We start from the raw sequence: 50,333 nt of genomic DNA, 5'->3' as shown, positions 1-50,333 counted from the left end.
CCTGCAGGAACCTATACTTTGGTTTACCAGATCGAAGATAAGCTGAACCCAGGTCAGACGAAAACAGCTACGGTAACAATCACAGTTGGTACAAGTACAATTTTGGCCAAAGACGATGCCGGAACGGCAAATGGTTTTACAGGTGGCACTGCTGTTGAAAATATCCTGATTAACGATAAGTATAATGATGTTTCTCCTGCGACGATAACTATGGTTGTAATCAATCAGATTTCAACTTCAAATCCAAAGATTAACATCGATGCAGCAACAGGAAAGGTAAATGTTGCAGCAGGAACGCTTCCAGGAGTTTATACGTTGACTTATCAGATTACCGATAAATTGGATGCGGCAAAAACTTCAACGGCGGTAGTAACCGTAAGCATCCCGAACTGGATAACCGATTTTCAGATAAACAAAACAGCCAATGTAACTGGTGTTGAGACAAACGGTGATATCAGCTATACCATCACCATTAAAAACAACGGACCTGCTACGGTATTAAGCGGCGAATCAATCGGACTGATAGAAAATCTTCCGGCAGGATTGGAAAATATAAGCTATAGCGCAATTGGTGGAACCTATAGTTCAGCAGGAAAAACTTTTACCCTTACAACTGATCTATTGGTTGGTCAACAGGTAAGTTTAACGGTTAATGGTCATGTTGCAGCAACGTTTGCCGGGGCAGATTTAGTAAACAGTGTATCGCTAAGTCCTACCGCCAAATCAACAGATCCTGAGCATACCAACAACCAATCAACGGTTACCACAGCCATATTGAAGGGTAAAATAGCATTGGTTAAAACAGGTGCTTTAAGTCCCGATCGTAATAGCATTACTTACACTTTTAATATTACCAATATTGGCGATGTAGCCTTAAATAATATAGTGCTGATTGATCAGAAATTGGCCTTGAATAAAACATTCTCTACAACGTTAGCGGTAGGGGCAAGCTTTACCTTCGATCAGGTTTATAAACTTTCACAAAGTGATAAAGATGCAGGATCAGTAAGTAATACTGCTTCGGTAAGCGCCAAAACCCCTGCCGGAAATACCGTTAGCGATATTTCTGGAACTGGAAGTGGAAATGATAATCCTACAGAAACTCCAGTTTTAAATACTTCTTCACTTGCTTTTACAAAAGCAGCCAGTACTGTAGGGGCGAAAATTGGCGAATCGATCGATTATACTTTCACTATTACCAATACAGGAAGTGTTACGTTAAGCAATTTGATTGTGAGCGATGCCGCGGTTGATGCTGGGTCGATCCAACCGGCAAGTATTTCAGCTTTGGCACCAGGTGCAAGTGTTAATGTTACGGCAAAACACACTTTAACGCAAAACGATATCAACCTGGGATCGTTTACCAATCAGGCATCAATAAAATTAACTGATAATAAAGGCAATGTGATTAACCAATTGTCTGATGATCCGGCTACACCAACTCCTAATGATGCTACAGTAACCAAATTAATACCATCACCAGGCTTCACTATAACCAAATCTGCTACAAACAGTGCAACTAAGGCTGGCGATGTGATCAATTACAGCATTATATTCAAAAATACTGGGAATGTAACCCTAACTGATATTGCATTAGTTGATGCAAATGCAGATGCCGGCAGTTTAACACCATCGAATATAACTTCGGTATTGCCAGGTGCTACCGTGAACATTACTGCTAAGCATACGGTAAAACAAAGTGATGTAAATGCTGGTGGTTTCAGTAATCAGGTAAGCGCAAACGTAAAAGATCCCAAAGGAAATACGATCACAAAAGTATCCGACGATCCATCAACCCCTGCAGCAGATGATGCAACTTTTAGTCCAATTGTGGCCAATCCATCGCTTAGGTTTACCAAAATGTTTGCTAATGCTGCAGGTGTGGTTAAAGTAATCGAGTACAGCATTCAGGTTACCAATACAGGTAACATTACGCTTACGGATATTGTGGTAACTGATGAGGGAGCAGATCCAGGTAGTATTACGCCTGCTACGATCAGTAAATTAGAACCTGCCGAAACCGCATTGATTTTAGCCAGACATACCTTAACACAACCTGAAATTGATAACGGCAAATTTGTGAATCAGGCTGGTTTGGTTGCCAAATATTCGGGTGCAAATAAACTGAGCAAACTTTCAGACGATCCAAGAACCTTGGCGCCTGATGACCCTACGGTATTCTTGATTAAAGAAGTACCGGGGCTTACTTTGGTTAAAACAGGTATTTTAAGTGCCGATGGAAATTCGGTTACCTATACCTTTAAGGCAAAAAATACTGGTAATGTTACTTTAAGCAATTTCAGTTTGCTTGATCCAAAAATTTCATCAACACTTACTTTCACACCTGCAAGTATTGCGCCTGATCAAACGGCAGTGGCCACAGCAGTTTATGCCATTACGCAGGCAGAGAAAAATGCAAGTTCGGTAAGAAATACGGCTACACTTACGGCCACTACGCCAGCCGGAAATCCAGTTTCGGATGTTTCGGGAACCGATGAAGATAACGATTATCCTACCATTTTAGAATTGCCAAAAATTGTAAGTTCAAAAACCGTTGCCGATGCCAACAACAATGGAAAGGCCGAAGCAAATGAGGTTTTAACCTATAATATTATTGTTAAAAATAATGGAAATACGGCCAGAACAGGCGTGAAGATTACAGATGCAGTTCCGGCTAACACTACTTACCTAATTGCTAGTGCAGATAATGGAGGATCGTTAATCGGTAACATATTAAACTGGAACAATTTAACCATTCCTGCTAACGGGCAGATACAGGTGAGCTTTAAAGTAACGGTTAACACGATTATTCCTTCAGGAGTGTTAAGTGTGAATAACACTGCTACGGTAACTGATCCTGGCAATACCTTAACTCCATTGAACCCAGCTGTGGCAATCCCAACTGAGGGAATGTTGGAAGGCAGTAAATCGGTTACTGATAACAAGGGTAATAAAGATGGCAAAGCACAGGCCAACGAGATTTTGACTTATTCGCTTCAGGTTAAAAATACAGGCGGCTCTGCACTAAATGGAGTAACCATAACCGATGAACTTCCTGCAGGCTTAACCTATGTTCCGAATTCTGTTTCAGGCTATGGTACCGTTATGGGTAATACCTTGAAATGGACGATTAATATGCAGGCCAATTCGAGTACGGTATTAACTTTTGATGCGAAAGTTGCACCAGATGTAAATAGTTACAATACGATAAAAAATGTGGTCGTAATGACGAGCCCAATAGGAACAACCATTAAGCCAGAGGCGCTTATGGCCGTAGATAAATCAGCAGATTTAATGGTTACAAAAGAATTGCTAACCAAAGGCGATATCAAAACCGGTTCTGATGTTACCTATAAAATTACGGTAACCAATAAAGGATCGAACAGGGCAACTGGAGTTACCGTTACGGATAAGCTTTCGACCATTATCGATGCGCCTAAAGAAATTACGGTTACGATTGGTACAACAACTTATACTACCACCAGCAGAGATTTAGCGTGGTTGGTTGGAAGTTTAGATTTAAACCAGAGTGCAACGTTAACCTTTAAATCAAGAACCTTAGCAGCAGGTGTATTAAATAATTCAGCTACCGTAAAAGCAGATCAGCCAGATCCAATATTAAATAATAACATGGTAATGGCAGATGCCGCAATTATAACAGGCGATGATTTATTGATTCCGAACTTGTTTACACCAAATGGCGATGGTATAAATGATACGTTTGAAATTAATGGCCTGGCCGAATTTGCTGAAAACGAAATCACCATTGTTAACCGTTGGGGCAATGAAGTATTCCGTGCCAAAGGCTACCAGAATAACTGGACAGGTGAAGGTTTGAATGAGGGAACTTATTACTATCTGCTTCGCGCCAGAAAAGGTGGAAATAATGAATGGAAAGTATTTAAAGGTTATATCACCCTGATTAGGGCCTTTAAAAACTAATAAAGAGGAAGGTAATGAAGAAACTAATAATATTAATAGCAGGTTCGTTTTTGTTGCTTTCGCGACAGGTATCTGCGCAGCAGGATGCCCAGTATAGCCAATACATGTTCAACGGGATCTACATCAATCCCGCTTACGCTGGATATAAAGAGGTACTGAATGTACATAGCTTTTACCGGAGCCAGTGGACAGGTATTACCGGAGCACCAAGAAGCATGTCGCTGGCGGTAGATGCCATTGCAAACAGCGGCAACGTAGGTTTGGCCCTTCAGGTGGCGAGCGATAAACTTGGCGCTCAGACCAACCTGAGTATTTACGGTAACTATGCTTACCGCATCAGGATGAACGATGATGGCAGTTCGAGATTGGCACTGGGCCTTGGCCTTGGAATGGTGCAGTTGGGTATAGATGGTTCGCTGCTAAACCCGAACAACCCGGAACCTAACCAGCCAGTTGGTATGCAGAGCACCATTGTGCCCGATGCAAGGGCAGGGGTTTACTTTGCCAACGATAAGTTTTATGCAGGTTTCTCGGCCGATAATCTGATTGCCACTTACATCAATATCGACCGTTATGCCTTTATCCCACAGCCAAAACCGCATTATTACCTTACCGCTGGAGCATTGTTTCCGCTTTCGGAAGATTTTCAGGTTAAACCTTCTTTCTTGTTAAAAGACGACCGCGGAGGTCCAACGAGTTTGGATTTGAATGCCTTTTTGATGATCAAAGATTTTATCTGGGTTGGCGGTTCGTATCGTACAGGTGTAAAGCTGTATGATAAAAGCTATTTGCAGCGTGATCTTACAGCTAGGAACTCTGCCGTAGCAGCGATACAGATTTTTCCATCAGAGAAACTCAGGATCGGCTATGGTTACGATTTCTCAATCGGTCCGCTACAGGGCTATAGCAGCGGTACACATGAGATTTCCTTGTCCTATTCGTTCATTAAACCAAACATCAGATTGGCAACCCCAAGGGTGTTTTAAACAAAACTGTAAACTTGTGTATTATAATATTTACACATTTAAACGAAAAATTAACTACAATTGCGTACAAAAAAATAACTTTTTATTAACTTGCACAATATTCTTAAAATAATGAAAACAAAAAATGCCGTAAGTACTTTTACTGTGCTCATCGCTGATGATCATGAGATCATTCGCCGTGGATTAAAAGGTTTAATATCAGACTTTTGGCCTGGTGTTGAAATCATTCATGCATCTACCCTAGAGCAGGCGCTTGTTGAAACAGAAAAATCGCCGAGTTTAATCATCATTGATGTAAACTTGCCAGGTGGTAACAACCTTAAGGTAATCGATCAGATTAAATTGGTTCAGCCAAACGCAAAAATCTTGGTATTTTCATCTTTGAATGAGAATATTTATGCTGTTCCGTATTTAAAATCGGGTGCATCGGGTTACTTAACCAAAAATGCAGAAGAATCAGAAATTGTAACCGCTATTACTACGATTTTAGCAGGCAGTCGCTATTCGAGCAGAAATGTTAAAGAAAACATGTTCAACAGTATATTAGGTAACGATGCCGATAATCCTTTTACCAAACTTTCGGGTAGAGAATTAGAAGTAGCAGAATTACTAACAAAGGGGATTGGTGTATTAGAAATTTCTAATCAGCTAAATCTTCAGATGGGTACAGTAAGTACTTATAAGTTGAGACTTTTTCAAAAGCTGAAAATAAAAAGCATTATAGAACTTGCTGAAAAGATGAGTATCTACGAAAGATAAAAAGAGTATTTTACTCTTTTTATCTTTTTAAGTCTTTTTGTTTTTATCTACAGTACCAAGCCCACTCTCTCCTGACTCGTTAGGTATGGAGCCAGCCTGACCAAATTTATCTGAAGAACCCTTTCCGTTTTGATCGAAGGAGGCCTTTCCCTTTGAGCTTCCTTTACTTTTATGCTCTTTTTCAGCTGTGTTTTTATTGTCTTTAGTTTCCATGAGATAAATGTTTATTACTAACTCAACATTTTAAAACAGTCAAAGTTTTATTTAATTCTTTTCGCTATAACCAGCTATTATAGAATTGTATCATTCTCCTAATGGTGTAGGTACACATCATCCCACCTATGAATAAAAATTTACACGCTTCATCCTGCCATTTGCATAATTTTTCTGTTAAGAAAATTAATTTAACAAAACAACCTCCTTTCCTCTCGGCTATGGCTGCAATTTTTCAATCGGCCCGTTACAAGGCTACAGCAGCGGAACACATGAGATTTCGATCGCTTATTCTTTTATCAGACAAAACCTAAGATTGACAACCTCAAGGGTATTTTAAACTAACTATATTCAGTATTTTTGACCAACTATCCCAACAACATAATGAAGAAAATTTTAATAGGCACCTGCCTTTCTGCATATTGTTTATTTGTATTCAGTTTTTCGGCAAGTGCCCAGTATGCATTAAAAGATGCCGATAAGCAGTACGAACTGTTTAATTACAGCAAGGCAATAGATTTATACGAACAAGCCTATAAAAAGAAAGAAACTTTACATACTGCAGAGCGTTTAGCAAGTGCTTACGCGTTTGTTTATAACTACAAACAGGCCGAAAGCTGGTATGCTATTGCAGCTAAAATGCCAGGTAGTAGCCCTGAGAATATTTTGGGTTATGCCAAAGCGTTACAGCGCAATTCGAAATACAGCGAAGCAAAAGTCCAGTACCTGAATTATATTGATAAAAAGAAAAATATATCAGAAAAGCAGCAGGCTGTTTGGCTTGTCTCTTGCGATTCGGCTTTGAAATGGATCAGAAATCCGAAGAAAATCGAACTCATCAATCAAAAAACTTTAAATAGCACACAGTCTGATTGGGGTGCCGTTAACTATCAGGGAGGGGTTGTATTCACTTCCGACAGATCAAACAGTAGGTTAAACGCTCAGGAAAGCAAACCGTTTTTAAGATTCGACGGCTCAAAAGAACCCGATAAAAAAGTATACGGCTGGACCGGTAACGGATACCTGAAACTATACATCAAACCATCGCCAAACGATAGCCTTCAGTTATTCCCCATAAAAGCAGGTACCAGGTATCACGTCGGTTCGGCAAGCTTTACAGCCGATGGCAAAACCATGTATTTTACGCTAACCCGTATCACTGATGAACTGGAACGCTTAAAAAAACAGCCAACAACCGTTAATGTAGAAATTTTTAGCAGTACAAAAGGTGCCAATGGTGTTTGGGGCGAACCGGTTTCATTTGCTTATAATAATGTAAACGGTTACTCCGTAGGCGATCCTTTTATTACTACCGATGGAAATAGCCTTTATTTCGTTTCGAATATGCCAGGTGGCCTGGGCGGTACTGATATTTATGTTTGCCTAAAAACAGATGCTGGTGAATGGGGCAAACCCATTAACCTGAAAGAAGTAAATACCGAAGGCAACGAACGCAGTCCGGTTTTTGATGAAAAGGATAATTTTTACTTTTCTAGCGATGGTAGAGTTGGAATGGGGGGATTAGACGTTTATCAGGCTTTAAGAGAAAAGGGTAATATTGGCCAGATCGAAAATATGGGTTATCCTTTCAACTCTCCCCAGGATGATTTTGGCTTTAGTTTAAACGAAAAAGGTGGTATCGTTTACCTTTCTTCCAATCGCGAGGGTGGTTTAGGTAGCGATGATATTTATTCCATTGATCAGAAAATGATCCTGGCTTTCAAATTAGAAGGCAGGGTATTTGATAAAAATAGCAACCAGCCCATTGCAGGTGCATTGGTAACCTTAGCAAAAGTAAATGGCGCTGTTTTAAAAACTGAAACTGATGAGAATGGCGGTTATCGATTTAATTTAGCCAAAGAATCTGAATACAATGTTACAGCAGAGAAAACAAACTACAGATCTGATGTAGAAAATCTGGCAACTATTGGTTTAACAACTTCTAGTGTACTTACGCAAAACCTGTATTTAGAAGCTGTTGTAATTAACAAAGCCATTAAGCTGGAAAATATCTATTACGATTTCGATAAATGGAACATCCGCCCGGATGCTGCAGTAGAGCTGGATAAACTGGTTAAAATCATGGCTGATAACCCGACCATCTGGATCGAATTAGGTTCGCATACCGATAGCAGGGGTAAGGACGGTTATAACCTAAACCTATCGCAAAAAAGAGCCGAATCTGCTGTGAAATATATCATCTCGAGGGGCATTAATAAAAATCGCATCACCGCAAAAGGATATGGCGAAACACAACTGTTAAACAAATGCAGCAATGGTGTAGCATGTAGCGAAGAAGAACATCAGTTAAACAGAAGAACAGAATTCAAAATCGTAAAACAATAAGCACAATAAGATTTACAATATATTTTAATTTTTTACTGCCTCCGATAAAATCGGGGGCATTTTTATTGTTGATGCTATCGATTTGTCAGTCTGAGGGTTAATTAATTGTTTAAAGTCAATACCTCAATGGTAGTGTAGTCGAAGACCCTTCTTTATAAGAAATATAAGGGCATATATGCTTATTTTCTTCAATGCCTTATAGGGTTAAAAATGCCTATGTTACGGTACACGCAACTTGCCCCAAGGTTGGTGTCCTCACCAACCATCCATTGTTTAATCCCTTTGCTGTGTTGTTTTTATTGTGTAAGTTTTTGTATGTCAATCGATTGATATTTTTGTTTCGTGCTTTCCGTGGCCAATCCTTCAGGCAACTCAGCATAATAAAGTGTAATATGTGAAGACTAATTTTGTTAGTATTTTGTTTGAAATTAATCAGTTTTAATTTTCTTTAAAACTAAAAATATTAGTATTTTTGATCTCAATCATCCTTATAATACGAGAATGGATAAAGAAAGGCAGATTATTCATATGGATCAGGATGCATTTTTTGTGTCGGTAGAAATCAGAAAAAATCCCAAGTTATTGGGCAAACCCGTAATTATCGGTGGCGGCGGCGATAGGGGTGTGGTAGCCTCTTGTAGCTACGAAGCACGCCAGTACGGCATACATTCTGCAATGCCCGGTAGAACAGCAAAATTGCTGTGCCCCCAGGCTATATTTTTAAAAGGCGATATGGAAGAATATTCCAAAGCTTCGCACGAGATTACCGAAATTATTGCCGATAAAGTTCCCCTTTTTGAGAAGGCCAGTATTGATGAGCACTATATCGATATGACGGGCATGGACCGCTTTTTTGGTTGTATGAAATTCGCGTCAGAGCTCAGACAAAACATTATCAAAGAAATGGGCTTACCGATTTCCTTTGGCTTGTCGATCAATAAAACCGTAGCCAAAATAGCCACGAATGAATCTAAGCCCGATGGCGAACGGCAAGTTACTTTTCCTGAATTGCGGCCCTTTCTCGATCCTTTGGCTATCCACAAAATTCCGGGCATCGGCCACGCTACTTATAAAAAGTTAAGCGAAATGGGTGTTCGCGAAATCCTTACGCTTACCCAGATCCCACAACAACTCATGTTTAAAATACTGGGGCAGCATGGCTTAAGTTTATGGCAAAAAGCAAATGGGATCGATCTTTCGCCAGTTGTACCTTACCGTGAAAGAAAATCTATTGGTACACAGGCTACCTTCGAAAGCGATACCATGGATATGGCCAAACTAAAGGCCATTATAACCGGAATGGTTACCGGCTTAACTTTTCAGCTGCGTAACCAGAAAAAATTAACCGCCTGCATTACCGTAACCGTGCGTTATACCAATTTCGAAACCGTTACCCAGCAAGAACGTATTCCGTATACCTCGCTCGATTCTTTTTTAATCAGCAAAGCACATAGCCTGTTCGAAAAAGTATATGCTAAACGGATGCTGTTGCGACTAATAGGCGTAAAGCTTTCGCATCTGGTGAGCGGTTACGAGCAGATTGGTTTATATAATATTGCCGAAGAAGAATATAGCCTTTACCAGGCTATGGATAAGGTACGCAATCATTATGGTGCCGAAGCAGTGGTTAAGGCCTGTATTGTTACGCAGCCGCCCCGAGATGAAACGGGAAAAATAATCAAGTACAATCCGCGCAAAAAGAAAATATTGATCGAAAACCAAACGGAGGAAGAACAGCAGGAAGTAAGGAAACGATCGAAAATTAGAAGTTTTATGAGTGAAAAAGGAACAATAGGTACTAAATCTTATGATTAGCAATGTTTTTAAATGTGCATTCTTCTTATAGCCTAAAGTATGGTACGCAGCGCATTGATCGGCTGATTGCTACTGCCCGTAGTTTGGGTATCCACCAAATGGTACTTACTGATATCAATAATTCAACTGGTGCGGTAGAGTTTATTCGCGAGTGTTACAAACAAGGCATTGCCAAAGAAGCCGATGAAATACACAAAGGCAATATTCCGTATCAGATTAAACCGGTAGCGGGGATCGAATTCCGGATCGATAACAGGTTGTTGTATGTAGGCATTGCGAAGAATAAAGAGGGAATGCGTGAGCTGAATGAATTTTTAAGCCACCACAACATCAACCATATTCCGTTACCCAATATTCCACCCGAAATGGAGAATGTTTATATCATTTATCCCTTTCAAAAACCTTTTAACCCAGCACTAAAAGCAAATGAATTTGTAGGCATCCGGGCCAAACAGCTCAACCTGTTGTATAAACATCCGCTTTTAAAACAGAAAGAAAAATTGTTGGTGTGGCATCCTGTTACCGTTAGTGATAAGATCACCTACCGCCTGCACGAATATTTTAGGGCGATCGAGCTCAATACGCTTTTAAGTAAAGTGCCCGATGAGCAAAAATGTGATCCGGATGAGTTCCTGATTCCAGAAGTAGAACTAACCCAGCAATTTGAACAGTATCCCTTCATTGTTCAAAATACACAGAAACTGATAAACAGCTGCGATTTAAGTATTTATTTTGAAGATGGCCCTACACCTACTTCTAAAAACAAGTTTTTTTATACTGGAGATTTCGAAGGGGATAAAAAAATGCTTCGAGAGTTGGCCGAAGAAGGGCTTAAATACCGTTATGGTGAAAATAATACAGAGGCCATTGAGCGTTTGGAGAAAGAACTCCGGATCATCGAACTTAAAAACTTCTGTGCCTATTTTCTCATCACCTTCGATATTGTAAGCTATGCCATGAATAAATGCGGTTTTTACCATGTTGGCCGTGGCTCGGGTGCCAATAGTATTGTAGCGTATTGTTTGCGCATTACAGATGTAGATCCGATAGACCTTGATCTATACTTTGAACGTTTTTTACATGAAAAAAGAACGAGTCCACCAGATTTTGACATCGATTTCTCCTGGGACGAAAGGGAAGTGATACAACGTTATATCTTTGAACGCTATCCCAAATGGCATGTTGCTTTTTTAGGCACGATGAGTACTTTTAAAGACCGTGCAATTATCAGGGAGATTGGTAAGGTTTTGGGTTTGCCCAAAGATGAAATAGATAGTTTTACCGATCCGACCAAAGAACGCGAAAATTTGCTCAATGCTACTTACCAAAAGTTACTGGCAGTATATCGATATATGAAGGGGATGCCCAACCAGCGCTCTATTCATGCTGGGGGGATATTAATTTCCGAAGAACCGATTACCTATTATACCGCTTTAGATATGCCGCCCAAAGGTTTTCCAACGGTACAGTGGGACATGTACGAAGCTGAAGCCATTGGATACGAGAAATTCGATATTTTGAGTCAGCGGGGTATTGGGCACATCCGCGAAGCCGTGCAACTGATTAAAAAAAATAAGGGAAAGCATATCGATATACATGATTTTAAAACTTTTAAAGAAGATCAGAAATTGAATGGTATCCTTAAAGAAGGGCAGCCCATAGGGTGTTTCTATATCGAATCGCCAGCTATGCGGCAACTGCTCAAAAAACTGAAATGCGATAACTACCTTACCTTGGTGGCAGCCAGTTCCATTATCCGTCCGGGCGTGGCCAGTTCGGGCATGATGAAATCCTATATCGAGCGTTACCATGCGCCAGATAAAGTAGTATACCTCTGCGAAGTAATGAAAGAACGGCTTAGCGAAACCTATGGGGTAATGGTTTATCAGGAAGATGTGATCAAAGTATGTCATTATTTTGCAGGTCTTGATCTTGCCGATGCCGATATCCTGCGCAAAGCGATGAGTGGTAAATACCGGTCTAAACTGGCTTTTGATGAACTAGTAAACAAGTTTTTTGTCTCAGCCAGAAATGAAGGGCACTCAGAAGAACTCATTACCGAAGTTTGGCGACAGATTTCATCTTTTGCCGGTTACAGTTTTTCTAAAGCACATTCAGCCTCTTTTGCGGTAGAAAGTTATCAGAGCTTATTTTTGAAAACATACTACCCTATGGAATTTATGGTAGCCGTGCTGAATAATTATGGCGGGTTTTATAGTAGATGGGTTTACGTTTACGAATTGCAGAAAACAGGAGCAAGGGTGCATTTGCCCTGTGTTAACCGTAGCGATGAAGTAGTGAATATAAAGGGTGAAGACGCTTATCTAGGGTTTATCGGCGTTCAGGGACTGGAAGAAAAAAACATCAAAATCATCCCACACGAACGCAGGGCGAACGGCCCATATCTCGATCTCGAAGATTTTGTAAAACGGAGCTGTATTTCGCTGGAGCAAGCGATTATTTTAATCCGTTTGGACGCTTTACGTTTTACCGGAAAAGATCGTAAAACCCTGCTTTGGGATGTGCACAACTACCTTGGCTTTAAACAGAAGAAAGTGAATCATGCCGAGCTTTTTAAGCTCAGTTACAAAACCTATCAGCTCCCCGCATTGGCCGATTCGGAGCTGGAAAATGCTTATACCGAATTGGAACTGTTGGGTTATCCGCTTAATTACGATATGTTCGATTTTTTGAAAACACCATACCGTGGTGATGCCATGGCAGCCGATATGCACAAACATTTGGGCAAAACGGTAAGGATGGTAGGGAACTATGTTTGCGAAAAAACAGTACACACCATTAAAAATAGCAAAATGTGGTTCGGTACTTTTTTAGATGCCAACGGCGATTTCTTCGATACTACACATTTCCCAAATACTACGCCGATGTATCCTTTTAAAGGAAAGGGCTGTTACCTTATTTTAGGTAAAGTGGTAGAAGATTTCGGTTTTCAAAGCATAGAGGTTTTAAAGTTCGCTAAATTGGATATCCAGATGAATCCGGTGGCAGTTTAATGTTATGAGCCGATTAATCTTGCTAATCGGCTCATGATTTGGCTTGTTTTTGAGCCGATTAATCTTTTAGTGAATTATTTTATAATTTTTTTGTTCTGAAGAATTGCTTTTTAGATATACTGCTAGGGCAATGGAACTAGGTCCTGAATCACCATTTCGAGTGCAGTCGTTATGACGACCTCTTTATTTAAAACTGTCATTCTGAGCACAGCGAAAAATCTTTTCTACATCAATATTTAAACTCATTTATCATCTGAGGAATAGAAGTTTATTTAAGCTTATATGTTCCTTAAATGCCTTATATGGTAAAAAAAACTAAGACTCATTTCTAGCGAGTTCACAAATAGCCTAACGATTTAATCATTTACTTGTTAAAACATAATTTTTATATTTAAACCATGATCCACTTTAAAGCAGAAATAGAGCGTTTCGAAACCATGGGCGAAAAAACCGGCTGGAGTTATGTGTTTATTCCGGCAGCACTGGCCAACGAAATCAAACCAGATTGTAAAAAGAGCTTCAGGGTAAAAGGAAAGATAGATCAGCTGGAGATTAGCGGTATGGCAACTATCCCGATGGGAGAGGGCGATTTTATTATTGCTTTAAAAGGTGAAGTCCGTAAAAAACTAAGAAAAGAAGCTGGAGCAGGTGTTGAACTTTATTTAGAAGAAGATAAAGATTTTAAAATTGAAATGCCCGAAGACCTCGAGATCTGCTTATCGGAAGAAGAACACTTAATCCGGAATTTTTTAAAACAACCTAAATCGCATCAAAACTATTACATCAACTGGATCAATCAAGCTAAAACCGAACCTACACGTACCAAAAGAATTGTAATGACTGTTAAAGCCATGGATAAAGGGCAGGATTTTGGCGCAATGATCAGGGAATCGCAGGGGAAGTCATAAGTCAGTAGTTCTGAGTAGGAGGCGATTGGTTGATAGTTAGATAGTTGATGGAGAAATAGCCTAGCATACGGGTTGATACGATTTGCTGATCAGAAATATATGGAATCAAACTATCTCGATAGATCATCAACTATCGTCTATGAACTATTAACTATAGCTTTGAACTTAAATGCGCCGGACTAAAGACTCTAGACTCCTGACTTCGGACTCCTGACTCCGGACTCTCTACTATAATTCCTAAACCAACTCCAAACCTTCATCTGGATTACACCTAAAAAAGCCTCCCTAAAGATACGGGTGCTCATTTTTGATGTTCCTTCGGTACGGTCGGTGAAAATGATTGGAACTTCGACCACTTTAAAGCCAAATTTAATGGCGGTAAATTTCATTTCGATCTGAAACGCATAACCAACAAATTTAATTTTATTTAATGGAATGGTTTCCAATACAATTTTGCGGTAACATTTAAAGCCCGCAGTAGCATCCTGAATGTTTATGCGGGTAATCATACGCACATACATTGAAGCAAAATACGACATTAAAACCCTGCCCATTGGCCAATTTACCACATTTACACCTTTAACATACCTGGAGCCAATGGCTACATCAGCACCGTTTACACAGGCTTCGCGTAAGCGGGATAGGTCATCGGGGTTGTGCGAGAAATCGGCATCCATTTCAAAAATATAGGCATAATCGTGTTGTAATGCCCAATTGAAGCCGTAAATGTAGGCTGTACCCAATCCCTGTTTCCCTGCACGCTCCTCAATAAATAAATGTCCTTCGTATTCGTCTTGTAACGATTTTACAATTTCAGCAGTTCCATCAGGAGAACCATCATCAATAATTAAAACATGAAAAGGCTGCGTTAAAGAAAAAACCTTTCTAATGATCTTTTCGATATTTTCCTTCTCGTTGTAGGTGGGAATGATGACTAAACTATCTGACACGTTTGTTGTGGTTTTTTAATAATGTAAGCTTCTAGTATTTATATTAAACGATACAATTGCTTTTAAACTGCGAAAGTAAATATTTAATGTGAAACCTTCATGAATTTTCATTAATTCGAGATAATTCGTCTTCCCGGACTTGTTTTATTAGTTGTTTTTAAGCATTGTCAGTCTGAGCGTAGTCGAAAGCTTACCCACATTTTTCGCTGATTTCGCAGATCTTCGTTTTCAAGGTCTGGATCCTGGTTTAGCAGTTTTGCAATATTACAGATACCGGCCAGCTTTTATATTTCTTTTTAGCTTTTATGGCACAAACCTTTGTTCCTAAACCCGATCGGCGTGTAAAGCCCGCAGACCGAAATATGAGGGCGAGGACTTGGAACGAAGAGCGGGACAGTAGACCTCCAAGAACTACTGTCTTTTCATTTTCAAATCTTCCAGTATTTTAATAACTAATCGTTTTGTAGATTTCTTCCCGAACATTCGGGATCGAAATGACGATCCCTTTCTTACCTCACCTCTTGCATTAACTTTTTAACCAGTTGCGAGAAAATAATCAGCGCCAAACCCGCAATTAAAGAATATAATGCCAATGCCTTATAACCTTCGGTATAAGCCATTAATTTTGTGGTTAATGATGCGTTATCAATGCTCGACATTTCTGCGCCTAATTTTCCGGCAGCCAACTGCCCGAAAGCACTTGATAAAAACCAAAGTCCCATCATCATCCCGAACATTTTCTTTGGAGAAAGTTTAGTAATGATCGACATACCTATCGGGCCCAAACAAAGTTCGCCAAGGGTTAATAATAAATAGGCTAGTGTAAATACATTTAATGAGCTAATGCCCTGTGCATTGGCAAAGAACCTCGTGGCGTAAAAAACATAAAAACTCAAAGCCAGTAAAAGGAAGCCGATTCCAAATTTTACAACCGTGTTCGGTTCTATTTTGCGTTTGTATAAGCCCAACCACAAAATGCCAACAATCGGACTAAAAACAATTACAAAAAAAGAGTTAACACTATTGTTTACCACATTCGGATCAATATTAAAAAAGAGGATTTTATGATCAAGATTATCCTTTGCAAATAATGATAATGAACCACCACTCTGCTCAGATATGGCCATGAAAATGAAATAACAGAAGATAAAAACAAAAGCAGCAAGCAGTTTATATTGCGCTTTTTTATCTTTTATTTTAAACGTTTCGTACAAGAAATAAACCAGCGCAATAATGCCTATGGTGTACATGAAATAATCGGTAAAGGCCGTGTTTTTTACCATGATATAAATCAGTGGAATACAAAGTATCGAGCCCACATAAACGGCTATTTCCCATAGCTGCTGTTTCGATTTTTTAAGATGCAGCAAAGGCGAATTCCCGATCGGACCTAAGTGTTTTTTTGTGAAAATGAATGTGCCCAAACCGAACATCATTACCAGTGCAGCAGACAAGAAACATAGGTGCCAGCTGTAATACTTGCCCAGATAAATGCACATCGCACCGCCCAATAATCCACCTACATTAATCCCTGCATAGAAAAGTCCATAGCCCGCATCTCTCCGGTTGTCTTTCTCGTGGTATAGTTCGCCAACCATTGATGAAACATTGGGCTTGAAGAAACCTGTTCCAATAATAGATAAGGTAATTCCAACATAAAACAGATCATGAGGAGAGAAGGCTAGGATTAAATTCCCGATAATCATCAATGATCCGCCCCAAAAAAGAGATTTTCTGAAACCTAAAATCTTATCGGCAAAAATACCACCTATAAAAGTAAAGGCATAAACAAAGGCTTGTATAGCACCGTACTGCAGGTTCGATTTTTGGTCGCTTAAACCCAATTGCTCAACCATAAAGAAAGCCAATACCCCGCGCATTCCGTAAAAACAGAAACGCTCCCACATTTCTACCAACGATAAATGCCAGAGCTGTTTCGGGTATTTTCCCTCAAAATTTTGAATATCTTCTATTGAAACTGTTTTTTCCATTAAATATGACTAAAAATTAAAAGCCCGATGGAGATCGGGCTTTTTGTTAAATTTATTTTTTGATTAGTGAACGCCGTGCATCCATTTACGCAATATCGGACTTATAGCAAACATAATTAAGCCTGCAACGATAGGTATAATGGTAAATATTAAGAAGAAAATGGAAATGGAGTATTCTGAGCTTATTTTGTCAATTAAGCCGCCGGTAGTACCTGCTAACCAGTTACCAATCGCTGTACAGGTAAACCATACACCGAACATTAAACCTACCACTTTGGCCGGAGCCAATTTACTAACGTAAGATAATCCAACAGGCGAAACACATAATTCCCCAACAGTATGGAAGAAGTATGCGAAAATTAACCAAAACATGCTTACCTGTGCAGATGTAGCACCTTTTGCAATATCCATACCTCCATAAGCCAATCCTGCAAAACCTATACCTACAAAAATTAAACCGAGTCCAAATTTTACAGGCCCACTTGGGTTAAATTTAGTTTCCCATATTTTAGACACAAATGGTGCAAGGGAAACAATAAAGAATGAATTTAGAATCCCAAACCATGAAGCAGGAACTTCTGTGTTTAAAGCAGTAAATTCTTTTTCTACCTTCCAAATGGCTAATCCCCAGATAATAATGAAGCTTATTGCAGTGAAAATTATTGTGGCGGGATATTTTTTTGCGATTTTTGCCGCCAGGCTTAATAAAACAACAGTTACCGCAATAAGTGGGAAAATAGTAAGTATTGCATCAACCCATTTAAAGATTGTACTTGCATTTCCTGTTAAATTTCTAAGTGTGTAATCTTTAGCAAAAATAGTCATTGAGCCGCCTGCCTGCTCAAATACCATCCAAAAGAAAATAGTGAAAATTGAAAATACAGCGACTACAGCTAAACGTTGATTGCTTACTTTTTTTGGTAAAATTTCATCTGTTGGGTCAATTACTTTTTCTGTTTTATTTACAGCCGCACCTAAAACACCAAATATTTTTTGTCCAAAGTAAAACTGAAGCATTCCAAAAAACATAAATACCCCCGCTAATCCAAAACCCCAGTGCCAGCCCACTTTTTCGCCAATATAACCGCACATTAACATACCTAAAAACGCACCGGAGTTAATGCCCATGTAAAAGATAGTGTAAGCAGCATCTTTTTTATCACTTGTAGATGGGTAAAGTTTTCCTACGATAGAAGAAATATTTGGTTTGAATAATCCGTTTCCAACAATTAATAAAAATAATCCCAGATAGAAGAAATTGGTATTTGAACCTTCTAACGCCATTGATATGTGGCCAATGGTCATAATTAAAGCACCTAGGATAACAGCTTTTCTGTATCCAGTCAGTCGATCCGCAATTAAGCCGCCAATTATTGGAGTTAAATATACTAAACCTGTGTACCAGGCGTAAAGCTGTAAAGCCTCTGGTCTTGTCCAGTGCCAGCCACCTTTACTTATTTCGCTTACTAAGAATAAAACAAGTAATGATCTCATTCCATAGTAACTAAATCTTTCCCACATTTCTGTGAAAAATAGCACAAAGAGGCCTACTGGGTGGCTAAATAATTTTTCTTTGGATACATTGTTACTGTCTAAGTGGAGATCTAGTTCCTTGCTATGGTCAATACTAATGGTTTCATTAGATGTTTGCATAAAACATTTGTTGGTTTTAGTTTATGAATTCAGAATTTGTGTGTTGTTTAAGCTAGTTAAGCAGGGCGCAATATAGTCAGCGAATGCCAAACTCACAAATTTTTAAATGATGTGTTAGGTAAATGATTTGTTAAGGTTTGTTAAAAATTAGAACTTTCTGATGGGCTTCACATTTTTCTTTGGATCGGCATAGAGTTCATCACTCGAATTCGGATCGTTGTTAAGTGTGATATCTTCCTGCAGTTTTAATCTTCCGCCAATGATTTTAAAGCCATCAAAAGTGCCATCTGATCCGTGATATTCAAAGGTATCTTTCATTTCCGGATTGAAGGATGCTAAATGGTCGAACACGATCATCCCAGCTTTTAAATCCGTTTTTAAAGTCATTGCATTCGATTTGGCATATTCGAATATTACCCTGTTTTTTCCTTTTAATTCTTTTCCATCGAAAACGGGGGCGCCAAAAGTGAGATTATCTTTATCGAAAGAAAGGATATCGATTACCTTTTTAGTGGTGGCCTGCGTATTTCCTTTCCAGCCTAAAAGCACATAATAAGGCAGGCGGTTCCCACTGGTCACCGGTACGATTTCATAATATCTGGCACCAAACCATTTCTGGTTAGTGGTAATGCTATTGGGATCGGCTAAATTTTCGGTCTGATCGATTAAGGGATAAAGTTTCAACGGACCGCTTTTGGTATTCATCTGGATGGCCCCATAATAGCGATATGAACCGTTTTCGAGCAGGACATACCAGCTCAAAATCCTAAAAGCCTGATCGGATGATTTAATTACCGATACATTTTTAAGCGAATCGAATGGATAAGAAAAAGAATTGGAGGCTTTTAAAGCCTCTACCAAAGTTTTTACAAAACTGCCGTTTATTTCTAGTTTTTGTGCATCACTTTGAGCAGAAATAACCCTTGCCGATATTTTAATCAGTGTATCCTGGAAAACCCCTAATTTATTTGGCGCCTGCTGCGCTTTTAAGTTAAAGCTTAGCATTCCAAAGATTAAAAGGATATAAAATCTGATAAGTTTCATACGATCAAATACGCAAAGATTCTGCAAAACCAAAAAATTATAATTTCTCTATAACAAGTGCACTTGCACCACCACCTCCGTTACAGATTCCGGCAACACCGATTTTTCCGTCGTTCTGTGCCAATACCGAAAGTAAGGTAACTACAATTCTTGCGCCCGATGCACCAAGTGGGTGCCCCAATGAAACAGCGCCACCATTAACGTTAACCTGACTGTTGTTTAGTTCTAAAAGTTGATTATTTGCAATGGAAACTACAGAAAAAGCTTCGTTAATTTCGAAAAAATCAACATTTTTAATATCGATATTGGCCTTGTGTAAAGCCAATGGAATTGCTTTTGAAGGTGCAGTTGTAAACCACTCCGGTGCTTGTTGTGCATCAGCATAGCCTAATATTTTGGCCAAAGGTGTTAAACCCAGTTCTTTTGCCTTATCGGCACTCATTAAAACTAATGCTGCTGCGCCATCATTTAAAGTAGAGGCATTTGCAGCAGTTACGGTTCCATCTTTTTTGAAAACAGGTTTTAATGAAGGTATTTTATCAAATTTAACCGCGGTAGGCTCATCATCGGTATCAACAAGGGTAATTTCGCCTTTACGGTCTTTCACTTCTACAGCTACAATTTCGCTGGCAAATTTGCCCGAAGTTTGTGCTGCCTGAGCTCTTTTGTACGATTCTATTGCAAAATCATCCTGCGCTTCGCGGCTGATGTTACATGCTGTAGCGCAAAGTTCGGCGGCAGACCCCATATGATAGTCGTTATAAACATCCCATAGTCCATCTTTTACCAGGCCATCTGTAATTTGCCCATGGCCTAAGCGATAGCCGTTTCTTGCCTTATCCAGGTAATAGGGAACATTACTCATGCTTTCCATGCCACCGGCTACAATAATTTCATTATCGCCATTTGTAATACTTTGCGCTGCAAGCATAATTGCTTTTGTGCCCGAAGCGCATACTTTATTTATTGTAGTGGCAGGTAAATCTGGTAAACCTGCAAATTTTGCAGCTTGCGTAGCTGGCGCTTGCCCCAGGTTAGCAGATAAAACATTACCCATATATATTTCTTGGATCTGTTCTGGTTTTAATCCAGCTTTTTCGATAGCAGCCTTAATGGCAAAGCCACCAAGTTGAGTAGCAGAAAATTGAGCTAATGAGCCTCCAAAACTGCCAATAGGCGTTCGCACAGCTGATACAATTACAACTTCTTTCATGTAAACTAAATTTTATGAATTTTTGGTTAGGCCGCTAAGTTATACATTTTTAATATTGCAATAACGAATGATTGTTAGTTTTTGCATATTTCAATTGAAAATAAAGTTCGTTTTTTATTTGGAAAGCAGTACCAGTAGTGCTTAGGAGAGTACAGTCCTGCTATTCGCTGTAGCCCTCATACTTCGGGGCTGTCGCTGCCATCAGGTTTAGGTTGCTTGGTTGGTGGTTCTTTGGCTAGGTTGCTGGATGAAGAAAATTTATTAATGTACAAACCTATCAGGTTTTTAAAACCTGATAGGTTTAATTTAGATCAGTACATTTGCGTTAGAATTGTAAGGGCTCAGCATCGATTTTTTTATAGGTACCGGAGTGAAGCGCAGCCCTGAGCCGATCCTTATGTAGCTTGGATAACGCCCAAATATTAACAGACTTCCGGAGTATGCTGATGCCTTGGGCCTTAAAAACTTCGGAAACCTTGCTTCTATTCTTCTTTTGTTTTACCTTTTTTTCTTGATTTTAAAGCCTGCGTGAGTAGAAACTCGATCTGTCCGTTCGTACTTCTAAACTCATCGGCAGCCCAGGTTTCTACTTCTTTTAATAAAGCAGGACTAATTCTTAATACAAAAGCTTTTTTATCTTTCTCCGCCATTCTTATTGTATTGCTTGTATATTATACCTCGTTTTTAAATTAATAAGAAACATTTGCAGTTCTTCTATCTTATTTGAGCTGAACAGGAGCTTTTTGCCATTTTTAAATTCAATCTGTAAACCTTTATCTTTATCGTTTAGGATATAGGCCTTGTCGTTAAATTTAAACCAAAGCCTGCTGCGAACACCAAATCCGCCATAATCTCCTAAAGCATTGTACTTATTGATATAAACTTTCTCGATGTTGCCCCAATTCAATAGCTTCAGTTTGGTTTGAAATGGAAAATACTTGTAAGAAATGCCTTCAGCACCGATCTGCAAAGTCATTTTATTTTTTTGAAGCAGATAAATAATCGCAAAAGGAAGAAATACTGCCCAAAATGGAGCAAAATAAGTAGTTTTTAAAGTCTCAAAGCTCATTCCGCCTTTATCAAAAAGTACGATGCTAAGCACAATAACAGCATCAATAGCTAATAAAATATAAAGCCACCAAAGTTTTAAGCTTTGTTTTTCCTCAAATTCCATTTTGCTAATTATATAATGTTCCGGTATTTACCACGGGCTGTACATGGCGATCGCCGCAAAGCACCACCAGTAAATTGCTTACCATAGCTGCTTTACGCTCTTCATCCAGCTCAACAATTCCTTTTTGCGATAATTTCTCTAAAGCCATCTCTACCATGCCTACAGCACCTTCTACTATTAATTTACGGGCTGCAATAACTGCAGTGGCCTGTTGACGCTGTAACATGGCACTGGCAATTTCTGGTGCATAAGCCAAATGCGAAATCCTGGCTTCTAAAACTTCAATACCTGCTCTCGATAAACGTTCGTTCAGTTCGTTTTCTAAAAGTTCGCTTACTTTATCAGCACCATCTTTTAAAGTGATGCTGGTTTCTTCCCCTTCAGCATGGTCGTATGGAAAAATGTTAGCCAAATGCCTTACAGCAGCTTCACTTTGTATATTTACGTATTGCATGTAGTTTTCTACAGAGAAAACAGCTTTGGCAGTTTCGTTTACTTTCCAAACCACCACAGCAGCAATTTCGATCGGGTTGCCCAGTTTATCATTAACTTTTAACTGCTGTCCGTTTAAATTGTTCGCTTTTAATGATAAACGTCTTTTTGAGGTTAAGGGATTTACCCAGAAAAATCCATCGGCTTTTACTGTCCCGATATATTTTCCGAAAAGGGTGAGTACCATTGATTGATTAGGGTTGATGATTAAAAAGCCCGGGAATATTAAAAATATATCTATTGCCAGTAAAATTCCTCCCCAGAGAAAAATTTCTGAAACAAAACAGAAAATAGAAGCGCCCAGCAATGCGATGCATAGTGCGAATGTTAGATAGCCCGATGGCGGATTAATAATTTTTTCTTGATACATAATTGATATTAATTTGATATCATAAAGTAAAATATAAAATCCGGTAATTGCAAACAAAACCTGTAAAATGTATATTAGATAAAAATGCTATTTTTGACAATACAATAATTACATCATTTTGGCCAAAATCAAGAGAAATTCACACAAGATCCTTTACCGGAAGTATTCATCAAACCTAAAATATGTGATGATGATATTTACCGTTTTCATTATTACGTTATTTCTACCCAAACAGCCCCGGTTTAGATATGAGTTTGAAAAAAATGCAGTATGGAAAAATAAGGACCTGATTTCGCCCTTTAGTTTTGCTATTTTAAAAACCAATCCACAGGTTAGTGCCGATAAAAAGAATGCATTAAAAGATATTTTACCTGTTTACCAATTCGATAGGGGCATTACGGCAAATGCTTTGGAGGAGTTTGCCAACGAGTTTGATGTGAAATGGAAATCTAAGCAACTTAACGAAAAAGATAAGGACGTATATAAAAGTGCTTCCTATAAATTGCTGCAGAACATTTACGAGAAAGGGATTATCGGTTTAAATGTGAAACATCAGGCGGGAGGGAAGAACTATGACTTTTCTTTACTTGAAAACAATGTAGCCCAGGAAAAGAATACACAGGATGTTTTTACCGCAGAATCGGCCCTGAAGTTTTTTAAAGATAATTTTAAAGCCCCCAATCAGGTAATGGGCGATCTGGTTGCAAACCTTGCCATTGATCACATTACCCCAAACATCGTATTTGATGAGCGCCTGACTCAAACTATACAGGATAATACGGTTAACAATATCTCTACTACCAAGGGTATGGTACAAAAGGGAGAGCTTATTGTAGCGAAGAATGATGTTATTGATGAAGAAATTTATCAGAAACTAGAATCTTATAAAGCAACCTACGATGCACAGAGCAAAACAATTGGTAGCAGGGCATTGGTTTATTTGGGGCAGGTAATATTGGTTGGCTTTATACTCGCTATTTTAATGTCTTTCCTTTTTCTTTTCCGGAAGGATATTTTTGCCGATAACCGTCAGCTTTCCTTAATCCTGATTGTTACCACGGGGATGTTACTGGCATTAACCTGGGCCATTAAAATGGAAATCCCAAGTTTGTACTACATTCCGTTTTGTGTAGTGCCCATTATCATTAGGATACTGTTTGATACCCGTTTGGCACTTTACCTCCATATGCTGGTGATTTTAATTGCCGGTTTTTTTGTGGCTAATAGTTTCGAGTTTGTGTTTTATCAGGTTACTGCAGGCATGGTTGCCATATTTAGTATAAAAAACTTTGTTAAGCGCGAAAGATTCCTGGTTTCGGCCTTATTTATTCTTTTGGCTTATTTAGTTTCTTTTATAGGTATTGCCCTGCTTCGCGAAGGATCTTTCCGCGAAATAGAATGGATGAATTTTATTCCTTTTGTTTTTAGTGTACTCTTATCTCTTTTAGCTTACCCCTTAATTTATCTGTTCGAACGTATTTTTGGTATCACATCAGATGTGGCCTTAATTGAGCTCACCAATACCAATAATAAACTGTTAAGGGAGCTTGCCTTTAAAGCGCCTGGAACGTTTCAGCACTCTTTGCAGGTGGCAAACCTTGCAGAGGCCGCAATATTTAAAATAGGGGGCAATTCGGTGCTGGTAAGGGCGGGTGCCTTATATCATGATATTGGTAAAGTAGACAATCCACAATATTTTATCGAGAACCAGAATACCGCTGTGAGTCCGCATGATAAATTACCTTACGAGCAAAGTGCGCAGATCATTATTCAGCATGTGCACAAAGGGATTGAGATTTTAAGGAAGAACCAGATTCCTGAAGCGATTATCGATTTTATCAGAACACACCATGGAAATACCCGGGTTGATTATTTTTATCAGTCTTTTTTGAAAAATACGCCTGAAAAATTTGTCGACGAAAACATTTTCCGTTACCCCGGACCAATACCTTTTAGCAAAGAAACTGGTGTGTTGATGCTCGCCGATTCGGTCGAAGCTGCGTCAAGAAGTCTGAAAAATCCCGATGCTCAGAACATAAATGACATCGTAGAAAGGATAATTAACTACAAATTGGAGCAAAACCAGTTAGATGACTGCGATTTAACATTAAAAGATATTGAGACTATCAAATTGATATTCAAGACGATGCTTATGAGCATCTATCATGTGCGTATAGATTATCAACAAATTTTGTAATTTTTTTTTGTTGGATAACTTGTTTTACTATATTTGCAGACCTCAAAACAACGCCGGTAGGGCGGAAAATAGAGGTCGAAAAGGAGAGGTGCCTGAGTGGCCGAAAGGAACAGTTTGCTAAACTGTCGTACTGGTAACGGTACCGCGGGTTCGAATCCCGCCCTCTCCGCAGAAAATAAAAATTTGCAAAAATAAATGGAATTATCAATTTAAAACCGTTTCTTTGCAATCCCTTCGAAAAAGGGAAATTAAAAAGAAGATACCAAGTTCGGGATGTAGCGTAGCCCGGTATCGCGCCTGCTTTGGGAGCAGGAGGTCGTAGGTTCGAATCCTGCCATCCCGACAAAAAGTTGATCCACTTTTAAAACAGGATTAAAAGATCGATGCCAAGTTCGGGATGTAGCGTAGCCCGGTATCGCGCCTGCTTTGGGAGCAGGAGGTCGTAGGTTCGAATCCTGCCATCCCGACAAAACAAGGATTCGAAATCCGTCAAAAACCCTCTAAATCAATTGATTAGAGGGTTTTTTGTTTTTATTCCATATCAGTTTGGTGCTAGAAATATCAACCTATTTAGCACCTATTTCAGCACCAAAATCTTATTTCTATCATTGTAAATTTTTGAGTCGCATATTTTTTTCAATCACTAAAAATTATTTTGCACCATTTTGCTATCACTTGATTTTTATTGTTTTTCAGGTGCTAGAATAGGTGCTAAGCTTAGGAGGGAATTTTATGAAATCTCAGCACACTTTTGCCCTCTCATTCTATTTAAAGCGGGAAAATGAGCTAAATGGCAAAGCTCCAATTTATGCGAAAATTACAGTCGATGGTAAGTACCTCCGGCTAGCGGTAAAAAGGTCTGTCGAATCGGAATTTTGGAATCAGCGGACTCAAAGGCTCATGGGTAATACACCCGAAATTATTTTATTAAGGGAGAAGCTCAAGCTGTGTATTTCGGTGAAAGTGACCCCTCTGTTTCGGGCCAAACTGGCCACCAATTTGATTACCGGATGATGCACATCTAAGTTCCTTTCCCTCTGAACAAATATACACTTCGGATCCAAATCCATTTTCCTCAGGACTTTTCGGTTTAATCCATTTTACTGCCGGATTCATCCTCAATTCAGACCTTTCTAGCGATCAAAATCCATTCGCAGGTACTGGAACGCGTAAAAAAAATACCATACCCCCTTCAAGACAGCGAAGTGACCGTAGTTCATCCCGAATAGTAGATATGCTCCCAGGAGCCTTTATTTTATGCAGAAATTGAAAAATTATTCCCGAAAGCCAGTTGCGAAAAAAGCTGATCGAAAGATCAGAACGGCCAGTTTGCCCCGAAACAGGTGGTCACTTTAAAGCGAAATGGGGTGACAGTTTAAATGCGGAACGGCTGGCCAATGTACCGTCCTGAATTTACTTGTCGTTTTTGAATTATAATACTAGAATAAGTTTACATTTTCCAGGTGGTAATACTGGGAATGCTTTACAGTTTTTGGGGTTGGTAAAAACTTAGCAATTGTAACCCTGATATGATTTGACAAGCCTAATGAGTGAATTTTATTACATTGCAGTATTTTTTTTTATAGTAAAACGACTATATTAGCATATCTCATTATCATAAACAATTTAAATTAACGCTATGAAATTAAAACTGAAGGGGGCCAATGTCCACTTTCTTAACTGGCGCAGAGGAGTAATATTAATCCTGGGCCTTTTATTTTTATCCCAATCGTGCAAAAAAAGCATTAATGAAGAATCTTCCGATCCTCCGGCGCTAAGTGGTGTAAAGGAATGGTTTAACAACCAGCAGGGAGGTACTCTCACCAGGAGCACAATCCTTTCATCTCTTGTGCCGGATTGGAGCCATGTTGAAAAATTCGAAACTGAATTTACAACGGTTTACGAAGTGGAGCTTAAGAATCCGAATAGGATTTTCCTTACAACGGATAAGATAGATCTCTCTAATGCTGAGTCTTATGCTAACAAAAGTATATTTAAGCTCATCATAGCTAAGAACAAGAAGAGTAATTTGTTTACAGGCCGATACATGAACGTTGTGTCGGAATCGGATACTAGAACCAACGTGCATTACAATAATGTAAAGGGGTTTACTGGTAATGTGATCTTTCTTTCTCTTTCAAGTAATGTTCAATCAGTTGATTCGTATAGTAAAGGAAGAATTGATAAAAATGTTTACGGGGAAAAGGTTATGTTGAATAGCAGAGAGAAGCTATCCGTGAGCTATACGGATTGCCAGATTTCTGCAATACCAGCATATGGTCAGTTCTGCTTTCAGTTGGATGGGTTTCCAAGTTATTGCTCATGGCAGATAATGGGCTTTACCTACTCTGTACATTGCGTCGCGAGTGATGCACCTATGGGAGAGGATGATGGGGGCTTGTCTCAGCCTCCTCTGACTCCGCCAGACGTTACCCCACCTTCAATAGAAGATCCTTGTGCAAGAAAAGCAATGGTCAGTGCGGTTGTAAATAACTCGTACATCTCGTCCAAGAACGCCGAAGCCAGAACTGCTACCAGTGCAACGGGAAACGAATATGGATACGAGCAGAGAGTCACACAAGTCAATGGAAGTACTTACATTAATATACCTATAAGAACTGACGGCTCTACCAATAGCTTTAATTCGTATTTTACCTGGGATAGCACGAACGGATATACCATTGGAGATACGCATACCCACCCGGCTGGCTCTGCTCCATCGCCTACCGACGTGTTCGGAATGGCTGTAAATCTGAACAAACAAGCTCTTTTAAATTCCGGGCCTGATGGTTATGCATTTTACACCAATAATGTGTCGATTACAGTTGTTACCGCCGCTACGACTTACGTCGTGACAGTAAAAGACTGGTCTGGCTTTCAATCTGCTTATGCTGCCTTTCAGGCTGATCCAACGATGTATAATTATAGTTTTGCGACGCTTGCTCAGAATGGTGGTACCGAAAAGGCGCTTTTGACAAAACTCGGAAATGTGTTAAATGTTTATAAGAAGATCGATGGGGAGATGAAGCCATTAGCAATAGATGAAAATGGAGATGTCAGCCCCATTGATTGCCCACCTAATTAAATAATTAATAAATATAAAAATAAATAATCATGAAGATAAATTTGTTAATCACTCTATTTTTCGGTACTATGTTTATTAACCAGGAACCAACAAGTCAGGTTGTTAACGTGAAAGTTCCGACCGGTTCAGCTAAACTGGCGAAGGCCGATATATCCAAATTAGCGACCAGGAAATTTAAGTATTCGGAAATTTCAACGCAGTACCAGAACGTATATTCAGTTGGCGATATGCTGATTGGAATTAAAGACTTTCGCATGAAAGCCGGCAATGAACAAACGCTGGTTCAGAAGAAAGCCGAAATGTCAGCTATGCATAAAGAACTCAAGTTGGAAGACAACATTGACCGGCTTGAAATAGTAAAGGTTAATGGGATAAACTTTCTAATACAGGAATCGCACCTTCGGGGAGAGCACAATTGTACTTTCTTCTCAGAAACCAGAAACAATCGTGGTGTAAATGGTAGTGTTCAATTCCAGGAAGCCGACAGCATAAAAGGTCGTAAGATTTTTGATGAACTGTTAAAAAGTATCAGTTTCAAGTCAAATCTGTAACTGGAAATAATAACAAATAAAGATAATGAGCTTTAAACTTGCAAATGCCCTCGAAATGCGAGGGCATTTTGTGAGTATTTCAGAGAAAATGGCCACCTGTTCCGCGTTTAGGCTGTTACCCCGTTTCGCTTTAAAGTGGTTCTTCCCCAATTTGGTGGTTGACCAATCTAAAAAAAAAATGCTACTCAAGATGTTCGTTTAACTTTGGCCTGTAGAAAATGTAAAACACTGCATATCATGCAATGCTCTTTTCATAAACACATGGGGGTCTGATGTGTCCAAGTCACCCTGTTCACTTGTAGATAGCACTTTAACTCCATGCTTCTTTTCGGGTTCCGCAATTTTCATTAATGCCTCTGGCAGATTTCTACCGAACCTATCATGGTCAAGTACAATCAAAAACTGGCATTCTCCCCTGTACTTCTTTAGATGGATTTCAAGGGCTTTGTAATTTCAAAACCCAAAGTTCTTCATTCGACCCCAATTTAGGGCTACGGTCCGAGGTATTTTAAGTTCGACCTGTTCGTAAATGACTTCAATATTAACGACGGAAAATTCAAGTTAGGAAATATCCGGCAGGTGATTGCGAAATTATGTGGACTGAATAAATGGACAGGCTTATTAAAAGCATCGTCAGCCAAAATTGAGTTGTCAATTCTATTGTATACCAATATGGATAAGGTTGAAGTGCGGGATTGAGACGAATACGTCTCGCGTATCGAAACCGAAGATAAAGTAAAGCTGGATGATGATTTTAAATTGCATACAATAAATTACCCCTCAGACTGACAATATTTATGTTTAACTTAATGATATTGCCATAATCGGATTATTTAATTTTACAGACTAATACCAGATCCATAATGGTTAAGCAGCCTTTAATATTTTCATGCCATTAGCAAGATCTAAGTAATAAAAATTAAAAATAACGCACACGCTGGTTTTATGCTTTTTTGTTTTCTCCTGATCGGATCCTGCTCAGCGTTTCCAGTCTTAGTCCCAGGAACGACGCAACATACCGGAGCGGCACACGGTTAATCATCCAGGGGAAGGCCCGGAGCAAGTGTTTGTAGCGGCCCGTAGCAGAGGGAATCTGGCAGATAAAGCCTCTGTCATTCGCTCCTCTATAATGAAGTTCCATGATCTTTCTGCCAATAATGTTTGCCTCCGCGAAATTTTTATAAAGCATAGTCGTGAGCTCATGAGGTATGGCAATCAGTTCTACATCCTCTATTGCCTGAAGATATTCATCAGATTCTTCTGCGGTCCATAAATTGCGGATGGTTCCTACAATTTCATTTTCCTGACAGATCCAGGAGGTTATTTCCGTCCCCGACTCCTTGTAGAATCCCCTTACTACCCCTTTTAAAATCAGGTAAAGATATCTGTTACGGTCTATCGGGGAGATAATATATCTGTTCTTGCGGAAACTCACCGGAAAGGTGAGGCTATCGATAAGTGCCTCCATTTCAGCGGTTAAGGGGTGGAAGCTATTGTATAGGGCAATGAGTGGGGAAGCACCGTTATAGGAGTCCCATTTGCTGTTTTCCTGCGCACCGGCCATGATTCTTTAGTTTAGCTTTTCAGATAGTGATAAAAGTAATTAAATGACCAAACTTTTCAAAGTTCGTTATTCTGGATTAATGGGATCACTTTTTGATCTCAAGTAATCGTTAGCGGGAAAATTCAGCTGATCATAATAGTACTGATCAAATACCGGGCCGATAAGCTATATTCTGGTTCAGCAGAATAATTTAGGTGAAGATTAATTGGCCTATTTTTGTAGCAAATTATTTGTTTTTGGCGCTTAGCGATGTGCGTAAAGGGGCCGATAAGGCAAGCATCTCGCATACTTTATCATTCCAGTCTATCAGTGCATCTTCAGGAGAGGTTCCAAGACCTGAAACATCGTGTTCCTCTTCAAAGGATAATACGGCATAGTAACAATCACCGTCCTGATAAACGGAGGGTCTAAACTGCATTACAAATGTTGGTAACCTGTATCTGTTATAATCAAAATCTACCAGTTTTCCTGGTATCGTTCTGGCCTGTTGTTTCATAGTTTGCTATTTTATTGAAACTTTTTTGTTTGCCTGTTTTCTGCTTAGGGTAAACAAATGCACTTGTAAATTAGTCAATCAATGTTTCCTCAAGGTTAGCTCGTTATTGTTTGTTTGTTAAGTGTTTGGTGGAGATATGTTTTGGTGAAAAAATACCTGATATGATTTTTTCTAAGATTAAGGGCACTCATTTACCCAGATTATTTTTTAGGAGAAAGCTACTGCTGGGCTTTTAGATGTGGCACAATGTGCAGGAGAGCGATGGTAAGCAGGTGTTTTTAATATTGATGTTTTGAGCGATAAGGTCAATAAATAAAGATATTTTTTTCGTCCTTAATCTTTTTCGCTCAAGCACAGTCAAACCCTATCTATACCATTCTAACAATGAAGGTTGAAAAGAAAACTTTAAAAGCATCAGATAAAACCGGGAATGAGGTGTGTGAAAGTGTCTTTCCTAAAAGAATGATACTTTTTATCCTTGTGCTTAGTGCAATACTAGTGCTCGTGATTTTATTTAAAGATTAACCTGGGTTGAATCCCCTCTTTCAGAGGGGTGTCCGCAGATATTTAAATAATTACAAAATAACGTTAATAGTAGTACAGTTATTAATTCTAGTTTTATTTACGTTTAGATTGGTTTTTCAGCATTTAAAGCATGGCTGGTTGATCTTGCAGATAAAAGATTAATTTTCCGCCTTGCACCAGCAATTGGTGTTTAATTTGGTTTTTGGTGAAAGGCTTTCCATTTAAACTGATTTTTGAGATGTAAATAGAATTTCTATTCTTTTTAATGGCTGTTATGACTAATTTTTTGCCATTTTTAAAAGATATTGTAGCCTGTTTGAACAAAGGGCTGGTGAGTTGATAGTTTCCTGAAACAGGATCTACCGGATAAAAGCCGAGTGCTGCAAATACATACCATGCCGACATTTGCCCGGCATCGTCGTTGCCACTTAAACCACCAGCACCTTCCCCGTACTCTTCTGCCAAAATGCGTGAGACCTGCATCTGGGTTTTCCATGGAGAAGCGGTGTAGTTGTATAAAAATGGAATCTGGTGACCAGGTTCATTCCCATGCCAATATTCTTTTTTATTAAAGAGCGAATCCAGTTCATTTTCGAGATTTTTACGTCCACCCATCAATTTGATCAGTCCGGGGATATCATGCGGAACATAAAAAGTATATTGTCTTGGGGTTCCTTCTGTAATGTAAGGTTCGCGGTGATCGGGATAAAAAGGCTTGTACCAGTTGCCATTGGCAAAACGGCCTCTAACCATTCCAACATTGGGATCAAAAATATGTTGGTAATTAAGCGATCGTTTTGATAGCTCCCGGTAATCGGTTTCTTTGCCCAAATCTTTCGCGATACTGGCGAGTGCATAATCATCGTATGCATACTCTAAGGTTCTACTTACCTGTTCTTTTTTATGAAAAGCGTTTGGAACACTGTCTTCTAACGGGATATAGCCATACTTTAAATAACTGTTAATTCCACGTCGGCCTTTTCCATTCAGGTAATCGACAGAATCGGGCATTTGAAAGGCATTTTGCCTCATCAACCGGTAAGCTTCATTAATGTCATAATTGCGGATTCCCTTATTATATGCGGAAGCGATGAAAGCAGTAGCATGATCGCCGATCATGGCGGCAGTATAACTGTTCCAGCAAGGGAAAATAGGCATCCAGCCACCTTGCTGACCTTTTAATATCATCGAATTAACAAGGCTATTAGCTAAGTTGGGATTCAATAGTTCAATTAAAGGTAATTGCGCACGGTAAATATCCCACATCGAAAAATCATCATAATAATTGCCTTTATTTATTGTTTTGTTCTGATAATTTCCGTCAAATTGTGGGTATTTCCCATCTACATCATTGTATAACCTGGGATGTTGCATGGCATGATAGAGGGCAGTGTAAAAGATTTTTTTCCCTTTTTCATTTGTGTCTGAAATACGGACCTGCGATAGGGATTTTTCCCAGGCCTGATTGGTGCGTGCTAAAACAGTATCAAAATCATCATTTTTAATTTCACTTTCCAGGTTGGCCTTGGCGGCTGCGATACTTGTAAAAGAGGTGCCAGAATAAATCACTAACTGTTCCCCTTTTTGCAGTTTAAAGCCTGCATAAGCACCAATATCCTTTTTATTGCTGATGTTTTGCTGATTGAAAATATGACCTTCGCTATAAACCCTTGCAGCGGTAAAGGTTTTTTTGAACCGAATGAAAAAATAACCACTAAAGCCTGCAGGTTCTCCCCATCCCTGATAAATCCGGTGAACAGGATTATATCCGGAAATTTCACCTTTTTCTGCATCAACTTGAATAAAACCCTTGTTTTGATCGCTATTGGGGGTAACTAAAACATAAACGCTATCTGTTTTTAGCGCTGTGATCCGCATTACACTGCTTCTAAGGCTGGCTGTAATTTCTGTTAACAGTTGATGTTGAGGTAATTTTAATTTGTAATAGGATGGGGTAGAAACTTCGTTTTCGTGCACATAATTTTCAGCATATTGAGCTGCATTGGTTTTAAGTTGGCCTGAAATGGGCATAATGGTGAAGCTTCCGTAATCCTGGGTGCAAGAACCACTGATCCAATGGCTTGCCCTAAATCCGTAAAACTTTTTGTTGTTGTAATAATAAGGTGCCAGGCATTTTTTTTCAGTAAGCTGGGTCTGCGGCGTCCATTGCGTCATGCTAAACGGCGGTGCTACAGCCGGAATGGTATTGGCCAGGCGTTCGGTTTTATCTTCTATGTGTTGGCTAGCCAATGTGGTGCTGGCAGAAGTACCCGAAAATGGCTGAACATAAGGGATTAAATACTGCTGTTGCGCATACACCGTATCGGTATAAATGGCTGCTATTGCCAAAAACAACAATAAGAACCGGCTAATCCTAATCCTAAGCCTGGTATCGCGTTTAGAAACTATATTTTGTAAATCGGTTAACAGCATATTTAAATGTGGTGTTTTTTAATGAGGAATTTCCATTTTTTTAAAAATGATTAGATAATGTTCAAGGCAGATCATGTAAAAAGAAGGTATGTTTTTAATGTCATTTTAAATTTTTAAAAACCATTTTCTATCATAAAGAAATTTCAATATTCCAAGCTGTATTAGTAGAACACCTAGCCATAAACCTGCCTGTTGCCAGGCCAAAGGTATTTTAGTTATAATTCCACCAAAGAGGAATTGTGAAGTAGATTCGAAATTGAAAAGCCCATGGGCACATACGTAAATTAAAATAGAATTTGTACCAATCCAGATAAAGGGCAAGCTCCACTTTTGATGAGTTTTAACATCAATAATGTAATAGAAGAAGGAGAATAGCACCAGACTGAATCCACCGGCAACCAACACAAAAGAACTTGTCCAGATATTTTTATTGATCGGAAAAAATAGGTTCCATAGTAATCCAAGCGAAACCAGTATTATGCCTGCGATAAAAAGGTATAAAGCTTTTAGATCCAGACTGAAACGGTAGTTTTTAGTATTTAGGAATGTTCCTGTAAATACCCCTAAAAGTGCTGTTGCGATGGCAGGAATAGTACTCAATAAACCTTCTGGATCGTATATTGCACGATGGAGTTTGCCAGGCAACCATAAGCGGTCTACATATGCTGCCAGGTTACCTTCGGGTGTTAAAACGCCATTTCCGAAGCCAGGAACAGGTATGGCTATCATGATGATGTAGTAGCCCAATAAAATGCCCAGCAGCCAAATAAGCTGTTTGCGTAACGAAAAATTGAGATAAATTAAAGCAGCAAAAAAAGTGGATAGGGCAATACGGCCAAGCACGCTCGCGAAACGTGTATTTTCGTAGCCTTCCCATTTGAATAGGCCGTTTACCACCATTCCGAGAAAGATTAAAATCAGTGTTCTCCTGATCAGGGCATAATAAATATCTTTTGCCGATTTTTTTTTATCATTTCCGGCATTTAAATGTTTTTCGTAAGAAAATGGCATAGAAACACCAGAGATAAAAATGAAAAGCGGGAAAATCAGGTCGTAAAAAGTAAAACCGTTCCAAAGGGAGTGATGAAGCTGGTTGCTGAGGCCAACCAAAAAACTTTCGAAAAATGATAAATGGCCATTGCTGGCGATGGTCCAATCATTTGGATTTCTGATCAAATGGTGTTCTTTCATTACACCGTTGGCCAATCCGTGGAAAATACCTTCTCCACTAATAATCCAGAACATGTCAAAACCGCGTAAGGCATCTAAAGAAAGTAGTCTTTTCTTTTTCGGTAAAAGCAAATCCTGCGGTGCAGATACGGTATTGGCCATAATATTTTTAAGCTAATGATGGGCGGTTTTTGTTTTCTAAAAATAAGCGCTGTTCGGAGAAAAACTGCATTTATTTTTTGATAATGGTATTATAAATAATCTCTCCTTCATCGTTAATGGTTTGTACGCGGATTAAATCTTTGCCGACCGAAAAAAGCATGAAACCATAAACAGAAGCTACCATCTGAGCATTATCAATGAGTTTTACAGGTGTTTTTTCTGATGCTGCGCCTGAAATGAAGTGATGCGTTTTGCCTTCGGGTTTAATGTACTGTAAGCTGTGCTCGTGCCCGGTGAGGTATACATCTACGCCATAATGATCAAAAACTGGTTTAAGAGAGCTGCGGATTGCTTTGGTATCATATCCATCTGTGCGGCTTCCTCCAGTATACATGGGGTGATGACCCACAACAATTTTCCATCTGATGCTTGGATCTTCATCACTTAATACTTTGGCCAGCCATCGTTTTTGTTGGGTAGTATCCTGGCTTTTTACGTTTGGGCCGTATTCTGAATTTTTGTAAAATTCTGGAATTAAAGGGTTGGTATCGATAAAAGCAATCAATACCTGGTTATTCAGGTCTCCGTTAATGGGAAATTTCTTTGCGTAATAACGGGCAGGCATTTTCCATCTTCTGCTGATTTTTGAATAGGCTACCTGGGCATCTGGATTGGATTTATAATCGTGATTACCCAGTACCGGATACCAATCCCATTGCAAAGAAAATGCAGTATAAATATCTTCAAATGAATATTTAAAAAGTGGATCGTGCTCACTGATTACACCGCTAGGGTAGAAGTTATCGCCTGTGGAAATGATAAACTGTGCTTTAACATCTGCTGCGGTTATCCCCATTTGTTGTGCTACCTGTTTCTGGTGGTCGGCACCGTTCCTTCCCCAATCGCCCATGGCAATAAAATTAAGCGATAAGGCATCTTTAGTTAAAGTTTTGGTTGGAGGGGTGGCTTCAGATGGTGTTTTTAATAAAACCTGAGCCTGCAATGAGCAATAGGTGAATAGGAAAATCAGTAAAAGTAAGTGTTTCCTCATGGAGATAGGTTTAATGTTTGGGTAGTCCATCGACTTGAAAGGACGGGAAAAAAGAAATTTCTCTGGCTTTTACCCCAGAGAAATTTTTGTATTGTTTACAACAGATTAATTGTAACCAGGGTTTTGAACCAATGTATTGTTTGTTGCTATTGCTGTACTTGGAATTGGGAATATACGGCGATAAGTGTCGGTATTGGTTTTAGATAAACCATAACTGTTCTCAAATTTACCGAACCTGATCATATCATTACGGTGCCAGCATTCCCATGCAAATTCTTTCGAACGCTCATTGTAAAGTACATCCAGTGTTAATGCTCCTAAAGCTGCAGAAGTTGTACGGTTGCTTCGTACACTGTTTACCAAGCCTAATGCAGTAGCACCAAGCGTTGGAGTTCCACCTCTGAATATAGCTTCCGCTTTCATCAGGATAATATCTGAATAGCGGAATAACGGCATATCGTTGTTTTGGTTCCGGTTGGTTGGGTTGGTATAATCTGGTAGAAATTTAATGTTCCGGTAGCCGGTATTCCAGGCAATTTCATCCTTCCCTAAATCGTAAGCATTTGCACCTAAACGTGAACTGCTCAACGGAGTTAAATTTAGGGCATATGTTAATGTGCCGTTAGGAGTACCACCTGTATAAAACTGATCGTAGCTTAAGTTAGTGGTGCTCACCATGATAGGACTTCCATCTTGCCAGTACTGCGGGCCGGTAAGCCATTGTTTATTTCTGATATCATTTGCATCGTTAAAATTTGCATAAAACTCAGTAGTGGTCATTCTTGGTCCGCTCGGTTTATTGTTTGCTAAGCCTCCGCCGCTGCTTTGGTTCATAACCGGGTTGGTAAATGTGCCTGTTGTGGAGCCAGAGTATTGATAACGTATACCGAGATTACGGTTTAGATCGTAGCGGGCCATAAACATATTTCCATTTGATGTAGAGGCGTCAAAGGGTATGGCAAAGATAAATTCTTTTTGCAAAGGGCCGTTTGTGGGATAAAACATCTGAAGATAGCTGGATAGTGGCTCGATATTATATAGGCCCGAACTAATGATCTGATCGCAGGCGGCAATGCAATCATCATAACGTGCCGTTCCAGTATATACTGAAGCGTTAAGATACATCTTTGCCAGTATAGAATAAGCCAGATATTTAGTTGGTAAACCATAAGTTGTTATACCTGAAGTCGATTTTAAATAAGGGATAGCTGCTTTAAGTTCACTTTCAACATAGGTAAAAACCTGTGCTCTTGTTGAATTTGTTTTTAATGCTGTAGCGCCATACAGGGTATCTAATGGAACGTTGCCATATAAATCCATCATCATAAAATACGACAGGGCACGCATGGTCTTCAATTCTGCAAGGTTGGTGTTTTTTGCCGCTCCTGGAGGTGCTGATTGGGTAATAATTGAAATAGTTTGATTGGCGGTGCCAATAATATTGGTTAAGTATGACCAACCTGCTGCAACCCATGCATTATCTTTTGTCCAGGTGTGGCGATGTAATTCAAGGTACTTATTCCCATCAATCCAGTCAGAAGCAAAGATTGGCAGTACCGATTCGTCTGTTGAGCTGCTTTGTAAAAAGAAATAAGTGGTAGCATAATCACTCCTTAAATTAATATATACCGCCCCAGATGCTGATGTTAATTGTGCTGCTGTTTGAGGATAGGTTTCCGGTGTAAGTTCTGATGTAACGGGTACCTCGAGTTTTTGGCAGGAGGTGAATATTAATGCTCCGGTCAGCACAAATAATATTCCAAATAATATCTTTTTCATGTCTTTAAAATTTGTGTTTTAAAATGATGCGTTAAGACCTAGTAAAAAAGTACGGGTTTTAGGATAGAAGTTATTATAATCTATACCTGGTGCAGCGCCTCCTTGATTAATCTCAGGATCAATTCCCTTATATCCAGTAATGGTAAACAAATTATTGGTTGATAAATAAACCCTGACATTACTCACATACTTAATTAGGTTTTTAAAATTATAGCCCAAAGTTGCATTATCCAAACGCACGTAAGAGCCACTTTCAATATACCTGTCTGAGTAGAATGAGTTTCTTGTATCCGTTACTTTATCGTCGGCAGCGCTGTTTAGTATGTTATTAACAGCTGCGCCAGCAGTATAAGATAAATCTGCTTTAGTGGCGTTAAATATCTTATTGCCAAAGGTTCCTCTTAAGAAGATGTTCAGCTCAAATTCTTTATATTTAAAGGTATTGCTCCAGCCCATTATTACTTTTGGCTGTGCATTGCCAAGGTAGAAATAGTCAGTTCCAATACTCGGTGTAGTAGTTGTAGAACCATCGCGTTTATAAAACAGTGAGTTGCCGCTAGCATCTTTACCTGCATATTTTAACGTGAAAAACTGGCCAAGTGGGTAGCCAACTTTCAGGATTTGTAAAGTTGCATTTGTTTGTCCTGGTCCTTCTGGATCTGAGTAACGAACAGAATCTGCATTAGAGATAGGGCCTTGCAAGCTCGTAATTTTGTTTTTATTGTAAGCCATGTTAATGGTGCTCAACCATGAAAAACTTTTGGTAGCAACTGGTGATACATTTAAACTTACTTCAATACCTTTATTGTTGATGCTACCACCATTTGCCCATAATCTACCACCTGGAACAAGCGCAGAAGGTACATTATACTGGAAAAGCATACCATTGGTGTTTTTATCATATACATCTACTGTACCTGTAATTTTGTTGTTTAAAATCCCAAAATCGACACCAAGATTTTTGGTCGAGGTTCTTTCCCATTTTAAATCTGGGTTTGCGCCTTGTATTGGCGCATATGCTGCTGCCTGAACGCCATTATTGTAGTAAGTACCAGTAATGCCGTAAACTAACTGTCCATTATAGGCGCCGATACCTGAAGAGTTTCCTGTAACACCATAACTGGCACGGATTTTTAAATCGCTAACAAACGATTGCCCCTTCATAAAATCTTCTTCGCTTACTCTCCAGGCTAAACCAACAGACGGGAAATAGCCCCATTGGTTATTTTTTCCAAATGCGGAGCTTCCATCACGTCTGATTGAACCTTGCAAAAAGTATTTACTCTTGTAATTATAATTTAACCTGAAAAAGTCAGAGATCATCAGAATTCTTTGATAAGTAAGGTCGTTCCCTAAATTAATGCGGTAAGAAGAAATGGCATAGGGGTTGCCTAGGGTAAGGTTTTGAAAGCCAACGAAATCTGTTGGGAAATTTGTACTTGAAGTTTGAAAACCATCACCTACAATGTTATCCTGGTAACTGTAACCCAATACAGCGTTTAAGGTATGATCGCCAATTTTTTTATCCCAGGTTAAGAATGTTTCTAATATTTTATTGGTGTTTTCAAAGTTGCTTCTTAAAGCCGAGCCATTTGTACCAAATATATTTCCAATTAGCGTGTGCGCTATGCCAATACCTGGGTCGGGGTTATTGTAAAAATTCGATGTTGGGTATTTTCCAAAGTAACTACTATAAAATTCGCCATGCGCAGCAGTAGTTTTCTGGTAAGATAGATTAATGTTGTACGTAAAGCCAAACGGCAATTTTACTTCCGTATTAAAACCACCAATTAAAACGTTATATTTTGTTTCGTCCTGTGCATTGTTGGCAATGGCTAACGGATTAAAATAACCTGTATTGTTCAGGTTTTCGAAATAACTTCCATCTGTATTGTAAATAGGAGAAACTGGTAGACGTTTTGCTGCCTGTAACAATACAATATTCTGCAATGGCTCGTTAATAGATTTACTACTCGAATTGGATAGGTTTAAGCTGAATTTTACTTTATCATCGAATGCGTACTGATCTATGTTTAACCGACCAATAATACGATTTAATGAACTTTGACTTAAAATACCCTCCTTGTTAAAGTAGTTTAAACTGGCGCTATAGTTGCTGTGATCGGTACCTCCACTAAATGAAAGGTTATGGTTTTGTGAATATGCAGTAGAACGCTCAATGGCTTTCATCCAATTTACATTTTCGCCTTTATCATCATTTGGCGAAAATGTAACCTTGTTAGCCGTAAGGTAAGCTCTTAATTGATCGGCATCCATTAAATCAAGCTGATTACTTACTTTTTCGGCAGCTACATAACCACTATAGCTTAACTGCGGCTTGCCCGATTTGCCACGTTTAGTCGTTACTATAATTACACCACTTGCTGCACGGTTACCATAAATAGCTGTTGCTGCGGCATCTTTTAAAACATCAATTGAAGCAATATCCGCTGGCGCTATCGCGGCAATATCGGCTCCAGGGATACCATCTATAACATAGAAAGGTGCTCCAGGACTATTAATGGTAGATGCACCACGTAAGATTACTGCCGCAGGTTTGTTTGGATCGCCACTGGCGCTAATATTCAGCCCGGGAACTTTGCCCTGTAGCAACTGACCAACATCTGCAATAGCCCCTTTATTTAATTCTTCAGGTTTTACAGAAGTAATGGCGCTTGATAAGCCCTTGCGAGAACCTTTTCCGTATCCTACAACAACTACATCTGTAAGTGATGTATTGGCTTCGCTTATGGTTACTTTGTAGTTAGAACCTGTACCTATGGTAAGTTCCTTAGGCTCGTAACCCATAAAGGTAAACACCAGTTTGTCTCCGTTTTTTGCAGAAATACTAAAAGCACCGTTATCTCCTGTAACTGTTACTTTACTGGTGCCCTTTACCGCGACAGAGGCGCCTATAACAGGCATGTTTTTAGTATCCATTAAATTTCCGGTAATTTTTCGTTCAGTTTGCGCAAAAGCGATGTTGAACGACTGGCTGATGAGTAAAAGCAGCAAAAAGATGCTGCCATACTTTAAGCTTGTACATTTAAATCTCATGATTTTTGTAGATTTAGGTTCATAAATTGGTTTGTTTTATTTGGTTATATTGTTTTTGAGATAGAATGTTAAAATTTAATAGTGGCTGGTAAATACTTAGCCACAAGTGCTTTGTAATAAGGCTCAAGCTCGGCCCAGCTTTTCTGATTGGGATTTTTAGAGTACAGGTCGTAAGGATTAAACAGGTTAACCCATTTAAACATTTCATGATCTTTTTCATTCATCAGGTGATCGTATGCATTTTCCCTGTGCTGCGAGTAAAAGGAATGGTAACGGAGCATGTATAAACCTGGCTCCGGAATGTAGGGCTTCATCATGTGGTATACATATTCATCATGGCCCCATGACATGTCTACATTATCCAAGCCGCAATTTTGGGTATAAACACCCAATTTAGTCTGATAGGTTTCGTTTTTAAAATCAGGATTCTGACTAAAAAACTCTGGATAAACAATTTTATCTGAATAGGCGCAGCCTACCGGAAAAGTATCGCCCACTACGGCCCATTGCGGTTCCCCGAATAAACAAAGCACTTTACCCATATCGTGTATTAAACCCACCAACACCATCCAATCGGGGTGGCCATCATTTCTAATGGCTTCTGATGTTTGTAACAGGTGCTGCATCTGGTCCAGATCGGTATCAGGATCAGAATCATCCACCAACTTATTCAGAAAATCAAAGGCACTCCAGATCGGCATTTCCTGTTTGTCGAACTTTAAATAGTCTGCTTTTTTCTGTTTTACGAAATCATATGTTTGGTAGGTATGGTTAAGCCTGTAAAATTCTTTTACGCTGTCTTTTTCCGTTTCATCATAATTTCTGAACTGCTCTTCTTTTTTTTCAGCGTTGATGTTTTTGGGATCAGGATAGCGGATTAATATATCCTCTTCCCATTGATCAAGATTTTGCAATGGATTTTGATTATCCTTTGAAGCTTCGCTTTGGTTTCTCATAAGGCTAGAAATGGATTGGTTAAAGATTTTCTTTGGTTTTATAAGTTAAAGTTGAGTTTTTAGAAGCTTAAACTTTTATATTTTGCCGATTTTATTTACGTAAACGATTAAGTAAATTTTAATTCTACACTGTGTAATCAACTTTAATTTGTTTATATTTAATAGGTTACAGTTTGAGTTACACTAATGGTCGTTCTTTTCTGCCTGAATGCCCATTAGTGAAATGTATAAAAGAAAAGAAATAAACGTTGTTGTTACGATTATTTCATATTTTCGTTTGAAGCAGATGCTTTTTCTTAGTCAAAAGAAGTATCTTATTGCTGTAACCAACAAATATGATGAACATAAATTCGGCAAATCTGCTCTAAAATTGGGGCAAGCTGGATTGTTTTTGATGAAGATGCTGGTGAAAAGGAGCTTTTGACCTATTGTATCACTAACTAAGGTTTTATATGGGCATTTTCTTCTGAAAAAAACTAACTAAACAAATTTTTAAGACATGGCGGAAGCAGTGAACATTAAGCGGTTGGCTCAGGAATTAAATATTTCCATCGCAACCGTTTCTAAGGCCCTCAATGATAGTTACGAGATCAGTTTAAAAACTAAAAACAGGGTATGGACCTTAGCCAAAGAGTTAAATTATACACCTAATCCAGCCGCCAGCAACTTACGGAGCCATAAAACTAAAACTGTAGCGGTAATTATTCCCTGCGTAGCCAATAACTTTTTCTCGCTATCCATAAAAGGAATTGAGGAGATTGCCAGACAATATGGTTATCATGTACTTATATACCAAACCCACGAGAATATAGAGGCAGAAGTTGCCTTTACCAATAGTTTATTAAATGGCCGGGTAGATGGTATTCTTACATCTGTATCTAGCAGTGAGTATAACAGTGAATATTATACTAACCTGGTTAAGAAAATTCCATTGGTGTTTTTCGACCGCGTTTATGAAAATTTAGATGCAGTTAAAGTAACTACCGATGATTACGAAATTGCTTTTCAGGCGACTGAGCATTTAATTGAATGCGGTTGTACCAAAATTGCGTATCTATATGGGTTGGAAAATCTTCCTGCTGGTAAAGCTCGGTTTGCAGGTTATCTTGATGCACTGAAAACGCATGGAATAGCTGCTGGTGAGCAGCCCGTTGTTAAATATCAGGATGACGAAGAACTTAATCTGCAACATATAAAGGAACTGCTTAAGAAGTATAAGCCCGATGGACTTTTTTCTTCCATTGAAGAATTTATTATTCCTGCTTATTGCGCCTGCAGAGAAATGGATCTAAAGATTCCGAGTGATGTGAAAATACTGAGTTTTTCGAACCTGAGTACAGCAAAGCTTCTGAATCCTTCGCTTACTACAATTACACAGCCAGCTTTCGAAATTGGGCGTGAAGCGGCAAAATGCCTGTTCAAAATTCTCAATAATAAACAACTTGATGATGAACAGAATATAATTTTGAAATCGATGTTGATCAAGCGCGAATCGACAGGCTGCTAACAGGGGTAAATCTATGTTGTTGCTACAAGCTAGGCGAAAACGTTTACGTAATTAAATAATAGAATTTAGCCCCCAACATTGGGATTTTTTCTGATTTTTAAAAAAAACCAAATATAAAAAATCCATATGAACCACTTGTCTGCATTCGATTATGCTGTTTTTTTGATGTATTTTATTATTGTTTCGGCATATGGTTATTGGGTTTATCGGAGCAAGAAAAAAAAACGTACCGATACCAAGGATTATTTTCTGGCAGAAGGCTCGCTCACTTGGTGGGCAATTGGCGCATCTATCATTGCTTCTAATATTTCTGCCGAGCATTTCATTGGCATGTCGGGTTCGGGTTTTGCTATGGGACTTGCCATTGCAAGTTACGAATGGATGGCCGCCGCTACGCTAATTATTGTAGCCATATTTTTTCTGCCCATTTATATCAAGAACAAAATTTACACCATGCCACAGTTCCTGTCTAACCGTTATAATAATACGGTGAGTACGCTGATGGCTGTTTTTTGGCTACTCGTTTATGTGTTTGTAAACTTAACGTCTATTTTCTTTCTTGGTGCTATTGCTATTGAAACCATTACAGGCGTTCCTTTTAATATATGCATCATTTTTCTGGCCATTTTTTCTGCCATCATTACACTAGGAGGTATGAAGGTAATTGGTTATACCGATGTAATACAGGTTTTTGTTTTAGTTGCAGGCGGATTGATTACCTGTTATATGGCACTTAAACTCGTATCCGAAAAATTAGATGCACCAAGTGTTTTAGCCTCGCTTCCATTATTACGCAGTGAAGCGTCTGATCATTTTCATATGATATTTTCGAAAGGAGATAAATTCTACAGCGAACTACCGGGCATTGCGGTGCTGGTAGGTGGTTTGTGGATCAATAATTTAAATTATTGGGGTTGTAACCAGTATATTGTTCAAAGGGCATTGGGAGCCGATTTAAAGACCGGGCGCAACGGACTAATATTTGCTGCATTTTTAAAATTACTAATTCCGGTAATCGTTGTTATTCCTGGTATTGCGGCTTATGTACTTTATCAACGTGGTTATTTCCATTCCGAAATGCTTGATGCAGCTGGAACGGTTAAGCCGGATCACGCCTACCCGGTATTGATGAATTTATTGCCCGCAGGGATTAAAGGCCTTGCTTTTGCCGCACTTACTGCTGCGATTGTGGCCTCTTTAGCAGGGAAGTGCAACAGTATAGCCACCATATTTACGCTGGATATTTACAAAAAGTTTATCAAACCCGAAGCTTCAGAAATACGTTTGGTTTCAGTTGGGAGGTGGTCTGTGGTTATTGCATCTCTGATTGCTATCGTTATTGCTCCGGCATTACGTAGTTTCGATCAGGTTTATCAGTTCATTCAAGAATATGTCGGCTTTATTTCGCCCGGTGTTTTTGCCATCTTTTTACTGGGCTTTTTCTGGAAGAAAACCACATCGCGTGCAGCGCTTACTGCTGCTTTATTAACCATCCCCTTATCTACTTTGTTTAAATTCTTGCCTACAGTTACCAATGGCGCTATCGCACCGATTCCTTTCTTAAACAGAATGTCGTGGGTGTTTATGATTATAATAGGATTAATGATTGTGGTAACACTAACCGATCCGAAAAGTAAAGATAATCCGCAGGGACTTGAAATTGATAGCAGTATGTTTAAGGTTACTCCGGCCTTTACCATTGCCTCGGTTATTATCTGTGGAATCCTTGCAGCACTTTATACTGTTTTTTGGTAAGCGAAGCTTTATATAAAATAGTTGATGTATTTATTTCTAACATGTTAAAAATGAAGATTAAAACCTTACTTTTTTTTGTCCTGCTGATTTCTTTCGGCGCAATGGCTCAAAATAAATTATACAATATTAAAAACTACGGTGCAGTTGGCGATGGCAAAACCAACGATGCAGCCGCTATCCAGAAAACCATCGACGCCTGTGCAGCAGCAGGGGGGGGACAGGTCGTTGTACCCGCTGGTCATGTGTTTTTAACTGGTCCTTTTAACTTAAAATCGTTCATCGATTTAAGAGTGGAAGGTGGGGCTAAGCTTTTGGCCAGTCCAGATGAAAAATTATATACCCAAAGTGCCTTTCGTGAAAACAAAGGCGAGGGAACCATTTGGATAGGCGGGGAAAAACTCGAACAGGTGAGCATCAGTGGAACAGGTGTAATTGATGGAAATGGGATTTCGTTTATGGGCGAGGAGCTTAGCGATTCCTATGTATTAAAACCCTTTAATATTATAGATCCAAGGCCGCATTTGCTTACTTTGATCGGCTGTAATAAACTGAATATAGATGGGGTAACTTTTCAGAATTCAGCCTACTGGACGGTTCATTTAGTTGGTTGTAATGATGTATCGATATCGAATATTACACTTTTGAACAGTATTAAAATCCGTAACAGCGATGGTATTGATCTGGATCACAGTAAAAATGTGAGGATCACCAATTGTTTTATCGAATCAGGTGATGATTGTATCTGTTTAAAAAACAGACGGGAATTTGAAGAATACGGTGCTTGCGAAAATATTGTGATTAGTAACTGTACCATGACCTCTAGCTCATGCGCCATAAAAATAGGTTCTGAAAATATGGACAGGATCAGTAATGTGCTCATCAATAATTGTAATATCAGGAAAAGCAACCGCGGCATTGGCATTCAAAACCGTGATGAGGGTACGGTAAACAACGTGATTTTTTCTAACCTGTTTATCGAATCGAAACTTTTTTCGGATGTATGGTGGGGCAAGGCAGAGCCGATTTATATTACTGCTTACCCAAGAGCAACCAGCAACAATAAAGATGCTGGTTGGCGTTTACCAAAAGGACAAACAAAGGGAAAGGTAGGAGCGGTTAAGCATATTTATTTCAGTAATATCCGATGTACGGGAGAAAGTGGTGTGTACATCAGTGGCGAAAGTCCCGATAAAATTTCAGAGATCTATTTTGATCAGGTTAGTGTTTATCTCGATAAAACAACAAAAGAAGAAGGCGGCGTATACGACCGTAGACCGAGTAATGTAGAAGGACTTGTTAAAAGTGCGATTGCAGGCTTTTATTTTGAAAATACGGGATACATCAGCCTATTTAACAGTAATGTAGTATGGGGTATAAATAAGCCTGGTTATGCCGGAAAAGCACTTGAACAAAAGAATGTAAGTAAGCTCAAAACCGTGAACTTTAACGAAACTACAGCAGATAAATAATTAAGGGTTGCCCTAATATTTAAATGCTTACGCCAAAATCCAATTAATAGCCTGTTTTATAACCGTAAAGGAAGATCGTATGGATTTAAATTAGCACTTAATCAAGACTAAAAGTAGAATTGAATAAATTATAGGAATTCAGGCTGTTGTTCTCTCTGTGTAATTTCAGCCATTGCAATAACAATTTCGTTAATGGTTTTGATGCTGAAGACATGTCTGCCAGTTAACCACCTTTTAATTTCATCAGGATTAATATCCAGTAGGGAAGCAAGATCGTTTTCTGTTGCACCCTTTTCTGCAAGTACTTTTGTAGTTTTATTGGCAACTTCAAGATTTAGCTGTGCTAATTTCTCAATTGCAGGATTTCCTGTTTCTTCCAGCCAGATAGAAACAAAATCGTTTTCTTCCATTTTATTCTTTTTTACCGTTTAGAACAATCGTAGACTTTATATCAATTGTTCATTTGGGCGGCAAATTTAGTGATTAAGCCCATTATTACAAACCAGAATCAAAAGAAAAGCAATGAGCCAATGATTAGTCTGCGTTTAGGTTTAATTTAATGGTTGATTGTGCTTATCTTAGTGCAATTGGCGAAATTTTATCTTAAATACAGTTAAAAGTTGCTTATTGATTATTCATTTAGCCTTGCTCGCATTCCAATTAGATCAATTTACAAATGGCCTCAGACCAAAAATTCGTAGACTTTATAATAGATCAGATAGATTATTCTGGACAGGTTAGCTATAAAAAAATGTTTGGCGAATATGGGTTGTATTTTGATGATAAATTGTTTGCGCTGGTGTGCGACAACAAGCTGTTTGTTAAGCCAACCTTATCCGGAAGAGCTTATATAAAGGATATTGTTGAAGCTCCTCCTTACCCGGGTGCAAAAAATCAGTTTCTAATCGAAGAGAAGTTGGAAGATCGCGATTGGCTAAAAAAACTGGTTAGCATTACCGTTGCTGAACTGCCTGAGCCGAAACCCAAGAAAAAGAAATAAGAATAGAATCCTGCATTCTTCTAGTGGGATGAATTTAGAAAAGCTAACTACGGGCACTACGATAAGCTGTTCTGGTACTGTTTAAATTTGTAACAAGCTTGTTTTATTCCCTGAATTAAGGGTTGTTGTGCAGACGCTAGACTGCTATAGTACATATTTTAGCTATATTGGAACTATGAAAAATTTAGCCCTGTTTCTGTTATTATCACTCTCTCTTCAGCCTTTGTTTGCACAGCAAACACAAAAGCCAATGCTTTATGGCAACAGCTGGATGGCCATCACCGGAAAGCCTATGGCAGCAACAGCAGGGTCGATAATCTTCCAGCAGGGTGGAAATGCAGTTGATGCGGCATGTGCCATGTTGGCTGCCACCTGCACCATGTGGGATACTTTAAGCTGGGGAGGAGAAACGCAGGCGTTGATCTATAACCCAAATACAAAAAAGGTGATTGCGATTAATGCAATGGGTGTTGCCCCAACCGGGGCAACCGTAGCCTTTTTTAAAGCTAAAGGTTATAACTTTCCGCCAGAATACGGCCCTTTGGCCGCAACCACACCAGGTACACCCGGCGGACTGATTTATATGCTGAGTAAATATGGCAGCATGAGCCTGGGGCAGGTTTTGGCACCTGCTATGCACATGGCCGCAGGTTATGCCATAGAAGCACAGGCAGCAAACAGTATGGAGCGCGATAAAGAATTGATTAAAACCTGGCCTTATAGTAAAAAAGTACTGTTGCCACATTTGGGCGAAAAACGCGAAGCGCCAGAAGCTGGGGAGGTTTTTATTCAAAAAGATCTATTAGCCACTCTAACCAAAATGGTTGAAGCAGAGCAAGCTGCGCTGAAGAGAGGTAGTTCAAGGCAAGAGGCATTAATGGCTGCTTACGATCGTTTCTATAAAGGAGACATCGCCAAGGAATTCGTGCGTGGGAGTAAGGAACAAGGTGGATTGATTACCATGGATGATCTTGCTAAATGGAAACCAGTCGAAGAAGATGCACTAAGCACCGATTATAAAGGCATTAAAGTATACAAATTAAAACAGTGGACCCAAGGCCCCGTTTTACTGCAAGCCTTGAATATATTAGAGAATTTCGACCTAAAAGCAATGGGCTACAATAGCTCAAAATATATCCATACTGTTTATCAGGCTATGAATCTTTCTTTTGCAGACCGCGATTTTTATTATGGTGATCCAAACCAAAGTCCTGCTGAACCGATGAAAGGCTTGTTAAGTAAAGATTATGCAAAACAAAGGGCCTCGCTCATTCAGCTTGATAAAAATGATGCGAACACCGGCCCTGGTGATCCTTACCCATACGAAGGCAAGAAAAACCCTTATTTAAATCTGTTAAAAAGCAGAGGCTTTAACCCCGATACAGCCAAGCGTAACTTTGCGCCAAAGCACGACCTTGGTAATAATACGCCAAAAGAAATTTATGAAGACCGTTTGTGGAGGGGAACAACATCGATAGAAGCTGCAGATAAAGCCGGTTGGGTGGTATCAGTTACCCCAAGTGGTGGCTGGCTTCCGGCCTGTATTGCCGGTAATACAGGTATTGGGATGAGTCAAAGGATGCAAAGTTTTGTGCTCGATTCTACTTTAAATCCCTTCAATGTTGTTGCACCGGGAAAACGCCCAAGGGTAACCCTGTCGCCTTCATTGTTTATCAAAGATGGTAAACCATTTGTATCCGCTGCAGTTCAGGGCGGAGATACCCAGGATCAGAATCTGCTGCAGTTCTTTTTAAACATGGCTGAGTTTGGCATGAACGTGCAAAGGGCAACTGAAGCTGCTAACTTTAACACCAATCAGCTTTGGCTTTCGCTGGGTGGTGCTAAAACAAGCGACAGAGAACCAAAACCTGGTCAGATCTTGTTAAATACCAACACGAAAGAGGAGGTGCGCAATGAACTGAAAAAAATGGGTTATACCCTCAGTTTTTCAGAACGTACCAGTGGGCCAATCAACGCCATTTATTTTGATTGGAAGCACAATAGTTTGCAAGGTGGCTCGAGTAATCATGGTGAAGATTATGGTATTGCATGGTAGTATCAATCCTCATTTAAAAATTAATCCTGCACAATTGAAGAAACCTTATAGTGTTTTGATTTTCATTTCAGTCATCCATGCTATGCACTGTTCAAGCCAATTATCGGTTCTCGTGGCGTTTTTTAAGCCAAAACCATGGCCTCCTGTAGCGTAGATATGCATTTCGGCCTTTACCCCGTTGTTTTTAAGTGCCTGATAATAGTTTATAGTATTAGCCACCGGTACTACTTTATCATCACTGCAATGAATCAAAAAAGCAGGGGGTGTATCTTTATTTACCTGTAACTCATTCGAATATTCAGCTGTTTTTTCGGTCGATGCATTTTCTCCGATTAAAGCTTTTTTGGATCCTTTATGCAAAATACTATCCTGAAAGGTAATCACAGGATAAATGAGTATGGAAAAATCTGGTCGAAGATTTGTTTTCTCCTTATTTGGGATCACTAGATCTTTATAATGGGTAGATAGCGTAGAGGCAACATGGCCTCCGGCCGAAAAACCCATTATCCCAACTTTTGCTGTATCAATGTTCCATTCCTTAGCCCGTTCGCGCACTGTTTTTATGGCTTGCTCAGCATCCTGTAATGGCCCGATTGAACGATTTTTCATAATCAGATCATTGGGTAATCTGTATTTTAGCACTAAGGCCG

At 39.2% G+C, this 50,333-nt stretch carries 36 protein-coding genes and 3 tRNA genes; 19 read left to right on the top strand and 20 right to left on the bottom strand.

The genetic code is table 11. From position 1 onward, the window contains the following. The 3 genes from ASU31_RS24145 to ASU31_RS24135 form a co-directional block, all read left to right on the top strand. On the top strand, positions 1 to 3,942 hold a 3,942-nt coding region (locus ASU31_RS24145; RefSeq protein ID WP_157258259.1), incomplete at its 5' end, for a DUF7507 domain-containing protein. A 14-nt stretch (positions 3,943 to 3,956) separates the two neighbouring features. Further along, a complete protein-coding gene (locus tag ASU31_RS24140; protein ID WP_057934808.1) occupies positions 3,957 to 4,928 on the top strand; it encodes a PorP/SprF family type IX secretion system membrane protein in 972 nt (323 codons plus the stop codon). Positions 4,929 to 5,039: 111 nt separating this feature from the next. Continuing rightward, complete coding sequence (locus ASU31_RS24135; RefSeq protein ID WP_057934807.1) at positions 5,040 to 5,687, top strand: response regulator; 648 nt, start codon at positions 5,040 to 5,042, stop codon at positions 5,685 to 5,687. 27 nt (positions 5,688 to 5,714) lie between these two features. Here ASU31_RS24135 and ASU31_RS24130 read toward each other — a convergent pair whose 3' ends face one another. Beyond that, positions 5,715 to 5,900 carry a hypothetical protein gene (locus tag ASU31_RS24130; protein WP_057934806.1) on the bottom strand — a complete coding sequence of 62 codons (186 nt, stop codon included), beginning with the start codon at positions 5,898 to 5,900 and terminating at the stop codon, positions 5,715 to 5,717. A gap of 384 nt (positions 5,901 to 6,284) precedes the next feature. On the opposite strand from ASU31_RS24130, the gene ASU31_RS24125 reads away from it, so the two are divergent. From ASU31_RS24125 to ASU31_RS24110, 4 genes are all read left to right on the top strand, one after another. Beyond that, positions 6,285 to 8,246 carry an OmpA family protein gene (locus ASU31_RS24125; RefSeq protein WP_057934805.1) on the top strand — a complete coding sequence of 654 codons (1,962 nt, stop codon included), beginning with the start codon at positions 6,285 to 6,287 and terminating at the stop codon, positions 8,244 to 8,246. A gap of 501 nt (positions 8,247 to 8,747) precedes the next feature. Beyond that, positions 8,748 to 10,061, top strand: coding sequence for a DNA polymerase IV (gene dinB, locus ASU31_RS24120; protein WP_057934804.1), 1,314 nt, complete (start codon positions 8,748 to 8,750; stop codon positions 10,059 to 10,061). Between the two features lie 2 nt (positions 10,062 to 10,063). Next, positions 10,064 to 13,075, top strand: coding sequence for a DNA polymerase III subunit alpha (gene dnaE, locus ASU31_RS24115; protein ID WP_057934803.1), 3,012 nt, complete (start codon positions 10,064 to 10,066; stop codon positions 13,073 to 13,075). 398 nt (positions 13,076 to 13,473) lie between these two features. Further along, on the top strand, positions 13,474 to 13,983 hold the full coding sequence (locus ASU31_RS24110) for a YdeI/OmpD-associated family protein (protein ID WP_057934802.1): 510 nt from the start codon (positions 13,474 to 13,476) through the stop codon (positions 13,981 to 13,983). A 188-nt stretch (positions 13,984 to 14,171) separates the two neighbouring features. Here ASU31_RS24110 and ASU31_RS24105 read toward each other — a convergent pair whose 3' ends face one another. The 8 genes from ASU31_RS24105 to ASU31_RS24075 all read right to left on the bottom strand — a co-directional run bounded on the left by ASU31_RS24105 (position 14,172) and on the right by ASU31_RS24075 (position 22,870). Beyond that, complete coding sequence (locus ASU31_RS24105; RefSeq protein ID WP_057934801.1) at positions 14,172 to 14,933, bottom strand: polyprenol monophosphomannose synthase; 762 nt, start codon at positions 14,931 to 14,933, stop codon at positions 14,172 to 14,174. A 509-nt stretch (positions 14,934 to 15,442) separates the two neighbouring features. Next, positions 15,443 to 16,924, bottom strand: a complete 1,482-nt coding sequence (locus tag ASU31_RS24100; RefSeq protein ID WP_057934800.1) for a peptide MFS transporter — start codon at positions 16,922 to 16,924, stop codon at positions 15,443 to 15,445. A 63-nt stretch (positions 16,925 to 16,987) separates the two neighbouring features. Then, the gene (locus ASU31_RS24095; RefSeq protein WP_083505517.1) at positions 16,988 to 18,577 is read right to left on the bottom strand and encodes a peptide MFS transporter; all 1,590 of its coding nucleotides are present in this window, start codon (positions 18,575 to 18,577) and stop codon (positions 16,988 to 16,990) included. Positions 18,578 to 18,724: 147 nt separating this feature from the next. Beyond that, positions 18,725 to 19,582 carry a hypothetical protein gene (locus tag ASU31_RS24090; RefSeq protein ID WP_245224603.1) on the bottom strand — a complete coding sequence of 286 codons (858 nt, stop codon included), beginning with the start codon at positions 19,580 to 19,582 and terminating at the stop codon, positions 18,725 to 18,727. 76 nt (positions 19,583 to 19,658) lie between these two features. Then, positions 19,659 to 20,834, bottom strand: a complete 1,176-nt coding sequence (locus ASU31_RS24085) for an acetyl-CoA C-acyltransferase (RefSeq protein WP_057934798.1) — start codon at positions 20,832 to 20,834, stop codon at positions 19,659 to 19,661. A 482-nt stretch (positions 20,835 to 21,316) separates the two neighbouring features. After that, positions 21,317 to 21,484, bottom strand: coding sequence for a type II toxin-antitoxin system antitoxin (locus tag ASU31_RS27310; protein ID WP_083505516.1), 168 nt, complete (start codon positions 21,482 to 21,484; stop codon positions 21,317 to 21,319). 2 nt (positions 21,485 to 21,486) lie between these two features. Beyond that, on the bottom strand, positions 21,487 to 22,008 hold the full coding sequence (locus ASU31_RS24080; RefSeq protein WP_057934797.1) for a hypothetical protein: 522 nt from the start codon (positions 22,006 to 22,008) through the stop codon (positions 21,487 to 21,489). Positions 22,009 to 22,012: 4 nt separating this feature from the next. After that, entirely contained in the window at positions 22,013 to 22,870 is an 858-nt protein-coding gene (locus tag ASU31_RS24075; RefSeq protein ID WP_057934811.1) for an SPFH domain-containing protein, read from the bottom strand. A gap of 190 nt (positions 22,871 to 23,060) precedes the next feature. Here ASU31_RS24075 and ASU31_RS24070 point away from each other — a divergent pair, with 190 nt between their 5' ends. The 7 genes from ASU31_RS24070 to ASU31_RS24040 all read left to right on the top strand — a co-directional run bounded on the left by ASU31_RS24070 (position 23,061) and on the right by ASU31_RS24040 (position 28,703). Then, a complete protein-coding gene (locus ASU31_RS24070; protein WP_157258263.1) occupies positions 23,061 to 25,067 on the top strand; it encodes an HD family phosphohydrolase in 2,007 nt (668 codons plus the stop codon). An 82-nt stretch (positions 25,068 to 25,149) separates the two neighbouring features. Then, a tRNA-Ser gene (locus ASU31_RS24065) sits at positions 25,150 to 25,236 on the top strand. A gap of 100 nt (positions 25,237 to 25,336) precedes the next feature. Beyond that, positions 25,337 to 25,410, top strand: a tRNA-Pro gene (locus ASU31_RS24060). 50 nt (positions 25,411 to 25,460) lie between these two features. Further along, positions 25,461 to 25,534, top strand: a tRNA-Pro gene (locus ASU31_RS24055). Between the two features lie 265 nt (positions 25,535 to 25,799). Further along, the gene (locus tag ASU31_RS28025; protein ID WP_083505515.1) at positions 25,800 to 26,081 is read left to right on the top strand and encodes an Arm DNA-binding domain-containing protein; all 282 of its coding nucleotides are present in this window, start codon (positions 25,800 to 25,802) and stop codon (positions 26,079 to 26,081) included. Between the two features lie 625 nt (positions 26,082 to 26,706). Next, positions 26,707 to 28,152 (top strand): hypothetical protein, encoded by a 1,446-nt coding sequence (locus ASU31_RS24045; RefSeq protein WP_057934794.1) that lies wholly within the window; start codon positions 26,707 to 26,709, stop codon positions 28,150 to 28,152. A 29-nt stretch (positions 28,153 to 28,181) separates the two neighbouring features. Continuing rightward, positions 28,182 to 28,703 (top strand): hypothetical protein, encoded by a 522-nt coding sequence (locus ASU31_RS24040; RefSeq protein ID WP_157258257.1) that lies wholly within the window; start codon positions 28,182 to 28,184, stop codon positions 28,701 to 28,703. Positions 28,704 to 28,901: 198 nt separating this feature from the next. Here the strand turns inward: ASU31_RS24040 and ASU31_RS28150 are convergent, their stop codons facing one another. The 9 genes from ASU31_RS28150 to ASU31_RS24000 all read right to left on the bottom strand — a co-directional run bounded on the left by ASU31_RS28150 (position 28,902) and on the right by ASU31_RS24000 (position 41,896). Next, positions 28,902 to 29,138, bottom strand: a complete 237-nt coding sequence (locus ASU31_RS28150; protein WP_157258261.1) for a recombinase family protein — start codon at positions 29,136 to 29,138, stop codon at positions 28,902 to 28,904. A 508-nt stretch (positions 29,139 to 29,646) separates the two neighbouring features. Then, positions 29,647 to 30,267 carry a Crp/Fnr family transcriptional regulator gene (locus ASU31_RS24035; RefSeq protein ID WP_057934792.1) on the bottom strand — a complete coding sequence of 207 codons (621 nt, stop codon included), beginning with the start codon at positions 30,265 to 30,267 and terminating at the stop codon, positions 29,647 to 29,649. A 226-nt stretch (positions 30,268 to 30,493) separates the two neighbouring features. Then, positions 30,494 to 30,763 (bottom strand): hypothetical protein, encoded by a 270-nt coding sequence (locus tag ASU31_RS24030; protein WP_057934791.1) that lies wholly within the window; start codon positions 30,761 to 30,763, stop codon positions 30,494 to 30,496. A gap of 648 nt (positions 30,764 to 31,411) precedes the next feature. After that, a complete protein-coding gene (locus ASU31_RS24025) occupies positions 31,412 to 33,721 on the bottom strand; it encodes a GH92 family glycosyl hydrolase (protein ID WP_083505514.1) in 2,310 nt (769 codons plus the stop codon). 105 nt (positions 33,722 to 33,826) lie between these two features. Next, entirely contained in the window at positions 33,827 to 35,053 is a 1,227-nt protein-coding gene (locus ASU31_RS24020; protein WP_057934790.1) for an acyltransferase family protein, read from the bottom strand. 70 nt (positions 35,054 to 35,123) lie between these two features. Then, positions 35,124 to 36,104, bottom strand: coding sequence for a purple acid phosphatase family protein (locus ASU31_RS24015; protein ID WP_157258255.1), 981 nt, complete (start codon positions 36,102 to 36,104; stop codon positions 35,124 to 35,126). Between the two features lie 105 nt (positions 36,105 to 36,209). Then, positions 36,210 to 37,883 (bottom strand): RagB/SusD family nutrient uptake outer membrane protein, encoded by a 1,674-nt coding sequence (locus ASU31_RS24010; protein ID WP_057934788.1) that lies wholly within the window; start codon positions 37,881 to 37,883, stop codon positions 36,210 to 36,212. Positions 37,884 to 37,901: 18 nt separating this feature from the next. Next, complete coding sequence (locus ASU31_RS24005; protein ID WP_057934787.1) at positions 37,902 to 40,940, bottom strand: SusC/RagA family TonB-linked outer membrane protein; 3,039 nt, start codon at positions 40,938 to 40,940, stop codon at positions 37,902 to 37,904. A gap of 68 nt (positions 40,941 to 41,008) precedes the next feature. After that, on the bottom strand, positions 41,009 to 41,896 hold the full coding sequence (locus ASU31_RS24000) for an inositol oxygenase family protein (protein ID WP_057934786.1): 888 nt from the start codon (positions 41,894 to 41,896) through the stop codon (positions 41,009 to 41,011). Positions 41,897 to 42,395: 499 nt separating this feature from the next. Between ASU31_RS24000 and ASU31_RS23990 the strand changes: the two genes are divergently transcribed. The 3 genes from ASU31_RS23990 (at position 42,396) to ASU31_RS23980 (ending at position 46,627) form a co-directional block, all read left to right on the top strand. Then, entirely contained in the window at positions 42,396 to 43,403 is a 1,008-nt protein-coding gene (locus tag ASU31_RS23990) for a LacI family DNA-binding transcriptional regulator (RefSeq protein WP_057934784.1), read from the top strand. A 126-nt stretch (positions 43,404 to 43,529) separates the two neighbouring features. Further along, entirely contained in the window at positions 43,530 to 45,158 is a 1,629-nt protein-coding gene (locus ASU31_RS23985) for a sodium/sugar symporter (protein ID WP_057934783.1), read from the top strand. Between the two features lie 50 nt (positions 45,159 to 45,208). After that, positions 45,209 to 46,627, top strand: a complete 1,419-nt coding sequence (locus ASU31_RS23980; RefSeq protein ID WP_245224602.1) for a glycoside hydrolase family 28 protein — start codon at positions 45,209 to 45,211, stop codon at positions 46,625 to 46,627. A gap of 128 nt (positions 46,628 to 46,755) precedes the next feature. Here the strand turns inward: ASU31_RS23980 and ASU31_RS23975 are convergent, their stop codons facing one another. Then, the gene (locus tag ASU31_RS23975; protein WP_057934782.1) at positions 46,756 to 47,037 is read right to left on the bottom strand and encodes a hypothetical protein; all 282 of its coding nucleotides are present in this window, start codon (positions 47,035 to 47,037) and stop codon (positions 46,756 to 46,758) included. A gap of 266 nt (positions 47,038 to 47,303) precedes the next feature. On the opposite strand from ASU31_RS23975, the gene ASU31_RS23970 reads away from it, so the two are divergent. Both ASU31_RS23970 and ASU31_RS23965 read left to right on the top strand, forming a co-directional pair. Continuing rightward, entirely contained in the window at positions 47,304 to 47,627 is a 324-nt protein-coding gene (locus tag ASU31_RS23970) for a TfoX/Sxy family protein (protein WP_057934781.1), read from the top strand. A 175-nt stretch (positions 47,628 to 47,802) separates the two neighbouring features. After that, the gene (locus tag ASU31_RS23965) at positions 47,803 to 49,683 is read left to right on the top strand and encodes a gamma-glutamyltransferase family protein (protein ID WP_057934780.1); all 1,881 of its coding nucleotides are present in this window, start codon (positions 47,803 to 47,805) and stop codon (positions 49,681 to 49,683) included. A gap of 45 nt (positions 49,684 to 49,728) precedes the next feature. Here ASU31_RS23965 and ASU31_RS23960 read toward each other — a convergent pair. After that, the coding region (locus ASU31_RS23960) for an alpha/beta hydrolase (protein ID WP_157258253.1) at positions 49,729 to 50,333 on the bottom strand (605 nt) is incomplete at its 5' end.

The organism is Pedobacter ginsenosidimutans (assembly GCF_001442625.1).
In the GTDB taxonomy this organism is placed as follows: domain Bacteria; phylum Bacteroidota; class Bacteroidia; order Sphingobacteriales; family Sphingobacteriaceae; genus Pedobacter; species Pedobacter ginsenosidimutans.
Note: the sequence above shows the minus strand (reverse complement) of the source record. Positions and strands in the feature narration are given on the sequence as shown.

Coding starts and splice junctions, on each gene's coding strand:
- ASU31_RS24070 (WP_157258263.1), top strand. CDS start 23,061: ATGATATTTACCGTTTTCATTATTACGTTATTTCTACCCAAACAGCCC.
- ASU31_RS24085 (WP_057934798.1), bottom strand. CDS start 20,834: ATGAAAGAAGTTGTAATTGTATCAGCTGTGCGAACGCCTATTGGCAGT.
- ASU31_RS24135 (WP_057934807.1), top strand. CDS start 5,040: ATGAAAACAAAAAATGCCGTAAGTACTTTTACTGTGCTCATCGCTGAT.
- ASU31_RS24140 (WP_057934808.1), top strand. CDS start 3,957: ATGAAGAAACTAATAATATTAATAGCAGGTTCGTTTTTGTTGCTTTCG.
- ASU31_RS24095 (WP_083505517.1), bottom strand. CDS start 18,577: ATGCAAACATCTAATGAAACCATTAGTATTGACCATAGCAAGGAACTA.
- ASU31_RS28025 (WP_083505515.1), top strand. CDS start 25,800: ATGAAATCTCAGCACACTTTTGCCCTCTCATTCTATTTAAAGCGGGAA.
- ASU31_RS24045 (WP_057934794.1), top strand. CDS start 26,707: ATGAAATTAAAACTGAAGGGGGCCAATGTCCACTTTCTTAACTGGCGC.
- dnaE (WP_057934803.1), top strand. CDS start 10,064: ATGTTTTTAAATGTGCATTCTTCTTATAGCCTAAAGTATGGTACGCAG.
- ASU31_RS24015 (WP_157258255.1), bottom strand. CDS start 36,104: ATGAGGAAACACTTACTTTTACTGATTTTCCTATTCACCTATTGCTCA.
- ASU31_RS24010 (WP_057934788.1), bottom strand. CDS start 37,883: ATGAAAAAGATATTATTTGGAATATTATTTGTGCTGACCGGAGCATTA.
- ASU31_RS23970 (WP_057934781.1), top strand. CDS start 47,304: ATGGCCTCAGACCAAAAATTCGTAGACTTTATAATAGATCAGATAGAT.
- ASU31_RS24075 (WP_057934811.1), bottom strand. CDS start 22,870: ATGTATCAAGAAAAAATTATTAATCCGCCATCGGGCTATCTAACATTC.
- ASU31_RS24000 (WP_057934786.1), bottom strand. CDS start 41,896: ATGAGAAACCAAAGCGAAGCTTCAAAGGATAATCAAAATCCATTGCAA.
- ASU31_RS24110 (WP_057934802.1), top strand. CDS start 13,474: ATGATCCACTTTAAAGCAGAAATAGAGCGTTTCGAAACCATGGGCGAA.
- ASU31_RS24090 (WP_245224603.1), bottom strand. CDS start 19,582: ATGCTAAGCTTTAACTTAAAAGCGCAGCAGGCGCCAAATAAATTAGGG.
- ASU31_RS23980 (WP_245224602.1), top strand. CDS start 45,209: ATGAAGATTAAAACCTTACTTTTTTTTGTCCTGCTGATTTCTTTCGGC.
- ASU31_RS27310 (WP_083505516.1), bottom strand. CDS start 21,484: ATGGCGGAGAAAGATAAAAAAGCTTTTGTATTAAGAATTAGTCCTGCT.
- ASU31_RS24130 (WP_057934806.1), bottom strand. CDS start 5,900: ATGGAAACTAAAGACAATAAAAACACAGCTGAAAAAGAGCATAAAAGT.
- ASU31_RS23965 (WP_057934780.1), top strand. CDS start 47,803: ATGAAAAATTTAGCCCTGTTTCTGTTATTATCACTCTCTCTTCAGCCT.
- ASU31_RS23990 (WP_057934784.1), top strand. CDS start 42,396: ATGGCGGAAGCAGTGAACATTAAGCGGTTGGCTCAGGAATTAAATATT.
- ASU31_RS24125 (WP_057934805.1), top strand. CDS start 6,285: ATGAAGAAAATTTTAATAGGCACCTGCCTTTCTGCATATTGTTTATTT.
- ASU31_RS24020 (WP_057934790.1), bottom strand. CDS start 35,053: ATGGCCAATACCGTATCTGCACCGCAGGATTTGCTTTTACCGAAAAAG.
- ASU31_RS24025 (WP_083505514.1), bottom strand. CDS start 33,721: ATGCTGTTAACCGATTTACAAAATATAGTTTCTAAACGCGATACCAGG.
- ASU31_RS24030 (WP_057934791.1), bottom strand. CDS start 30,763: ATGAAACAACAGGCCAGAACGATACCAGGAAAACTGGTAGATTTTGAT.
- ASU31_RS23975 (WP_057934782.1), bottom strand. CDS start 47,037: ATGGAAGAAAACGATTTTGTTTCTATCTGGCTGGAAGAAACAGGAAAT.
- ASU31_RS24040 (WP_157258257.1), top strand. CDS start 28,182: ATGAAGATAAATTTGTTAATCACTCTATTTTTCGGTACTATGTTTATT.
- dinB (WP_057934804.1), top strand. CDS start 8,748: ATGGATAAAGAAAGGCAGATTATTCATATGGATCAGGATGCATTTTTT.
- ASU31_RS24005 (WP_057934787.1), bottom strand. CDS start 40,940: ATGAGATTTAAATGTACAAGCTTAAAGTATGGCAGCATCTTTTTGCTG.
- ASU31_RS24080 (WP_057934797.1), bottom strand. CDS start 22,008: ATGGAATTTGAGGAAAAACAAAGCTTAAAACTTTGGTGGCTTTATATT.
- ASU31_RS24100 (WP_057934800.1), bottom strand. CDS start 16,924: ATGGAAAAAACAGTTTCAATAGAAGATATTCAAAATTTTGAGGGAAAA.
- ASU31_RS23985 (WP_057934783.1), top strand. CDS start 43,530: ATGAACCACTTGTCTGCATTCGATTATGCTGTTTTTTTGATGTATTTT.
- ASU31_RS24035 (WP_057934792.1), bottom strand. CDS start 30,267: ATGGCCGGTGCGCAGGAAAACAGCAAATGGGACTCCTATAACGGTGCT.